Genomic DNA, 42,426 nt, shown 5'->3' with positions numbered 1-42,426 from the left:
GCTTTTACGCTGATTCCTTATGCCCTCGTGCTGCTACACCTGCGCGTGTTCTACGCGCGTGAGGAAGCGTGGACCCCCACCTTCATCATCGCCGGCATCACGCTGACCAAGGTGGTGCTTTCCTTGCTGGCCCCGCACGTGGCGGACTCCCCGGAGCGCGTGGTCATCCTGCTGGGCACGGCCAACGGCTTCGGCTTCGTGGCTGGCGCGGTCATCGGCGGCTTCCTGCTCAAGCGCAAGCTGGGCAGCCTGGGCGGCCGCGCGGTCATCGCGACGACTATCTGGTCAGTGCTGGCCTCCATCGTGGGTCTGGTCGTTGCCTACGCCATCAACTACGGCATCAACTTCGTGCTCCCGGCACAGGTGCCGCCGTTTGTGTACCTGCTCAAGCTGGCCGTCGTGGGCCTGGTCTTCGTGATCGTGACCGGCATCGTGCTCTCGCGTTCGGGTCTGCCGGAAGTCATCAACCTGGGCCGCCAGCTGCAGCGCATTCCGGGTATGTCCCGCATCATCAAGATCGAGCATGCAGAGGCCATCGAGGTCGAAGCCCCGGAGCAGCTGGAGTTCCAGCCCATCTTCAGCGTGGATGCCTTCAACTCCTCGCCGGTACCCCCGCCGATGTCCGCCGGTATCGTCCGCGGTCCACGCCTGGTGCCGGGCGCCCCGGTCTCCGATGGCCGCTTCCGTCTCCTCAAGGACTACGGCTCTGCCGCGGGTACCCGCTTCTGGAAGGCCCGCGAGCAGGCCACCGGACGCCTGGTATCGCTGACCTTCGTGGACACCACGGGCGAGGCACCCATGGCTCCGGCCACCCCGGCCGTGGCCGCCCGCCGCTCCGCAGAGGTCTCCCGCGCCACGCGCCGCCTGGCGGAAATGGAGCTGGATGCCGTGGCGGAGAACATCGATATCCTGTCCTACCGCCAGGGCTGCCTCGTCGTGGCGGACTGGGTCGAGGGCACCTCGTTGAAGACGGTGTCGGAAGACAAGGACCTCGATCCGCGCGCCGTGGCCCACGCCCTGGTACCGCTGGTGCGCACCACGGCCGCCGCCCACGCGGCGAACCTCGTGCTGGGTATTGAGAACCGCAACCGCATCCGCATTTCCACCGAGGGCGTTGCCACGCTGGCCTTCCCCGCGGTACTGCACAGCAACGATGAGGAGACGGACCGCTCGGCGCTGGCCTCCGCCATCTCGCTCCTCGTGGAGTCCACCAAGCCCACCCCGGAGGTGCTGCAGGAGATTGCTGCCGATGCCGAAGAGGGCGAGGACTCCGATCTCGAGGACATCGCTCACCGCCTGGCGGCCTTCGCCGGCGATGGCGAAGAGGGCGAGGAAACCCTCCAGGTTCCAGTGGAGGAAACCCCGCGCAAGGAGGACCCGAGCCCCGCACCGGGCTTCGGCGGCCGCGGCTACTCAGGCTCCGGCACCATCGTGCTGGGCGTTCTTGCCACCCTCTTCGTCGTGGCGATGGCCGCGCTGAGCGTCTGGATCCTCTCCCAGGTGGGTAACGAGAAGACTTCCCCGGTGGTGACCAAGAGCGAAGCCTCGACGGAGGCCACGTTCCCCAACGTCCCGCCGGTCCTGTTCAAGGACGTCAAGAGCACGTCCGTTCCGGAGGGCAAGGAGGTCACCGGCGAGTGGACCACGAAGGAAGCAGAATCCGGACTTCTGCTCAGCATTGACAAGCCCACGCAGCTGCACGTGCTACCGCTAAAGCAGGAGGATTCCATCGGTGCGAAGTTCGTGGTCTACGGGGTGGATACCAAGGATTTCGATCCCACGGATCCGGAATCCGGCACGCTCACCGAACTCGCGCACGGCACCCTGACCAGCGCACGCCAGGACATCGAGCTGAAGAAGAAGCCCGTGGCCTTCGACGGCGCCCTCATCCTCTTTACTGACATGCCCAAGTCCGGTTCCGTCACGCTGGAGGAGGCCACCCTGGTGGGCATCCCCACCAACTAACGCACCTCCTCACGCATTTCCCCAGACCTCGATCCCGCAACTCCCTGCTCGCTGACTCAGATGTGCAACGCGCTTGACGACGCCCACCTGCAGGTTTCGGGTTGCAGGTCTGGGGCTTTGTAGTTCTTGCGCTCTCTTCCCTTGACAGATAAGGGGAGGGGCGTATAATTGTTGTTGTCACGTCAACAAACTAGAGAACTGAGGAACCCCCATGACTATCACTGCAGGAACGTACGCACTGGACCCGGCACACACCACCATCGGCTTTGTCGCCCGCCACGCCATGATCACCAAGGTGCGCGGCAATTTCAACGAGTTCGACGGCACCCTGACCGTAGGGGAGAACATTGCTGACTCCGCCGCCACCGCCACGGTGAAGACCGCGTCCATCGACACCAAGAGCGCTGACCGCGATGCCCACGTGAAGGGCGAGGACTTCTTCGACGTTGAGAAGTTCCCAGAGATGACCTTCACCGCGACTAAGTTCGACGTTAACGAGGCAGGCGAGGGCACCGTCACCGGTGACCTCACCATCAAGGGCACCACCAAGTCTGTCGACTTCAAGGTAGACGAGGCCGGCGTCGCCGAGGATCCCTTCGGCAACACTCGCCTGGGCTTCGAGGCCAAGACCTCCATTAACCGCCTCGACTTCGGCATCGACTTCAACGCCCCGCTGAAGACCGGCGGCGTGCTGGTCTCCGAGGAGATCAAGATCGAGCTCGAGGTTTCTGCGATTAAGCAGTAAGCCATAAAGCGCGAAACCTCACCGTAGGAAGTAGTTCTAAGTTGTTGCCCGTAGTGCCCATTTCGGTACTGCGGGCAACAACTTTTTAACAACTAGAGGGACAACAATGGAGTAATAAACAACTCTGAAACAACTCCGGGCGGCTTACCTGTGATACGCACCGCAGCGACGTTTAAGATGTAGCGCATGACTACCGCAAACCTCACCCATGCTGAAGCTTCCGCCCGCAGCGCCGCGCTGCGCCTGAGCACCTACGAGTTGCACCTCGACGTCACGAGCGCACCAACCGACGCCGATTCCTACGAGGTCACCTCACGTATTACATTCACCACCACCGAACCCGAGACCTTCGTGGACTACCTGGGCAAGGCCGTGCACGCAGTGCGCGTCAACGGCGAGGAGGTGGAGAACACCTTCGACGGCGGACGCGTCTACCTGCGCAACCTTCCAGTGGGGGAGGAGCTCACCGTGGAGATCACCGGCTCCTCCTATTACTCCCGCACCGGCCAGGGCCTGCACCGCATGCACGACCAAGCCGATGACACCACGTACCTCTACTCACACCTCGAGCCTTCCGATGCCCGCCGCATCTTCCCCTGCTTTGATCAGCCGGACCTCAAGGCCAGCTACGAGGTGCACCTCACCGGCCCGGAAGGCTGGCAGCTCTTAAGCAACCAGCCGGAGGTTGGCCGCGAGAAGACCGAGGGCAGGGAAGTAGCGCACTTCGCGCCGACGCCTCTGCTGTCGACGTATTTGACGGCGTTTGCGGCGGGGCCGTACGTCGAGAAGCACAGCACCTGGTCCGCACCCGATGGAACCTTAAGCGTCGAGCTGCGCGCCTTTGCCCGCGCCTCCATGGCGGAGTACCTGGATGATGAAATCCTGCAGGTCACAGCACAAGGCATGGACTTCTTCCACAGCAACTATGGCTACCCGTACCCGTGGGGCAAGTATGATTCCATCTTCGTGCCGGAGTACAACCTGGGTGCGATGGAGAACCCCGGCCTGGTGACCTTTACGGAGCACTACCTCTTCCGTTCCGCCGCCACCCGCGCGCAGCATGCTGGGCGAACGAATACGATCCTGCACGAGATGTCGCACATGTGGTTCGGAGACCTAGTCACCCCGCAGTGGTGGGATGACCTGTGGCTCAAGGAGTCCTTCGCGGAATTCATGGGCGCGGACTCCTCGGTGCACGCCACCGACTACACCGAGGCCTGGGTCAACTTCGCCGGTCAGCGCAAGAACTGGGCCTACCTGCAGGATCAGCTGCCCACCACGCACCCGATCAAGGCCGAGATCCCAGACGTGGATGCCGCGCGCCAGAACTTCGACGGCATTACTTATGCCAAGGGCGCGGCGGTGCTCAAGCAGCTGGTGCACTACGTGGGCCGCGAGAACTTCTACGCCGGCGCGCGCGACTACTTCCAGGAGCACGCCTTTGGCGCAGCCACCTTCGACGACCTCCTCAAGGCCCTGAAGAAGCACACCGACCGCGACCTCGATGCCTGGTCCACCGCCTGGCTGCGCACATGGGGTCCGGATACACTCACCCCGGAGCTTCACACCGACGGCGATAAGATCCACGAGCTCGCCATCGTGGTCGAGGCCGAAGACACCACGCGCCCGCACCGCCTCAACGTGACGCTATTCGATGACTCCCTGAACAAATACGCCACCCTTGACGTCGATCTGGAGGGCGAGCGCACCATCCTCGACGAGGCTTCTGGACTTCAGGCGCCGGCGTTGCTGCTGCTGAACGACGGCGACCACACCTACGCCAAGGTCCGCTTCGACGAGACCTCCTTGGAGACCATTCGCACGCGCCTGTCTGAAGTTCCGGATGAGCTCTCCCGCGCGGTTATCTGGACCTCCCTGTGGAACCTCACCCGCGATGGCGAGTGGCCGGTGCGCTCCTACCTCGACACCGTGCTGAAGCACGCCCCGGCGGAGTCCAACCCGACGCTGCTGACCACCGCCTTTGCCAATGCAGGCTATGCCATCAACCACTTTGTGGGCGAGGAGGCTCGCGAGGAGATTCGCGCCGACTACGCCGAGCGCCTGTGGGAGGTGCTGCAGCAAGCACCGGCAGGCTCCGACGCACAGCTCACCGTCGCCCGCGCCGCCATCCAGGCACTTGCCGCCACCCCGACGGAGTCCGGCACGCAGCGCCTGCGCGCGCTTCTCGACGGCTCCCTCGACGGCCTCGCCCTCGACCCGGACATCCGCTGGGCCATCTTGCGCGCGCTGGCCGCCCGCGATGCCGTCAGCGCCGAGGAGCTCGAGGCGGAGAAGGAGCGCGATAACACGCTCACCGGTGCCGCCGCCTACCTGGGCGCCTCCCACGCCTTCCCGTCTGCCGAGCTCAAGCGCGAAGTCTTCGACCTCGTGCGCACGCCGGGTAAGTACTCCAACGCGGAGGTGGATTCCCTGCTCGCGGCGTTCAACGCGCCGCGCTCGGCCCACCTCACCGAGGCCTTTGCCCAGGAATACTTCGACTCGTTGTCTCAGCTGTGGGAGGAGCACCCCATCGAAATTGCCAACCGCCTCGTGCGCGGGCTCTACCCGGATCTCGCAATGGCCGACGCCGCCACCAGCGAGTTCCTGGCCACCGAGCGCCCACGTGCGCTGCGCCGCGTGCTGCTGGAATGCCAGGATGCGCTGCGTCGCGCGCAACGCGTCCGTGCCGCGCAATAAGCGCTTCGCGTAGCGGACAGAAGAATCTTCCCGTAAACTCGCAGACACATTAACGGGGGGACAATCACAAACCATCGGCTTCGGCTGGGGGCTGTGTTGACCCAAATGTCATTGCTCAAGTTTCCGGGGGGATTCTTAGTGTCAGCACAGCCGACCGATCGTGAACTCGTCGACGCCTTCATTGGCGGAGATACTAAGGCTTTTTCGGCAATCGTCGAGAAGCACCGCGCGCGCCTGACCGCCATGGCGCGGCGCTACACACGCAACGATGATGATGCGCAGGACATTGTGCAGGAGGCGCTGCTCAAGGCCAGCTGCAATATGGCCTCCTACCGGCACGATGCCACCCTGAGTACGTGGCTGCACAGGCTGGTGATGAACTCCGGATATGACTTCCTCAACCATCGATCCAACCGTGAGAACGCGTCCCTGGACGCGGAGATCATTGAGGATGACCGCAACTATGCACTCGCGCACAATCCCAGCGAGAACCTGGCGGAGCGCATCACGGTAGCCCAAGCGATGGAGACCTTGCGCGAGGACCAGCGGGAGGCGCTGTACCTGACCGATGTTGCTGGCTATCCCATCGATACGGTGGCCAAGGTGCAGGGCGTGGCGCCTGGCACGGTGAAGTCGCGCCGAGCCCGGGCTCGGCAAGTGTTGCGTGCGGCGATAGACTGAGGGCGAGTAGAATCTGAGTCTTACTTAAAAATTATCGTTTCAAGGGAGTTTTTAGTGACTATCCACGATGTCGCCATCGTCGGCTCCGGCCCCGCCGGCTACACCGCAGCGCTCTACGCAGCACGTGCCGAGCTCAATCCCATCGTCTTCGAGGGCTTTGAATACGGTGGCGAACTCATGAACACCACCGAGGTAGAGAACTACCCGGGCTTCCAGAAGGGAATCATGGGCCCTGAGCTCATGGAAGAGATGCGCGCCCAGGCCATCCGCTTCGGTGCCGACCTGCGCATGGAAGTCGTAGATTCCGTCGAGCTCGAAGGCGAGGTGAAGAAACTGCACGTGGGCGACGAGGTTTATGAAGCCCGTGCTGTCATCCTCGCTACCGGTGCCGCTCCGCGCTACCTAGGGATTCCGGGCGAATCGGAGCTGACTGGCCGCGGCGTGTCCGCGTGTGCCACCTGCGATGGCTTCTTCTTCAAGGACCACAATATCGCCGTCGTCGGCGGCGGCGATTCCGCCATGGAGGAGGCTACCTTCCTCACCAAGTTCGCCGAGACCGTCACCATTATCCACCGCTCGGAGAACTTCCGCGCCTCCAAGATCATGCTGGAGCGCGCCAAGGACAATCCAAAGATTAAGTGGCTGACCAACACCACCGTCGAGCGCGTCCTGGAGAAGGACGGCAAGGTCGGTGCCCTCGAGGTCAAGAACGTGCTGACCGGTGAGACCAGCGAGCTGGATCTGACCGCCATGTTCGTGGCCATTGGCCACGATCCGCGCTCCGGCTTCCTTAACGGCCAGGTAGAGACCGATGAAGCTGGCTACGTGGTGGTAGAGCAGCCGTCCACCAAGACCTCGCTGCCAGGTGTCTTTGCCTGTGGTGACTTGGTGGATGACCACTACCAGCAGGCCATTACCGCCGCGGGCTCCGGCTGCCGCGCAGCGATTGATGCGGAACATTTCCTGGCCGAGAACCGTTAGTGATCACATGAGCAACATTAAGAACGTCACTACTGATTCCTTCCGCGCCGACGTCGTGGAGGCAGGCAAGCCCGTCGTCGTGGACTTCTGGGCCGAATGGTGTGGGCCGTGCAAGAAGCTGTCCCCGATCCTCGAGGAGGTCGCCGAGGAGCTCGGTGATGACGTCTCCGTGGTCAAGGTCAACGTGGATGAAGAGCGCACTTTGGGTGCCATGTTCCAGATCATGTCCATTCCCTCCGTCCTGATTTTCAAGAACGGCGAGAAGGTCGATGAGTTCGTTGGCCTGCGTTCTAAGGCCGACATCGTGGCACAGGTAAAGAAGCAGCTCTAACTGGTAGTCTTTAACTCGTTGACGGCGCACTAAGGTGCGCCTCCTTGATCACGAAAGGGGTAGGTGTGAACCGCGTTTTACGTGTAGGTGACCAGAGCGTTCGGGTCGCCGAAGCACGCGCAACCCTTGCCCGCCTCGGCCTGATGACTGACTACCAGGGGACCTTGTCCGACTGGAAGAAGCAGAAGTATTCCGAAGCCGATAAGTACTTTGATAACGAGCTGGCGCAAGTGCTCAAAGCCTTCCAGCAATCCCGCGGCATCGTGCCCAGCGGCGATATTGATGACCTTACTTTGCGTGAGCTGCGTCAGGCTTCCTACACCTTAGGCGCGCGGGTACTGGCTTATGAACCGGGCAACGTGCAGGTGGGAGATGATGTATCCCAGCTGCAGCAACAGCTCCAGGAACTCGGCTTCTACCAAGAACGCATCGATGGCCATTTTGGGGCCCGCACCTACGCGGCGCTGGCGGAATACCAACTGAACTCCGGCCTGCGCAGCGATGGCATTTGCGGCCCGGCCACCATCAACGCGCTCAATCTGCTGGGTCGGCGGATCACGGGCGGCTCGGCGCACAATATCCAAGAGCGCGAGCGCGTGCGCAACGCGGGGCCCAAGCTGGCGGGCAAGCGCGTGGTGATCGACCCCAGCCTCGGCGGCTTCAACAAGGGCCGCACGGTCAGGGGCCGCTATGGCGACATCACGGAAGAAGAGATCCTCTGGGATCTGGCCGAGCGTGTTGCCGGCCGCATGATTGCCGCCGGCATGGAGACCATCATCTCCCGCCCGCGTACCGATGATCCCTCCATCCACGATCGCGCCGACATTGCCAATGCCTTTGGCGCTGACTTGGTCATTTCACTCGCCTGCGATGAGTACCCCACGGAAAAAGCCAATGGCGTAGCCACCTTCTACTTCGGTTCTGAGTCCGGCAATTCCTCCCTCATTGGGGAGACGCTCTCCGGCTTCATCCAGCGCGAAATCGTTGCCCGTACCGAGCTGGGCAACTGCCGCAACCACGGCCGCACGTGGGCGCTGCTGCGCTTGACGCAGATGCCGGTGGTGCAGGTAGTTCTGGGTTACCTGACCAGCCCGAAGGACGTGGCGATTCTGACTAACCCAGAGTGCCGCGATGACATCGCCGAGGCCATCGTCGTCTCCGTCAAGCGCCTCTACCTCCTCGACGACGACACCGCCGTGACCGGCACGTACCGCTTCGACGAGCTCCTGCGCGCGGAGCGCTCTTCCTAACGGGCTTAGGCCAAGGCGCGGGCGAGGAGGTCTTCCACGGCGGCTGCGGTCAGCAGATCGAAGGCAGGCGGCAGCTCGAGGCGCAGGCGCGGCGTGATGGGGTGATCGCGCTCCACCCTGAAACCGGCGGATTCCAGCGTTTCTACCGGTAGTAGGCCGATACGGCCGGGCTTATCCCGCAAAAGATTCTCGGCGGCGCGGGCATCGCGGTAACCAAAGGCCTCAACGGCGCTGGCTTCGCGGGAGGTGAGGTGCATGATGGTGGCATCGAGAAGCACTGCCTCCAAGCCCTTCGCCGCACGGTGCGACTTCACGAACAGGGAGGACACCAGCACCGCGTCCTCCGAAACAGGGGAGGTGGGCAGCTTTGCGGCACCGGGGGCAAGATCGGGCGGGCAGAAGAACACGGTGGCTTCATCACCCACGGTAAACCCGCACTCGCCGCAGCGCAGCAGCGTGGAGCTGATCCATGCTTCCTTCTCGAAGGCCGGATCAGCGACCGTGGTCTTCAGCTCCCAGAAGATGGATCGGGCCGCCAAGGGGTTGATGGCAACGCCTTCGTTGACGGCTTGGACAAGCATGGTCAGCTAGCTGCTTTCCTTGCCCTCAATGAGGGCCAGAATGCGCTCGAAGTCTTCCTGGTCGCCGAATTCGACGACCATCTTGCCCTTGCGCTTGCCCATGGTGACGGTGACCTTGGTGTCAAAGCGATCGGCCAGACGTTCAGCGGAATCGGTAAAGAACTGCGGCTGCGGGGCGGCAGGCTTCTTGCTTGGCTCGGCCGGCTTGCCGTCGCGCTTGTATAGGGTGACGGCTTCCTCCGTGGCGCGCACGGACAGGCCCTCGGCCACGATGCGGTTCGCAATGAGCTCCATGGCCTCGGCATCCGGCAGACCCAGCAGCGCGCGGGCATGGCCACCGGACAAGGTGCCAGCGGCGACGCGCTTCTGCACGCTGACCGGCAGCTTGAGCAGGCGAATCATGTTGGTGACCTGCGGGCGGGAGCGGCCGATGCGATCAGCCAACTCGTTCTGGGTCACGCCGAATTCCTCCAGCAGCTGCTGGTAGGCGTGGGCCTCTTCCAGCGGGTTGAGCTGCACGCGGTGGATGTTCTCCAGAAGCGCATCCCGCAGCAGATCATCATCCTTGGTATCGCGCACAATGGCCGGGATGGTGGCCAGGCCCGCCTTGGAGGAGGCGCGCCAGCGGCGCTCACCCATGATGAGCTCGAAGCCGCCTTCCTCAGCGGGGCGCACAACGACCGGTTGCAGCAGGCCGAACTCCTTGATCGAGTGGACCAGCTCCGCCAGCTCATCTTCGTCGAAGACAGAACGCGGCTGCTTCGGGTTCGGCATGATGTCCCCGACGGAGATCTCGCGGTACGTCGCGCCAATCACCGAAGGTTTCGCCTGCCGCTTCTTCGAGCCAGTGGACTGCTGGATGGTCGGCGCACCCTGCACCTTCTTTGCCGCAGAGCCCTGAGCCCCGCCGGTCGAAGCGCCGAGGATAATGTCAGCCGCCGAATCCCCAAGACGCGGCTTGCGGGAGGGAGCACCCGGGCCAGACGGAATGAGAGCGGCCAGTCCCTTGCCTAGTCCGCCCTGGCGCTGCTCCGGCTTCTGGTCTGCCTTCTTATCTGCCATGGTGTCCTATCCTTCCAATTCCGCGAAAATCTCTGGGCTCACGCCGATGGCACCCGTGGTGGGGTGCGGCGTGTAGTCTCCGCGCTTGTCCAGCTCGCGTGCGGCGGCGGAGTAGGCGCGGGCGCCTGTCGACGACGGGTCATAAGCGATAACCGTCTTACCATAGCCCGGCGCCTCCGAAACGCGCACAGAACGCGGGATGACGTTGCCCAAAACGACGGCGCCGAATTGCTCACGCACCTCGTTGGCCACCTGCTCAGCCAGTTTGGTGCGGGCATCGAACATGGTGAGCAGCACGCCGGAGATGTGAAGGTCTTCGTTGAGGTGCTCCCGAATCATGGAAATATTGCCCAACAGCTGGCCCACGCCCTCCAGCGCGTAGTACTCGCACTGGATGGGGATGATGACTTCCTCCGCACACGTCATCGCATTGATGGTGAGCAGGCCCAGGGAGGGCGGGCAGTCGATGAAGACGTAGTCGAAGCCGTGCTCCTCGAGGAAGCCGTTGTGCAGGGCGTCATAGAGGCGGAACTCGCGGCGGACCAGGGAGACCATTTCGATCTCAGCGCCGGCCAGATCGATGGTGGCAGGAATGCAGTAGAGGTTCTCATCGTCGGGGCAGTGCTGCATTGCTTCGTCCGCGCTGCAGTCACCCAAAAGGACCTCATAGCTGGATTTGGTGCCGGAGGTATGCTCCGCGCCTACCGCGGTGGAGGCGTTGCCCTGCGGGTCCAAGTCGATCACCAAGACCTTCTTGCCGGCCTCAGCGAGCGCGGCGGCAAGGTTGACGGCGGAGGTGGTTTTACCCACGCCACCCTTCTGGTTCGCGATGGTGATAAGACGAGGATGAGTCATGCCGTCTACTTTAGTTCACGCGCGGGACACGGATAATCGTGGTGCCGTGGATGGTCATGACCTCGGCTTTTCCGCCACCCGCGCGCTTGATATCGGCAGCGTCGCGCTCCAGCTCCTCATGGACTGAAGAGCCCTTGAGAGCAATCATCTCGCCGCCTTTACGCACCAGCGGCAAGGACCACTTCGCCAGCTTGCCCAGCGGGGCCACCGCGCGGGAGGTCACGATATCCGCGCCCTGGACAGCCTTCTTCACCGGGCCTTCCTCGGCGCGGCCGCGGATGACGGTGACGTTATCCAGACCCAGCAGGTCGACGACCTCGTTGAGGTAGGTCGAGCGCTTGAGCAACGGCTCGATGAGAGTGATCTTCAGGTCAGGGCGCGCGATGGCAAGCGGGATGCCGGGCAGGCCGGCGCCACTGCCGACGTCGATAAGCGTGGCGCCCTGCGGCATCACCTCCGCGACCACGGCACAGTTGATGAGGTGGCGTTCCCACAGGCGCGGGACCTCGCGGGGGCCAATAAAACCACGAGTGGACCCGTCCGTGGCGAGCGAATCGTGATACTTCTGCGCGAGCGGCAGACGCGATCCGAAGACGTCAGACGGGTCCAGTGGCACAGTGTCGGACACAGATTCAGTCACTGTGAAAACTCCTGGGTTAATTTCTAGTTATTGTTCTTACGGCGCTGCTTCTTGGAGCGATTGTCCTTCTTGCGTGCGCCCGGCTTCGGCGCGGAGGTGCGCTTGAGCTCAGCCTTGGCGGCTGCCTCTTCTTCTTCCTCGCGGTCCATCTTGGCGTAGACGATGCGAGTCTGGAAGAAGGTCCACACGGTGTTAGCCAGCATGTAGAAGAGCAGACCGATGGGCCAGATGAAGCCGGAGAACACCAGCATGGCCGGCATGAACCACAGCATCATCTTGTTCATCATGGCCATCTGCTGCTGCATCATTTCCGCGTTCTGGCCCTGCGGGGTAGCGGTCTTGCCGGCGGCGCGGCGTGCCTCCTGGCGGTTGAGGGACATGCGGGCGTTGAAGTGCGTGAGCACCGCAATGATGGCGATGAGCGGCACGATAATAACGGCCGCCTGCATGGTGGTGGTTTCCTTAACGATCTCCAGACCGGAGTTCAGGCTCAGGTTGGCCACCAGCGGCACGCCGAAGATCTTCGCATCCACGAACTGCTTCACCAGCTCGGGCTTGAAGATGTAGTTGGCGATGGAGGCGTTCATTTCCTCTGACATCGCCTCACCGGCCGGGTGCCCGATACCACCGGCGACGGCCACAGTACGGTCGAAGGAACGCAGCACGTGGAAGAGACCAATGAACATGGGGATCTGCGCGAACATGGGCAGGCAGCCCGCCACGGGACGCACGCCGGCTTCCTTGTAGATGCGCTGCATCTCCTGCGCCGCCTTGGTCTGGTCATTGGCGTACTTGGTGCGCAGCTCTTGGATTTGCGGCTGGATCTCCTGCATCTTGCGTGAAGAGCGCAGCTGGGTGATGGTCGGCTTGACCATGATGGCCTTGAGCGTCCACGTCAGCAGGACGATGGCGATGATCCAGGTTCCGCCCCATGCGGAATCGAGGACGAAGCTCAAGAGCCAATGCCAGAACCACAAGACGGCTGAAATTGGCCAATAGATGAAATTAAGCACGAGAGTTGTTTACCTCAGTTGTTGTTTGGTCGGTACCGGATCAAACCCACCCGGGTGCCAGGGACCGCACTTGCATAACCTGGCGAGCGCCATGCCCGTTCCCTTGAAGGCTCCATGGATGGAGATGGCTTCGAGGGCATAGGCACTGCACGTCGGTTCAAAACGACAGGTGGAGACCATCTTAAGGCCTGACACATGCTTTTGGTAGAAGCGCACCCCGTAAACCAAGACCCTGCCGAACCCGCGGGCTTCGGGGATCTCTTGGCCTTGGGAGTTCAGATATCCCATGTGCTTAACGCTTTGCGGATATCACGCTCAAGACGCTGGCTGGTGGCCTCGCTGCTGGCGGGCAGCGCACGAATAACGATGTCGACATTGGCGGGTAAAGCTTTCCCGTTGACTCCATCGCGCATGAGCGACATGCACACATGACGAAGCCGCCGGGAGGTGCGGTGGCGAACCACGGCATTCCCGACGGCTTTCGACACAATGAGGCCGAACCGCGGCCCAGTGGCCGCGATGTCGTCTTCACCGTCATTAAAGCGCAAATGCACGACGGCAGTGCGCGTGCCCGCCCGGCGCCCGCCCTTGATGGTCCGCCGAAACTGCCTCGGGGACGTGAGCTTGTGCTGGGCTGGAAGCATGAATTAAGCGGTGAGCTTAGCGCGACCCTTCTTGCGACGAGCGGCGACGATAGCGCGGCCGGCGCGGGTGCTCATGCGGGTACGGAAGCCGTGCTTGCGAGCGCGACGACGGTTGTTCGGCTGGAAGGTACGCTTACCCTTTGCCACGATTAACTCCTTGAAGTTGTTGGTGGATGGCACAGCCCAGCGCCGCCGGCGCTCAGGCTTAAACATCCACTGATGAATGGTGTACGTGGGGATGAGGCTTCGCACTTGAAGCGCCATGAGGCGTGGCGAGGCATTCCCACATGCAACATGTGCACCATGCACTGTTGCGATAGACCATCACAGGTTACGTGACAGGTAGCGCGCTAAACAAATCGACACACTGGGTGTCCCCGAAATTACAAGGATGTTTTTATCCGCAGCTAGAGCGCCACTTTTCACCCACATGCTGCGCGGTCAACGCCTCCTCCCACCGACCGTGGCGCGGTCGAGCCGCGGTCGCGCCAGGCGTGCAAAGAAGTGCGTTAGACAGCATCCCCATAACGCGGTACAACTGAGGAATCTAATTCCACAGCCGCCCACAGGGTGTGGATAACTCTCAATCATGACTTGAGACTTTTGCTATTTGAGCAGGTCAACTGCATTAAGGAGCCGATGTAAAGTTATCCACAGCCATGAGATAGGCTGTGGATAAACCACCTATTCACACCTGTGGATAACTTTGTGGAATCCGAGGTTACACACTAAAACATCGTGTGGAATCCCCGGTGGAAATCACAAGAAATTGGAATTTCCGCATCCCCGTCTCTTCCTCATCCGTCCATCCGTCCCCGATCCAACCCACGTTCACGCAGTACATACTGCGGCCCTGAAGCCTCTCTTTCAGGCACGTAAGTAGCTGTGGCCGGCCCCACCCGCCGGCACCGCGTGGCCGTGAAGCACACAGAAGGTAGGCGTTTTGTCTGATCCGCAAGCAGCCCTAAGGGCCAGCTGGAAAGCTGTGGTCAGTGATTTGCTGGCACAGTCCGAACAACCGAACTCGGACGTTCCCAACTTCACCCACAGCCAACGCCTCAACCTCCAGCTCGTAGAGCCCATCATGATCGGGGATGGCTACGCGTTGATTGCCGCCCCGCACGAGAATGCCAAGAGTGTTATTGAGGCTGAGCTGGGGGAGTACATCACCCGCGCTCTGTCGCAGCACATGGGCCGGCCGTGTTCCTTGGCCGTGACCATTGCCGCGCCCCCGCAGCCTGCTCCGCAGGAAGAACCCGAAGCTCCCGCCCCCCAGCGCCCCATTCAGACCGAGGCACCGGAGTACGGCATGGGCCACCAGGCTCAGTCTTTCCAACAAGCCATGCCGCCCACGCCACCGACCCAGCCGGCCCAACCCGCTCCGCCCGCTCATCATCAGCCGCGCTCATGGGATGCCGCGCATTCCCCGGCCAGCCTGGATGAGTTGGCTCAGCACTACAGCGAACAGCAACACACCGCTCCCAGCGGCTACCCGGACTACTCGGAGGCAGCCGGCGCGCGCATTCCGCGCGAGGAACCCGCGCACAACCCAAACCACGAAAAATCTCTCAACCCGAAGCACACTTTTGAAAACTTCGTCATCGGGTCCTCCAACCGTTTTGCCAACGGTGCCGCCGTGGCCGTGGCCGAAAACCCCGCCCGCGCCTATAACCCACTGTTCATTTGGGGCGGCTCCGGGCTGGGCAAGACGCACCTGTTGCACGCGGCCGGCAATTACGCCCAGGTCCTGCACCCGGGCCTGCGGGTGAAATATGTGTCCTCGGAGGAATTCACCAACGATTACATCAACTCGCTGCGTGATGACCGCCAGGAATCCTTCAAGCGCCGCTACCGCAACCTGGACATCCTCATGGTCGATGACATCCAGTTCTTGGAAGGCAAGGAGTCCACGCAGGAAGAGTTCTTCCACACCTTTAATGCCCTGCACCAGGCCAACAAGCAGATCATTTTGTCTTCCGACCGCCCGCCGAAGCAGCTAACGACCCTGGAGGATCGCCTCCGCACCCGCTTTGAGGGTGGTCTGATTACGGATATTCAGCCGCCAGACCTGGAGACCCGCATCGCCATCCTCATGAAGAAAGCTTCTGCGGACGGCACAGACGTCGATCGCTCGGTCCTCGAGCTCATCGCCTCCCGTTTCGAATCCTCAATTCGCGAGCTCGAGGGCGCGCTCATCCGTGTATCTGCTTACTCTTCCTTGGTCAATGAACCGATCAGCCTAGAGATGGCGGAGATTGCCCTGCACGATTTGGCTCCTGATTCTGCCGATCGCCAGATCACCGCGGCGGCCATCATCGAGGTCACGGCGGACTACTTCAACATCGACGTGGACACCCTGCGCGGTTCCGGGAAGAAGCGCGCCGTTGCCCACGCCCGCCAGCTGGCGATGTACCTGTGCCGCGAGCTCACCGAACTGTCCCTGCCGAAGATCGGTGATCAGTTCGGCGGCAAGGACCACACCACCGTCATCTATGCCGACCGCAAGATCCGCAAGGAAATGACAGAAAACCGCAACACCTACGACGAGATCCAGGCGCTGACCCAGCGCGTGAAGAACCACAACCAGCGCTAGAACCGCACGGCGCTTGGCGACGTCCCCTCCCACCCCGCACATCCTCCCCGCGGGCGTGGGCCGGGGACGTCTTTTTGATCGGCGAAAACTTATCCACATAGTTATTCACAGCTGTGTAATTCCACTGTTGTAATTTGTAGATCCTCGTCACGTTTTCTTCTTCCACAGCAGATCAGCGGCCTCTTCAGCCTTGTGAGCAACCCTGTGATCAGCGACGATAGATCTGGGGATGGATTGTCGATAACTTTGGCCCCGACCGAGTTACTCACATTTCTTGTCATTTGATCACAGTGATCCCACACCCTGACTCACAGATCGGTTCGCGGCTGAGAGCTTGGCCTTTGCTGGGTTGTCCACAGATCCCACAGCGCTTATTACTACTCCTATTTTGTTTTCTCCCTAACTAAGAAGAAAAAGGGTGTGTGTGATTCGCCGGCGCCCGGCCTGGCCGCACGGTCTCATCGAGGGCCGAAGAGGGTGAATGACAAAACTCCTGTGGTTTGGTGGTGATCCTGTAAGTTGGAGTGAGCTTGCAAGAATCTTCCATCCGGAACTAGAGGAGTGTCTCATCACCATGGAGCAGTCCGTGTCATTTCGCGTTGCCAAAGATGACCTCGCCAACGCCGTCGCGTGGGTTGCGCGCAGCCTGCCGTCGAAGGTCACCCAGCCGGTGCTGCGCGCCATGCTGATCACCGCGGATGACAATGGTTTGGAATTCACGGGCTTCGACTACGAGGTGTCGACTCGCGTGCGCATCGCCGGCATGGTCGATGAGCCGGGCCGCATCGCCGTGGCCGGTAAGTTGCTCTCTGACATCGTTGCTTCCTTGCCCAACAAGGAAATTGAGATGACACAAGAGGACAACAAAGTTCTGTTGACCTGTGGTTCCTCACGCTTCGAGCTGCCGCTCATCCCGCTGGATGATTACCCTCAGCTCCCTGTCCTGCCGGAGGTTACCGGCACCATCAACCCGCAGCTCTTCGTCGAAGCCATCAGCCAGGTCGTCGCGGCCGCCGGCAAGGATGACACGCTGCCCATGCTCACCGGCGTGCACATCGATATCAATGGCTCCCACGTGGAGATGACGGCTACGGACCGCTTCCGCCTGGCCATGCGCACCTTCGAGTGGGAGCCGGTATCTCCTGATGTCCAGGCCAAGCTCCTCGTACCGGCCAAGACTCTGCAGGAGACCGGGCGTTCCCTGGATACGCACCTCAACATCCCGGTTGAAATCGCCGTGGGCACGGGTGAGAACATCGCTGCGGAAGGTTTGTTCGGCCTGCATGCCGATAACCGCGAGACCACCACGCGCATGCTCGATGCAGATTTCCCGAATGTGGCACCCCTGCTGCCGAAGACCCACACGGCCATGGCCAGCATTGAGGTCGCCCCGCTGCAGGAAGCCATCCGCCGCGTATCCCTGCTGACGGACCGCAACGCCCAGATCCGCATGGAGTTCAGCGAAGGTGAAGTGACCTTGGCCGCCGGCGCCGATTCCGGCCGCGCAAGCGAGTCCCTGCCCTGTGCTTTCAACGGCCGCGACAACTTCGTCATTGCGTTTAACCCGTCCTACCTCAAGGATGGTTTGGCCGTGGTCCACACGGACCGCGTGGTCTTCGGCTTTACCGAGCCCTCGCGCCCGGCGATTATGATTCCGGAGCCGGAGGAGCTGCCGGAGGCCAACGAGGATGGCTCTTTCCCCACCCCGGAGACTGACTTCACCTACCTGCTGATGCCAGTGCGCTTGCCGGGCTAGGCCATATGTTTATTCGCGATCTCGATGTCAGGGACTTTCGCTCCTGGCCCGAGCTCACTCTCAGGCTGCAACCGGGGATTACCCTTTTTATCGGCCGCAACGGTTTTGGCAAGACCAATATCGTCGAAGCCATCGGCTATGTTGCCCACCTGTCCTCGCACCGCGTCGCCCACGACGCCCCCCTCGTGCGCCACGGCGCAACCAACGCCCGCATTTCCGCCACGGCGGTCAACCAGGGGCGCGAGCTCACCGCGCACCTGCTCATCAAACCCCATGCAGCTAACCAGGCACAGATCAACCGCACGCGCCTGAAATCCCCGCGGGAGCTGCTCGGCGTGGTGCAAACCGTGCTCTTTTCCCCGGAGGATTTATCTCTCGTGCGGGGCGAACCGGCAACGCGCCGCCAGTATTTGGATGACATCATTGCCTCCCGCACTCCGCGCCTGGCGGGTATCAAGGCCGACTATGACAAGGTGCTCAAGCAGCGCAACGCGCTGTTGAAGTCGGCGTCACCGAGCCTGCGCCGCGGCTACAACGACAGCGACGGCGCCTCAGCGCTGGCAACCCTCGACGTGTGGGATACGCAGTTGTCTTCGCTCGGCGCGAAGGTGATCCAGGCACGCCTGGCGCTTGTCGACGAACTCCGCGAGCTCATCCCCGCCGCCTATGCCGGCCTGGCCCCGGAATCGCGCCCGGCGGCCATCGAGTACAAGTCCACGGTGGATACCTCCGACCGCGAGGTCATCGAGGCGATGATGCTGACCGAACTTGCTACCAAGCGCCAGCGCGAAATCGAGCGCGGGATCTCGCTCGTCGGCCCGCACCGCGATGACCTCATTCTCAACCTGGGGACGAGTCCCGCTAAGGGCTTTGCCAGCCACGGTGAGACTTGGTCTTATGCCATCTCCTTGCGCCTAGCGGAGTTCAACCTGCTGCGCCAGGATGGCACGGATCCGATCCTCATCCTTGACGATGTCTTTGCTGAGCTCGATGCCAAGCGCCGCGAGAAGCTCGTCCATCTCGCCGCAGGCGCGGAACAAGTGCTCATCACTGCGGCGGTGGATGAGGATTTGCCCGGCAACCTACAGCCCATCGAGCGCTTTACCGTCAGCGTGCGCGATACCGACGAGGGCCGGGTATCAGAGATCGCACCGTACGATGCGGGCGGTGAAAGCGATGACTGAGCAGGAATTTGATCCGGTCAAAGCGCTCTTTGAGCGCACCCGAAACACGTCGAAAAATCCGCCAAAGCTCAATAAACCGGCCCCCAAGATGAACCTGGCGGCTACATCGAATGACCAGCAGACGAAGCCTTTTCGGCGCGGGCGTCCCAGCGGCCCCGACGGTCGCCGCCGGCGCCGCAGTCTCGAGATCCCTAGCCTGGGCGCGCAGATCCAACGCGAGATTGGCAAGCGCGGCTGGGAGCACGAATTAGCTCATGGCTGGGTCATGGGCAATTGGGAAAACCTCGTGGGCGAGCGCATCGCCGCGCATACCCAGCCGCTGACCATCAAGGAGCAGGTTGTTTACGTGGCGTGCGATTCCTCCAGCTGGGCCACTGAGCTGCGCTACCTGCAGCGGCCCATCTTGCAGAAGATCGCGGACCGCCTGGGCCCGGACGTGGTGGTTAAGCTCCACATTCAAGGACCCAAGCAGCACCGAAACTATGAGGGCCGCCAATGGGTCAAGCCGCAAGGCTCACAGGATACGTACGGCTGATCGGGGCGATCGCGAAATTCACGCAAATTTGGGGCTCTCACGGGCGTGCACTGTCCTCGCGTGGGGGGACACAGTGTAGAATGGCTAAAGTCTTAGATTTAGCTCTAGCCAAAAGGAGTACACGAATCCGTGGCTGAACAACACGCATATGATGCGGGGTCAATTACGATTCTGGAGGGCCTCGAGGCCGTCCGTAAGCGCCCCGGTATGTACATCGGTTCCACCGGTGCCCGCGGTCTGCACCACCTGATTTGGGAGATCGTCGACAACTCCGTCGATGAGGCAATGGCGGGCTATGCCGACAAGGTCATTGTCACCCTCCGTGAGGACGGGGGCATCGAGGTCATCGATAACGGCCGTGGTATCCCGGTCGAAATGCACGCCTCCGGTATCCCTACTGTCCAGGTGGTTATGACCCAGCTGCATGCCGGCGGTAAGTTCGACTCTGAATCTTATGCCGTGTCCGGTGGTCTGCACGGTGTGGGTATCTCCGTGGTCAACGCCCTGTCCACCCGCGTCGAGGCGGACATCAAACGCGATGGCAAGCACTGGTACCAGAACTTCAACAACGCCATCCCCGATGAGCTGGTAGAAGGCGATAATGCCCGCGGCACCGGCACCACCATTCGCTTCTGGCCGGACCCGGAGATCTTTGAAACCGTCGAGTTTAACTACGACACCATCGCCCGCCGCCTGCAGGAGATGGCCTTCCTGAACAAGGGTCTGACCATTGTGCTGCGTGACGAGCGCGCCATCTCCAAGGAGCAGGCCGAGCTCGAAGAGATCGCCGAAGCAGGCGATTCCGCCGTTAGCCTGAGCTCCCTGGATAACAAGGACGAAGCCGGCCAGGAGGGCGAGGACGGCGAGGGCAAGACTTCCAAGAAGAAGGAAGTCACCTACCACTACCCGAACGGTCTGCAGGACTACGTTGCGCACCTCAACAAGAACAAGTCCGCCATCCACCCCACCATCGTTGCCTTCGACGTTAAGGGTGAGGACCATGAGGTGGAAATCGCGCTGCAGTGGAACCAGGGCTACAAGCAGTCCGTCCACACTTTCGCCAACACCATTAACACTCACGAAGGCGGCACGCACGAGGAGGGCTTCCGCGCGGCTCTGACCACCCTGATGAACCGCTACGCCAAGGAGCACAAGCTCCTCAAGGAAAAGGATGGCAACCTCTCCGGCGATGACTGCCGTGAAGGCCTTGCTGCCGTTATTTCCGTGAAGGTGGCGGATCCGCAATTCGAGGGCCAGACCAAGACCAAGCTCGGTAACTCGGAGATCCGCGGCTTTGTCCAGCGCTCTGTCAACGAGCACCTCAATGATTGGTTCGACGCCAACCCGGCTGAGGCCAAGGTCATTATCAACAAGGCCGTATCCTCCGCACACGCCCGCGTAGCCGCCCGTAAGGCACGTGAGTTGGTGCGCCGCAAGTCCGCCGGTGACCTCGGCGGCCTGCCCGGCAAGCTGGCAGATTGCCGCTCCAAGGATTCGAAGCTTTCTGAGCTTTACATCGTGGAGGGTGACTCCGCAGGTGGTTCCGCGAAGGGCGGCCGCGATTCCATGTTCCAGGCTATCCTGCCGCTGCGCGGCAAGATCCTCAATGTGGAAAAGGCCCGCATGGATAAGGTTCTTAAGAACGCTGAGGTCCAGGCCATCATCACCGCCTTGGGCACCGGTATCCATGAAGAGTTCGATATTTCTAAGCTGCGCTACGACAAGATCGTGCTCATGGCCGATGCCGACGTGGACGGCCAGCACATCGCTACGCTGCTTCTGACCCTGCTCTTCCGCTTCATGCCGCAGCTGGTCGAGGATGGCCACGTGTACCTGGCGAATCCGCCGCTGTACAAGCTGAAGTGGGGCAAGGGCCAGCCGGGCTATGCCTTCTCCGATGCTGAGCGTGACAAGCTGCTTGCCGAAGGCTTGGAGCAGGGACGCAAGATCAACAAGGACGACGGCATCCAGCGCTACAAGGGTCTGGGTGAGATGAACGCCTCCGAGCTGTGGGAGACCACCCTGGATCCGACGACCCGCGTCCTGCGCCGCGTGGACCTGGAAGATGCGCAGCGCGCCGATGAGCTCTTCTCCATCCTCATGGGTGATGACGTGGCCGCCCGCCGCTCCTTCATTACCCGCCGCGCGAAGGACGTTCGCTTCCTCGACGTCTAAAACATCTCAAAGTACGAGCCCACAGGGGAACAAGAGAAAGCAAGAAAAAGACCAGCCCTCAGAAAGAGGTGCTGGTCTTTTGTTCTTCGGTGTCTGCGGCCCGAAAAAGCTAATCCACTTATACGGTATCCATGTGGCGTTGCAGAACGCGGCCGATGGTCGCCACGTTGGGCTCCAAGATGGAGGAGGCCTTGCCGCGCAGCGACTTGTAGGTGCGCGCGATGCCGGGGGCCTTAATGTCCTTGGCGGCCCTATCAGCCGCAGCCATGATGGCTTCGGTAACTTCGCCGCTGCGCCCGTCCAGGTAGGTGCCGAAATCGGACTGCTCAGAGCCTTCAAATTCCTTCCAGTAGGAATCCAGGGTGTTGAGCAGCTCCGGCAGCATCTGGTTGATTCCCTTGGACAGAACCTTGGAGTCTGCCTTCTTTGCGGCCACCAAAGCGCCCTTGAAGGCCATGCCGGTGATACCGGTCAGGGATGCTACGGCGTCGTCTGCTGCCGTGGACAAGTCCGCCACCACGGCGTTGCGGGTAGGAGACTGGAGGAGTTGGGAGAGGTTTGTCATACAGGCGAGCTTACTGTGCCGGGGCGCTGGAGCCTGCCTTGAGCGCGGCGATCTGGTCAGCAATCTCCGGGAAACCATTGGTGCGGGCTAGGCGCTCGAGGTCGAAGTCGAGACCACCCTCGTAGAGGCGGTTGTGCTCGGACGAACCGGAGGAGCCTGCCATGCCGATTTGCGCGGCGAATTCATCTGCCTGGGCGCGCAGGGCTGGGTTGTTATCCACGACGAGCTTGAGCAGTGCCATCGCTGCAGCGATGGAACCGCCGATGATGAGCGTCATGTCGATGGGCGTGGAGCCGGTCAGGGAGGAGCCGCCTTCGCCCTGCTCGAAGTCGGGATTTACGTTGGCCTTCCAATCATCATTCGTGGTTTCAGCGCTCGCGGCGGGGGCTACGGAAGTGGTGAGGGTGGTAGCCACAACGCCGGCGGCGAGGAACTTCTTCAAAGACATAGAGGACATAGGGAATTCCTTTCTCAGAAGGGAATAGAGACTTCTTTATCACGTTTAACTTACATAACTTCTGCAACAGAAAGATAGACCTGCGCGCACAATCGCGCGAATTCTTCATTCTTTCCGCTCAACGCGGGCACTGAGCGCAAGACCGTCTCCAGCGACTGCGCGGCCGCGGCACGGCTGCCGTGCACGGCAATCCCCTCGATGGTTGCCGTGCTCGCGGCGGCCGCGGCGGCTAGGGCGGCGAAGTTGGTTATTCGCACGCGATATGCCCGGCAGAATTCCCGCGCGATCACAATCAGTTGCTCAACACTCATTTGCGCGAGCCCCGAGCCTGGCGGATCTCCGCCTCCAATTCCGAGCGCCCGGGCAGCAGCCGGCGCGCGGTGTCCTGGACCTCAGCATCCGAAAGGGTCCGCGCGGCTGCCGCGACGACGGCGCGGACCACCGCCTCGTGCTTGGAATTACCTTGCGCGGAAGCCAACAAGGTCAGCGCGTGGTCTTGCTCTGGGGTCAGGCGCAGTGTCATAGCCATGGCGAGAATGGTATCACGGTGATACCACGTCCGAGCCAGAAACAGCCTCAGAGGTCGTTAAACGGTACGATAGGGCCTTATGAGTGATAACAACGGTGATCTCTTCGATCGCATCCAACCAATTGACATCAATGAGGAGATGGAGTCGAGCTACATCGACTACGCCATGTCCGTCATCGTCGGCCGCGCCCTGCCGGAGGTGCGCGACGGCCTCAAGCCGGTTCACCGCCGCATCCTCTACGCCATGTATGACTCCGGCTACCGCCCAGACCGTGGCTACGTAAAGTCCGCCCGCCCGGTCTCGGACACGATGGGTCAGTTCCACCCGCACGGTGACTCCGCCATCTACGACACCCTCGTGCGCCTTGCACAGCCGTGGAACATGCGCTACCCGCTGGTCGACGGCCAAGGTAACTTCGGCTCCCGCGGTAATGACGGCCCGGCAGCTATGCGTTACCCCGAGTGCCGCATGACGCCGCTGGCCATGGAGATGGTCCGCGATATCCGCGAAAACACCGTCGACTTCGCACCGAACTACGACGGCAAGACGCAGGAACCGACGATTCTGCCCTCCCGCGTTCCGAACCTGCTGATGAACGGTTCCGGCGGTATCGCTGTTGGTATGGCCACCAACATTCCGCCGCACAACCTCAACGAATTGGCGGAAGCCATTTACTGGCTGCTGGATAACCCGAATGCTTCTGAGGAAGAAGCTTTGGCTGCCTGTATGGAGCGCGTTAAGGGCCCGGATTTCCCGACTGCGGGCCTCATTGTGGGTGACCAGGGCATCAAGGATGCCTACACCACCGGCCGCGGTTCCATCCGTATGCGCGGCGTGACCTCCATTGAGGAGGTGGGCAACCGCCAGACCATCGTTATCACTGAGCTGCCGTACCAGGTCAATCCGGACAACATGATTTCCAATATCGCGGAGTCTGTGGTCAACGGCAAGATCGCCGGAATCGCCAAGATCGAGGATGAATCCTCCGACCGCGTGGGTATGCGCATCGTGGTCACCCTCAAGCGTGACGCCGTAGCCCGCGTTGTCCTTAATAACCTGTACAAGCACTCCCAGCTGCAGACCTCCTTCGGCGCCAACATGCTTTCCATCGTGGATGGCGTGCCGCGCACCCTGCGCCTGGATCAGATGCTGAGCTACTACGTGGCCCACCAGATCGAGGTAATCGTCCGCCGTACCCAGTTCCGCCTCGATGAAGCCGAAAAGCGCGCCCACATTCTGCGCGGTCTGGTCAAGGCGCTCGACATGCTCGATGAGGTCATCGCGCTCATCCGCCGTTCCCCCACGGTTGATGAGGCACGTGAGGGTCTGAAGGCGCTTCTCGACGTCGACGATGTCCAGGCCGATGCCATCCTCGCTATGCAGCTGCGCCGTCTGGCCGCCCTGGAGCGCCAGAAGATCATCGATGAGTTGGCGGAGATCGAGGAGATCATCGCGGACCTCAAGGACATCCTGGCCCGCGAGGAACGCCAGCGTCAGATCGTCCACGATGAGCTGGAGGAGATCGTCGAGAAGTACGGCGATGAGCGCCGCACCCAGATCGTTGCCGCCTCCGGCGACGTCAGCGATGAGGACCTCATCGCCCGTGAGAACGTCGTGGTCACCATTACGGCCACTGGCTACGCCAAGCGCACCAAGGTCGATGCTTACAAGGCCCAGAAGCGCGGCGGCAAGGGCGTGCGCGGCGCGGAGCTGAAGCAGGATGACATTGTGAAGAACTTCTTCGTCTGCTCCACGCACGACTGGATCCTGTTCTTCACCAACTTCGGCCGCGTCTACCGCCTCAAGGCCTACGAACTCCCGGAGGCGGGCCGCACCGCTCGTGGCCAGCACGTGGCTAACCTGCTGGAGTTCCAGCCAGAGGAGAAAATTGCCCAGGTCATTCAGATCCAGTCCTACGAGGACGCCCCATACCTGGTTCTTGCTACCCAGCAGGGCCGCGTGAAGAAGTCCCGCCTGACCGACTACGAGTCCGCACGTTCCGCAGGGCTTATCGCCATCAACCTCAATGAGGGCGATGCGCTGATCGGTGCACAGCTGGTCAACGAGGGCGATGACATCCTTCTCACCTCTGAGCAGGGCCAGGCTATCCGCTTCACTGCGGACGATGACCAGTTGCGCCCGATGGGCCGCGCAACCGCCGGTGTGAAGGGTATGCGCTTCCGCGGCGATGACCAGCTGCTGTCCATGTCTGTGGTCAATGACGGCCAGTTCCTCTTGGTGGCTACCTCTGGTGGTTACGGCAAGCGCACCGCCATCGAGGAGTACACACCGCAGGGCCGCGGTGGCCTCGGCGTGATGACCTTTAAGTACACGCCAAAGCGCGGCAAGCTCATTGCAGCAATCGCCGTCGACGAGGACGACGAGATCTTTGCCATCACCTCTGCAGGTGGTGTTGTTCGCACCGAAGTCAACCAGATTCGCCCGAGCTCCCGCGCCACCATGGGCGTGCGTTTGGTCAACCTGGCAGATGACGTCGAGCTGCTGGCCATCGACCGCAACGTTGAGGACGACGGCGAAGAAGACGCCCAGGCAGTTGCCAAGGGTGAAAAGTCCGTTGAGGACGTCAAGCCCGAGCACCTCAAGCTTGGAGAAGACTCCAAGCAGTCGAAGGATGCGACCAAGGGCGAAGGCAAGGACTCCGATAAGGACGAGGAGTAACCCATGATTGGACGAGAGCTTCACCTAGCCCGGATTTCGCCCATGTCGGCGTTCCGCGTTGGCTTGGCCATGTCCCTCGTCGGCCTCGTGGCCTGGATCATCGCAGTGTGCCTGCTGTACATCGGCCTTGACCAGGCGGGCATCTGGGATTCCTTGAACAGCCTTGTTGGCGGTGTCGGCGGCGGCTTTGAGGTCTCCTTCGGATTGGTCGTCTCTGCAGCCGCCCTGTTCGGCGCCATCATCGCCGTCCTGATGACGATCCTGGCGCCGCTCATGGCTGTTATATATAACGCCATCGTGGACGTCTTTGGTGGATTCAAGATCCGCCTGCAAGATGAGCCGCATCAATAGCGATACAAAGTGAAGGAAAAAGAGCTTCAAATAATGCATGTGACCAGGCGATTTGTAATAAATCGCCGGTCCTATGTAGAGTAACTACTCGTTCCGGTCAAGGGCCTATAGCTCAGTCGGTTAGAGCGCATCGCTGATAACGATGAGGTCGCTGGTTCGATTCCAGCTAGGCCCACCACGGAACAATGGGGCATTAGCTCAATTGGTAGAGCATCTGCTTTGCAAGCAGAAGGTCAGGAGTTCGATTCTCCTATGCTCCACAATATAAATAAGGAAAGACGCTCAGCGACGACAACGAAGCTGGGCGTCTTTCCTTTTTCCCCACGAGCCCCACGAAAACTTATACAGCTCACCCGTTCCAGGTATCAGGGGGAGCAAGGGGTGAAAGTTAGGCCGACACCCTAGCAAGTCCAATGACATTCGTGTAATTATTACCCAGATAGGGGTAGTTCATTCACAGCTGTCACAAAGGTTCGAAATAGTTTCAATTTCAACTCCTGTATAAAAGAACGCCACCTACCAGCAAGAATGCGAGGCATCGCCGCCAGCTGGTTGGAAAAACTTTAAAAATAAGTTGTGTTTGACTGGAAAGACCCGCCAGACTTCGATAATCTTGCTGCAGCGACAAAAGCTGCACTACTCGTTGAGAATGTGAAGATCATTCATGAAGAACGATTGCTAGCGTCGCCCTACACGACGGTTATCGTAAGATAATTTTCACAGTCCGACCTCAACTCTCATAGGGGAATTACATGTTCAAGAACCGTGTTCGCACCGCTGCTCTCGCAGGTGCTATCGCAGTTGCCACCGGTGTCTCCGGTGTTGCAGTCCCGGCTTTCGCTCAGGACACCAACACTTCCAACATCCAGGGCGGCGGCTTCAACGAGCCGGACGCATCCCTGGGCAAGGACGTTGAAGCTAAGAACGTCACCGAGGCTCAGCTCCGCGACCTCGTAGGTGCAACCCACCACTACATCGTCAACAACAACCAGTTCCACGAGCTCTACGAAGCTGCTGCTGCTGCTAACACCGACGGTCTTGACCGCTCCGAGCAGGCAGACCACAAGGCTTACCAGGCTGCAGCCAACGAGGCTACCAAGCAGCTCGCACAGGCTGAGAAGAACGTTCAGGCTGCTCGCGCTTCCGTAGCTTACGCACTGGAGAACGACAAGGGCGCTGACAAGGCTTGGGCTAACTACGAAGAGAAGGCCTTCGACTACAACAACACCGTTACCAACGCCGCTGGCGGCCAGCGCCACGGCAAGGACGCGTCCAAGCTCGGCCTGCTGGAGAGCGACCTGAACAAGGCTAACAAGTGGGTCGAGAACAAGGTCAACGACGAGGACAAGTCTGGCCTCCCGGCGCTGCAGGCTCCGAAGCTGAGCCCGGTCGACCCGGAGGACTTCAACTCCGTTCAGAAGACCCCGGCGAAGAACATCAAGATCTTCGAGGAGACCATCGAGACCTACAAGGAGCGCCTCGACTACGCTGGCTGGCGCGGTGCTGACAAGAGCGAGGACAGCTACATCACTCGTGACTACGTTCCGCTCCTTGAGCAGCTGATCGCTGACGCTGAGATGCTGCTCGAGCAGCTCAAGGCTGATGGTGCAGAGCTGGAAGAGGCTCGCAAGGCCGCCCTCGAGGCTTCCCGCGGTGCACAGGGTGCCGATATCCTGGTTCGCCAGGGCTACCTGGACCAGGCACACGCACAGGTTCGCGTTCTGCGCGCAATGGAGGCTGAGTTCGCTATCGGCGCTCGCGTCCTGGAGCTGCGTGAGTCCGACGAGAACGGCACCGTCGTTGTCAACGGTGAGCAGAAGACCCTCCGCGCGGCTTACGAAGAGCTCATCGCTCACAAGACCGGCGTTGTCTCCATCGCTAAGCAGAAGAACATGGATGTCTACGAGGACCAGATTGAAAACTTCAAGGGCTTCAAGAACTGGGCTTCCGACAAGGCTAACTTCGACGGCAACCGCATCTGGACCCCGAAGATCCCGGGCAACTTCGTGAACCCGGAGCGCCCGTACGGTGACTCCCCGGTTGCTGTCTGGGACGGTGACACTGACGAGGAGCGCCTCGACTACCTGGCAATGAAGGTTGCTGCACAGCAGCTCTGGTTCGGACCGTCCAACTACAACCTCGAGTACGAAGAGGCTTACCGTCAGGTTCTGAACGCTGACAATGGCGTTCAGAAGGAGATCGCTGACTCCAAGGCTGCTGAGGAGCAGGCTAAGGCTGAGCGCGAGCGCGCTGAGCAGGAGGCCAAGGACCGCCAGCGTATTGCTGACGCCCTCGAGAACCTCGCTGGTGGCGACAAGGGCGGCGACAACGGCTCCAACGACGGCGCTACCAAGCCGGGCAACAACAAGGATGACAAGTCCTCCGACATCAAGGACAAGCTGTCCAACGATGGCAAGCCGACCCCGCTCGCTATCTTCGGCATCGTCGCTGGTGTCCTGGCCGCAATCGCAGCTGCTTTCCCGGCAATTGCTAAGGCTCTGAACATCAAGCTCCCCTTCTAATTCAAGCTAGCTTGAATCGGCTTCGCCCCTAACGGAGCCAGAGCTTAGGAAGCACCCCACCACTTGGTGGGGTGCTTCTTTGTGTTTTAAACCGGCTCCTAATCGGGCAGATAGCGAACAGTAACTGCAGGCGCATCTACGTAAAGAAGAATGCCGTAGGGCAAGCTACTTGTGTTAGCTTGCACCTACGGCATGACCTGACCTTGGGCCGTTACCTCTTGGTCTATCTATTGAGGTACTGGCGTCCAGGTTCGGGGTCAGGGATGAGGGTGTCCAACGAAACTGGCTCTAAACCTTTGGCACGGAGGCCGTCAATGACGCATGGGGCGGCGTCGACAGTCGTGGCGTGAATGTCATGCATGAGGATGATGTCGCCTGCTTGGGCGCCGTCCACGGCTGCAGCGCAGATATGGTCGGAGTTGCGGTCCTTCCAATCTAGGGTGTCAATGCTCCACAGGGCTTGTGCTTGTCCGTTGTTCTTGGCCGCGTGGGCGACTGTCTGGTTCGTTGCACCGTAGGGTGGTCGCAGCCAACGAGGGGTTTCGCCAGTTGCTGCCTTGATGGCAGCGGTACCTGATTTGATTTCGGCGTCAACGTCATTCGCGGGAAGCTTGTTCAGTTCGCGGTGTGTATCGGTGTGGTTGCCCACGGTGTGGCCCTCCGCTTCCATGCGCCGGAGGAGCTCGGGATGGGCATAGGCATGAGGAGCTAGGACCATAAAGCTGGCGTGGGCGTCCTTGGCCTTCAAGGTGTCGAGAAGCTGGCCCGTCAATGCATCTGGGCCATCGTCATAAGTGATGGCCACACAATTGGAGCAGGTATCGTCCGCTATTGATTGGGACTTCGCCTTGTCAGCCTGGTCGGGCTTGTCTGCTCGTGGCTTGCCGCTCTGAGTCGCCGCCGGGCGTGAGGACCCGGCGAAAACTGGATTGTCCTGTAGCTCCTTGGGCAGGGCCTTGTAGGCCTCGTACTCGATGCGGTCTACTTCTCTGCGCATGTCCTGCACAGTCGGAATCGTTGGCTGCGGGATGGATGGCTGCGGCAGCGTGGGCAGCTCCTGGGCAGTTGCCTGCTGTGGGACCGTGACGGTGGCAGCCAACGTGAGTGCGGCCACGGAGCGGAGGAGTATTCGGCGCATGACGACCTTCCACTAAAGTTTCAGAGACGACTCATTGTCCCTCTTTCGCATGCTGTTTTCTCAGGTGACACGCAACTAAAGAGGTTTGGGTTAATTAAAGTGACGAAAGTTACCGCGCTTGGTGGGGACTCTTCTGCCGGTCATGATTTCGTAGATGGGCGCACAAGGAGTACGCTATGTAGCTGCTGGGGCATTAGCTCAATTGGTAGAGCATCTGCTTTGCAAGCAGAAGGTCAGGAGTTCGATTCTCCTATGCTCCACAAGGCGCTCACTGTGTGAGCGCCTTTTAGGTTTTCTGGTCTTTCTGGTCTTGTTGATCAGTTGTCTTCTGATGTGGCCTTGTCGCTGCCTTCGGAATTGGCGTCGCTGCCGAAGCGCTTGACCAAGACGATGTGGCCATCTCTTTCGCTCACTGGCTCGAAGCCCAGATGGAGATACAGGCGGTGTGCGCGGTCGTTGTCTTTAGCCACTGAGAGCGAAATGCCCGGGGCGCCCATCTCCCGGGAGAGGTTAGTGGCGGCGTCGATCAGCAGGGTGCCAACACCCTGGCCCCGGAAGCGGGGCTCCACGGCCAATGCGAGCTCTGGAATACCTTCCGCCACGTGGCCAAATCCATGGCGTTCAGCCGTACCCCAGTTCAGCCACACGCCACCGGCGGGGACGTGGCCCTCCCAAGCGATGAAACCTCCGCGGGAAGGCTCCCAACCCCCGAGGTAATAGTCGAAACCTTCCTCGAAACCTTCAGGAAGTTCCTTGTGCTCATCGCCGAAAGTATCGGCAAGGAAGTTGATACGGGCCAGATAGGTGCGGTCGGCTTCAGTAAGGGAAAGAAGATGCATGAGCTCCATGGTAGGCGCGGAGAAGACCTATTTCCCATGCTCCCATTGGGCATAGGCCGAGGCATAGCGCCCGCCCAGAGCGATGAGGTCGGCGTGAGTGCCGTCCTCGACGATCTGGCCTTGTTCCATGACGATGATGCGGTCGGCCTCGCGGGCTTGGTCCAGGCGGTGGGCAACGACGAGTGAGGTGCGGTCTTTGGTGACGGCCTTGGCGGCGTGTTCGAGTACCTCGGCGTGCTCAGAGCCGGCCTCGGAGGTGGCCTCATCCATGATGAGTACTGGCGGTTGGCGCAGGATCATGCGGGCCAGTGAGAGCTGTTGCTCGGCCTCCGCGCCGATCTCTTCGTTGCCGGCGCCGATGAGCGTGTCCAGGCCTTGGGGTAGCCAGCGCGAATTCTCATCGAGGCCCACGGTGTTGAGCGCGCGCCACAGTTCCTCATCGCTGGCATCGGGTTTCGCCAACAGCAGGTCGCTGCGCAGCGTGCCGGAGAAGAGGTGGACTTCCTGAGTAATGAGGGCGACGTGCTCGGTGATCCAGGTATTCGGCACCGTGGCGGTATCAATCCCGTCGAGGCTGATGGTGCCCGTTGTGGGGTACTGCAGGCCCGCCACGAGGGAGGCGAGGGTGGATTTGCCCGCGCCGGAGGTGCCCACGAGGGCGGTGGTGGTGCCGGCGGTGAGGGTCAGGGAGACGTCGTTAAGCACTGGCGCCCCACCGGGGTAAGCGTAGGAGAGGTGCTCGATGGTGATGGTGGGGGCGTCGCTAAGCCGGGGAGTGTCCTTCTGGTTCGCGCTGGTGTGCGCGCTGTCCTCGAGGGTGGCCAGGGCGACGGCGCGGCCGAGGGAGGTCACGGAATGCTGAATCTCACCGGCGAAGAAGAGGATGTTGAAGACGTGGATCTCTAGGCGCATGACCAAGAGCACGGCGGCGGTGGCCTCACCAGGGGTCAGCCAGCCCCAGATCACCATGGGCACAGACATGAGGACAGAGCCCAGCAGCAGCACCGCGAAGGCTAGGGCGCCCTGGCCAACGATGCGGTTGATGAGCGGAACCTTGTCGCCCCAGGCCTGTACCGTGTCCCAGGAGTAGCGCTCCATACGCGCGTGCGCCCAGTCTTTGAGTGAGAACTGGCGGAGGGTCTCCAGTGCGCGGATGGTGTCCAACAGCACGTTGTTGCGGTAGGCCTCCACCGAGGAGACCTCGTTGGCGATGGCGGGGATATCCCGCATGGTGCCGCGGATGAAGGGGTAGAGCAGACAACTCACCGCTATGAAGAGCAGCGCATAAGCGGGGTGGATGAAGATCATCATGAGCGCGGTCAGCGGCAGCATGAAGAGGGTGAGCACCAAGCGGTCACCCATCATGGAGATGGCCATGACCACGGTGTCGATGTCCTTGGACAGGCGCGTGATGATGTTGCCGGTACCTAGCTCCATGACGGCCGGCACGGGGGCACCGAGGGTGGAATCTAGTGCTGAGGTGCGCAGATCCACCGAGAGGCGGCGGGTGGTAGAGGTGACCAGGTAGCGGCCCAGGGTGCGGCCGGTGACCTCCACGAGGAAGCCCACCGCGATGACGATGAGTGCGCCGACCATGGCTGTGCGTCCCGTGCCAAGGACGGGGAGCTCCACGCCCTGGATGATGTCGACGACGCGGCCGAGCACCTGGGAGACCAGGTTCATCATGATGACGGTGACAGTAAACAGGCCGAAGAAGAGGACGATGCCGAGCCTGCTGGGGGCACTGGGCAGGGACTTCAGAAAACGCAGGCACTCCTGTGGGGAGGCGGGCGCTAAGGCATCCGCGCGATCCTGTTGGCTCATAGCTCCACCACCTCATCGGCGTTGGCGGCCCACGTGGAGGCGGAAGTGATTACCACGGTGGTCTTGTCGGCGCGCAGTTCGCGCACGCGCTTGGCGACGTCCGCCAGGGTCAACGAATCCAGCCCCGTGGTGGGGTTATCGAGCACGAGAACGTCGGGATCGAGTGCGAGTGCGCGGGCCAGGGCGACGCGCTGGCGCTGGCCGCCGGAGAGGTTGAGGCCGGCCTCACCAATGGGTGCGGTGGGAAGCTCGCCGCCCGGGCCTAGCCCGCCGAGGCGGATAACAATGTCCTCGCAGGCGGAGGCGTGCAGGGCGTCGTGGGTTTGGGTTTGGGTTGCCGCGCGCAGCGGATCGACGTTGTCCTGCAGGGTGCCCTCCAGCACGGAGATGCGGTGCGGCGGGCACAAAGCGCCGTTGTCGTTGAGGTAGCGCACCCAGGAATCCACGGTGCTGCGACCCGCGGCGGTCGTGGGCATCCACACGTGCAGGCCAGGGGAGAGCTCGATAGGCGTGCCGGTTGTCTTCTCGGTAGTGGTATCGAGCTGGCCCAGCAGCTCGCCAACACGCTCCACGGAGGCGCGTGCTCTGGCCCAGTTCTCGGTGAGCAGGCCCAGCGATACGCCGAGCGCGGTCAATGCCGGGGGTGCGAGCATGGTAATCGCCATCATGCCGCCGGGGGCAATGTGGCCTTCGAAGGTTTCCCAGGAGGTCCAGGCCAGGATGCCCACCGCAAAGGAGGCGGGGACCATCTGCCGCACCCAGGCCATGAGGGAGGACAGCTTGGCCTCGTGGAGCATGGTGGTTAGGGCTTCGTGAGCGGCGTCGGAAAAGCGCTGGCGGGCAATGTCCTTGGCGCCCAGGCCTTTGATAACGCGGGAACCTTGGGCGAAGTCCGTGGCGAGTGACAACGCGGTGTTTTCCAGCTGGCGGCGGCGTGCAGCAACCTTGGTCAGCGGCTTGGTGGTGGCCCACGAGGCCAGCGCGGTGGCGAGGGCACCGATCAGTAGGGCGGCGGAGACCTGCCAGGAAACCGGAGCGAGGCTGACCACGGCGCCTAGGAGGTAGCCGACCATGACGAGTGGGAAGTTGAGGATCTGCTTGAGTTGGCCGATGTAATGCGAATCCTCATCCATCGTGTTGAGCAGCCGGCCGGGGCTAATTCCGGCGGTCGAGGCACCCAGCAGCTTATCCAGCAGGTTAAGGCGCAGCGTGTGGGTGGTGCGGGCCTGACTCAGATCCGTGAAAGCATCCGCTGTGGCTTCGCAGATATAGGCGACGTAGAGGATGACCGCGGTGGCCGCAAGCGGCAAGGCTACGGTGCGCCAGGAGGGATCGGAAAAGGCATACTGCGTGGTTTGGCCGATGATGACCGAGACCAACGCGCCCAGCGGTGCGTTGATGAGGGTGGCGATGAAGATGCCGATGACGCCGGTGCGTTGGGCACCCAGCATTCGCCACGTGGCGGCGCCGGGCCGAGAGAAGTCGGTGGTCTCAGTGAGGGATACCTCCCCGGTAGGTGGTTCATCGGGGAGGTACCACGACCACGTCCGCATGCGTGGATAGTGAGTCATAAGGACTCATCTTATAGCGCAATGCGCATAAGGTGGTGATTCAGATTACAGCGAAGAAGGATCGCTGTAACGGGTTGCGCGGCTTAAGCCAAGTGGTAGTTGTCCACGTCGTAGCCGTTGAACTCGCGGTCGACGCCGTAGTCATCGACGGAGGTGAACTGCGTGCCGTTTTCGATGGCAAAGCGCAGGTTATCCACGCGGGTGGACGGATCACCGCTGACGGCACCGGCCGGAAAATAGAAGGTGTCCCCACTCTTGAGCTTGACGATGAGTGATTCGAAGCTCATTCCTGATCTCCTTGCCTGCTGCTGATAGGGTAGCCGCGCAAAACTGCGCGCGGGCACCGATCCTTCACGATCGATGCCGATTAACCCTCGATTCAAGCAGGTCGGGCCCGTGCAGGCAAAGGAGTGAGATCAAGGCAACGAAACACGCACCCCCAAGGATGGGGGATTAGTTCTCCTCTTCGGTGTGGAGTCGGTGCTTGCCCTCAGACTCGTGGTCGTCGGTGATGCGGGAGGTGTCGGCATCCTTCTTGTCGGCGTTGCTGACCTCGATTTCGGTCTCGACGGCGTCCTGAATAGCGGTTTCTTCCTCGCGGTGCTTGGCCAACTGCTCATCCAGGGAGCCCAACAGCTCCTCATCGCGCTCGACGACGCCTTCCTCAGCCAGGTCGGACTCCTTCTTGGCATCGTCCTCAGTGGTGGAGGTGTAGACCAGGGTGGAGCCCTGCGGTGCAGACGGGGAGGAGAAGTCCTCCACGCGCGGCGGGACGGCAGATTCCTTCTCCTTCTTCTGGGTGAAGAAGTAGTAGATGCCACCGCCGATGGCGGCAAGGGCGGCAACGAGTGCAGAGATCAGCCAAACCTTCGAGCCCTTCTTCTTGTTCTTACCGCTGATGCGGCGGGCCTTCTTTTCGGCCTTGGAAGCCTTCTTCTTTGCCTGCTTGCGGGCCTTGGAGGTCTTCTTTTCTGCCTGCTTCTGGGTCTTTTCCCACTGCTTGGAGGCCTTGTCCTGGGCCTCCGCGGCAGCTTCGGAGAGCTTCTCGGTGGCTTCTTCGCTGCGTTCCTTGAGCTCTTCCAGGGCGCGCTCGAGGCGGGAGTGCGCGGCCTTGGTTACGGCACCCGCTTCGCGGCGGGCCTCGGAGAACCAGTCGCCATCACGTTCTTCCATGCGGGCGGCGGCGGTCTCTAGGACGGAGTAGGCCTCGCGAGCCTTTTCATCGCGGCGTTCCTTGAGGCGCTCCACCAGGGCGGAGGTGGCGCTGATGGCTGTGGACAGGGCGGCGGGGTTCATGGGCTCAGGTGCTCCTTTATGTCAATACTGAGGTGATTTGTGTTGGACAACTGTTTATGGAGTGATTGTCGGCGCCGAACCGGGGTGTGCCCGCGTTCGCGCTGGATACTCCCTTTCAGCGTAGTGGCGGCGCGCAGGTCCCGCCACCATATGCGCAAAGGCCGCGAGCTGTTCAAAGAAAATAGACAGCTTTGTACGGATGAGGCGGGTTTTTATTCATTGTGGGTTTGCGTTAACGGCGCAGCTGACTGGGTTCTAAAGGTATTACCAATGCTAAAACGCTTTCGCGAGAAATGGACAGCTTGGTACGTTTTGGGACATCAACACCGACGATAAACAACGATAACCTGCAGAGGAGGTGAGCATGTCCCCGCGACTTTCCGCATCCGCGCCACTAGACCAAATCAGCGAAGATACGCCTAAGCGTCCACAGCGCACCGCTCTCTCTTTCGAGGCGATCCCGCCGCGTCACGATGCGGACGCCGCCAAGATTGACCGCTTATTGGCCACGCTCGCCGCGTATAACCCCGACTACATCGCCGTCACCAGCTCCCAGCGCTCCGGGTGGCTGGAGGGAACCGCGGCGTTTATTGAGAAGATTTCGCGCGATACCGCGATGCGTCCTTTGGCCCACCTGGCTTGCACCGCCGGCACAGAGGAAGAGCTCGTTGGCTGGATCGACACGCTGGTCGACGCCGGCGTCCGCGGCCTCCTCGCCCTCCGCGGCGACCTGCCGGAGGGCGGCATGCCCGAAGGTCATCTGCCGCATGCTGATTCCCTGGTCCGGCTCATTCGCCGCTGGGAATCGGACCGCGTGGCGCGCTTGGCGGCCGGGCGCTTGGCGGTGGGTGTGGCCTGCTATCCCAATGGCCACGCCGAGTCCGCCACGCCGGACGAGGACATCGACGTCCTTTTGGCCAAGCAGCGCCTGGGCGCTGATTTCGCCATTACCCAGCTTTTCTTCGACGCGGAGGATTACGTCCGCTTCGCCCAGCGCGCCCGGCTGGCGGGTGTGCGCATTCCGCTCATCCCCGGGATCATGCCGATGACCAGCCGTGCTCGGGTGGAGCGAATGTGCCAGCTGTCCGGGTTGGACGGGCCGACCAAGGTCCTTGACCAGCTCGCGGCAGCGACCTCCCCCGAGGAAGAGAAAGAAATCGGCATGCAGATTACGGCCTCGTTGGCGAAGTCGGTGATGAACGCCGGCGCCGACGGGCTGCACATCTACACGCACAACAATCCAGACATTACGACTGACCTGCTACATCGAATTGGAGTCATCCCATGACCGCATCCTTCCCCAAGGCCACGATTGAGGGCTACCCACGAGTCGGTGCCCACCGCGAGCTCAAGCGCGCGCTGGAGTCTTACTGGTCCGGCAAAATCGACGCCGAGACCTTCGAATCCGCCGCGCACTCCCTGCGCCTCGACACCTACGCCCGCCTCAAGGAGCTGGGCCTCACTGAGGATTACGCCATCCCGGCCGATGTTGCCTACTACGACCATGTCCTCGAGACCGCGCTGACCGTGGGCGCTGCTCAGGGCGAGAGCCTCGATGATGAGTTCACCCTGGCCCGCGGTAACAAGGACACCGCGCCGCTGGAGATGACCAAGTGGTTCGACACCAACTACCACTACATCGTTCCCGAAATCACCGATGACCAGACCTTTAGCGCCCGCCCGCAGCGCGTGCTGAAGATCGTCAAGGAGGCCCGCGCCGCCGGCCACACCGTGCGCCCAGTCCTCGTTGGTCCGGTGACCCTGCTGGCGCTGTCCAAGCAGGCCGAGGGTGCCACCAAGCAGCCCCTGGACCACCTCGATCAGGCAGTCGAGTCCTACCTCACCGTCTTGGCTGAGCTTCACGACGCCGGCGTCGAATGGATTCAGCTCGCCGAGCCCGCCCTGGTCGCCGACCTCGCCGCCGCTGACGACTCCACCCTCGCCGCCGCACTCAAGAGTGCCTACGGCCGCATCCTGAGCGCGGAGAAGCGCCCGCAGGTTTACCTGACCACGCCCTATGGTTCCCTCAACGCTGGCCTCGATGTCATCGCCGAGCTGCAGCCGGAAGCGGTCCAGGTGGATCTGTCCGTCGGCACCCTGGCCCTAGATAATTCCTACCTCGAGCGCGTGGCCAAGCTCGCCGAGGCCACCCACCTCGCCGCCGGCCTGGTCGACGGTCGCAACGTCTGGGCCGCCAACCTGCGCGACCTGCGCGAGAAGCTCGAGAGCCTCGGCGAAGGCGTTTCCGTAACCACCTCCGTGTCCCTCCAGCACGTGCCGCACACCGTGGAGGCGGAGACCTCCCTTCCGGTGGACGTCGCCACCTGGTTCGCCTTCGCTGATGAGAAGATCCGCGAGGTCGTCGCACTCGCCGCCGGCCCGCTGGACACCCCGGAGGCCTATGCGCAGGCCGACCGCGCCGTGCGCACCCGCGCCGAGTCCTCCCGCACCCACGACCAGGCAGTGCAGGACCGCACCGCGCAGCTGCCGGAGGGCCAGGTTCAGCGCCAGCCGGAGTTCGCCGAGCGCAACAAGGCACAGGAGGCCCTCGGCCTGCCGCAGCTGCCGACCACCACCATCGGCTCCTTCCCGCAGACTGCTGAGATTCGCGCCGCCCGCGCCGCACACCGCAAGGGCGAGCTCTCCGACGCCGACTACACCGAGGCACTGCGCAACGAGGTGAAGTCCGTCATCGAGCTGCAGGAGCGCCTGGGCCTGGACGTCCTGGTCCACGGCGAGCCGGAGCGCAACGACATGGTGCAGTACTTCGCCGAGCTTCTCGACGGCTTCGTCGTCACCGAGAACGGTTGGGTCCAGTCCTACGGCTCCCGTTGCACCCGTCCGCCAATCGTCGTCGGCGACATCTCCCGCCCGAAGGCCATGACCACCGAGTGGGCGAAGTTCGCGCAGTCCCTGTCCGAGAAGCACGTCAAGGGCATGCTCACCGGCCCGGTGACCATCCTGGCCTGGTCCTTCGTGCGTGATGATGTCCACCAGTCCGTCTCCGCCGACCAGCTCGGCGTGGCGCTGGCCGACGAAGTCCGCGACCTCGAGGAGGCCGGCATCGACATCATCCAGATCGATGAGCCCGCCCTGCGCGAGCTGTTGCCGCTGCGCGAGAAGGACCGCAAGGCCTACCTCGACTGGGCGGTGCGCTCCTTCCGCCTCGTAGCGCTCGAGGCCAAGCCGACCACCCAGATCCACACGCACCTCTGCTACTCGGAGTTCGGCCAGATCATCGACGCCGTTGCCGGTCTCGACGCCGACGTCACCTCCATCGAGGCGGCCCGCTCCCGCATGGAGCTGTTGGAGGACATCGATGAGAAGTTCCACTCCGAGATCGGCCCGGGCATCTACGACATCCACTCCCCGCGCATCCCGTCCGTGGCGGAGATGGCCGAGCTCATCCGCGCGGCACTCAAGAACGTGCCGGTCGAGCGCCTGTGGGTCAACCCGGACTGCGGCCTGAAGACCCGCGGCTACGAGGAGACCGAGGCTTCCCTGCGCAACATGGTCCTCGCCCGCGAGGAGGTCCGCGCCAGCCTCTAGGGGTTTAAATCCAAAGATTTAAACCGTCCATCGCCGTCAGCTCGCTGAGCGCGGCGATGTCTCCGTTTCCGGCCCTATCGAAGTGCAGCGCCTGGAGCCCTGCGGCCCGGGCCCCCTCGACATCATTGGCCACCGAATCACCCACCATGAGAGTGACGCCCGGTTCCACCTTTAAGCGCCGACAGGCTTCGAGGTAGGCCTCTCGGTGCGGTTTTGGCTTAGCCATCTCCACGGTGGGAAAGAGCTCCACCCCTGGCAGGTCGAGCCCGCCCGCCTTGAGCTTTCCTTCCTGCATCTCACGGGCCCCGTTCGTCAGCACACCGACCTTGAGGCCGCGGGATAGGACATGCTGGAGGGTGGGGAGGGCGTCGCCAAGCGCCTGCCAATGCTTCTCGTAGGCGGCCAGATACTTGTCATATTCCGCCAGCGCCTCCTGCTCCGTCATCTCTGGGCGGCCCAGGAACTCGCGGCAGCGCTCTACGCGCTGGCCCTGATGAGACACCTCGCCGCGCTCGTAGGCGGCGAACCATTTCTTTTCGATCTCCGCGAAGCGCTCGTGATGCCCGCCCGGCAGCCACTCCTCGACGGCCGCATGCATCGCGGCGGTGTGGTCCATGAGGGTGTCATCGAGATCGAAGAGAACGGCGCGGATCATGCTTGTAACCCTACGCAGATCGCTGACAGCGTCGCGCCGGAACAACGCATTGGTGGAAATTTCCATACAATGGCTGGCATGACTCAGAAGACCGCAACTGCAACGATGCACACCAACTACGGTGACATTGTTATCGACCTGTTCGGTAACCACGCACCGGTAACCGTTGAGAACTTCATCGGCCTAGCCAAGGGCGAGAAGGACTACACCACCCAGAACGCCAAGGGCGAGCAGTCCGGCCCGTTCTACGATGGCGCTATTTTCCACCGCGTCATCGACCAGTTCATGATCCAGGGCGGTGACCCGACCGGCACCGGCCGTGGTGGCCCCGGCTACCAGTTCCAAGATGAGTTCCACCCGGAGCTGCAGTTTGACCGCCCGTTCCTGCTGGCCATGGCGAATGCCGGCCCGGGCACCAACGGCTCCCAGTTCTTCATCACCGTGGCGCCGACCCCGCACCTGAACAACCACCACACCATCTTCGGTGAGGTCACCGACTCGGCTTCCCAGGAAGTTGTGTCCAAGATTGCTAAGGTCTCCACCGACCGCATGGACCGTCCGGCTGAGGACGTTGTCATCGAGTCCATCGAGATCGCCTAAGCGTTCTTAGCTTTTCATCCGAGCCCGCTGCCACGTGATGTGGTGGCGGGCTCGTTGTTTTAGGAGTCTGCGTGAAGAATTATCTCCGTTCGGCGCCGGTCACCGTTGTGTTCATGGTGCTGTGCATTGGGGCATGGTTGGCCACGGCCGTCCAAGGCAGGACCCTGGCCACTCCGTATTACGAAAGTTCCTTAGCCCAGGATTGGACGCTGTGGGGGCCGGATGCGGCTGCGCATCCCGCCATGGTGCTCACGGCCGGATTCATGCATCTTGATGCCGGGCACTTGTTGGTCAACATGGTGATGCTGCTCTTTGTGGGCAGGGAAGTAGAACGCGCTTTGGGTAGTGCGCTCTATGCGGCGGCCTACCTTATCTCGGTGGTGGGCTCCTCGGCCGCGGTGCTGTGGATGGATTTTGACACGCCCACAGTGGGCGCCTCCGGCGCTCTCTTTGCGCTCATGGGTCTACTCATTGGTGTGTACCGCAGCCGCGGTCTAGACCTGCGCGCACCCATCGTCCTCGTGGTGGCCAACGTTATCTACAGCTTCGTGGCGGAGAACGTCTCCGTGTGGGGGCACTTGGGCGGTTTGCTCACAGGACTGCTGTTGGCACCATTCCTCTTTCGCAAACGCACGTGGCTGCGGTGGCTGGGGATATGGCTTATTGCTGTCGTGGTAGCCGTGTTAGCGGCGCTGCGAGCTGGGCTTTGGGGATAACTCGGGCGTGTTATCCACCAAAACCTTTGTGCGAAAGAATTCCACACAAGTTATCCACATTGTGGATAACTACATTTTTGTAATTTACCGAACGTGTGCGCCAAGATAACCGCAGATCAGCAGCTTAATCGGTTGAATTCGAAGTTTTTGTGCGGGCTGTGGGAAGCGTGAAAACACTTATCCACAGGGTGTGGAGAAAGGCTGTGGAATTCGTTTTCCACAGAGTTATCCCCACCCTGTGGATAACTTTGTACCCAAGGTGTTAACAGCGCTCCGGTTGCGGGGTGGGTGGTGGTGTTTTAGTCTTTGTCGCATGGGGGATTTGGAGACTTATTTCTCCTATCGCAGTTCGGGGTTGGATCTTGTGGGGCTTGCGGTAGGCAGTGTGGATGATTTACGCGCGCGTGGTGCATCAAGGGCTGATGCTGCGGAGTTGGCTGGATTGCATGGGGTGTATTTCGGGCCGACGCGTTTTACGGGCAAGCAGCGCCAGGCGCGTGCGGCTGCGGTTGCTCAAAGGCATGATGTGGCGACGTTGAGTTTGATCGAGTCCTATACCGCCAGGGTGAAGAAGGAGTTGGATGCGTGGAATCTGCGTGTCCGCTTGGCAGGCACCCCAGCAGACCGTATCCCGAAGGTGGCCAAGGAGAGGTTGAAGCAGTTGCGGCCGCGGCGGGGGCCGGGGGTTGGGGTGCGTCTGACGTACCGGAAGGTGGGGCCGCATTCGTTGACGATTACTGATTCGCCGCTGCGCATTAGTGAGATGCGCGGGACGTTGGAGTCGATTAATCCGGCTGATTTGTTGGATGCGGCAGGCCAGGTGTTTTTCAACCAGGCGCATGGGGGCACTAAGCCTGCGGTAGCTACCAATGTGGTTGTGACCTTGGATGAGTTGGACCAGATTGCGCGGGGTGAGGGCGATGATATTGAGCTGGTACTCACCAACGGTGGGCGGATGACGGGTCGGGAGTTTGTTTCTTATAAGTTTGCTGAGGTTGGGTATGTGACGTTGGTGCATCCAACGATTGGGCCGGTGTGGTTGCACAGGGTGCGGCGTTTGGCTGGGTTTGAGCAGCGGATTATGGCCAGTGCGGAGCATCCGACGTGTGCGCGTGAGGGGTGTAATAAGCCGGCGGATTATTGTCAGGTGCATCATTTGGTGCCGTGGCAGGCGGGTGGGACCACGGATCCGCCGAATTTGACGATGTTGTGTGCTTATCACAATGGCATTAATGATGATGATCCGGATAAGCCGACTGGTGCTGGCTATGTCTTCCGGTTGCGGGGTGGGGTGGGTTATGTGCCACCCTGGGCGGAGCCGATTACGTCCCAGCCGGCGTACAAGGCAGCGCAAGCAGCATTGAAGCAGCAGGCTAACGGGGACGTACTCGACGCAGTACCGCCGGATACCTAAACCGGCTCTTCCGGTTTTGGAGTGCGTAGCGG

39 protein-coding genes and 3 tRNA genes are annotated in these 42,426 nt (G+C 61.5%); 23 read left to right on the top strand and 19 right to left on the bottom strand.

The annotated features are described in order from the left end of the window. From HMPREF3009_RS13130 to HMPREF3009_RS09950, 7 genes are all read left to right on the top strand, one after another. Positions 1-1,965 (top strand): lipid II flippase MurJ (locus tag HMPREF3009_RS13130; protein ID WP_304441147.1); only part of this gene is annotated, 1,965 nt, incomplete at its 5' end. 211 nt (positions 1,966-2,176) lie between these two features. Next, entirely contained in the window at positions 2,177-2,710 is a 534-nt protein-coding gene (locus HMPREF3009_RS09975) for a YceI family protein (RefSeq protein WP_070512907.1), read from the top strand. 186 nt (positions 2,711-2,896) lie between these two features. After that, complete coding sequence (gene pepN / locus HMPREF3009_RS09970; RefSeq protein WP_070681696.1) at positions 2,897-5,407, top strand: aminopeptidase N; 2,511 nt, start codon at positions 2,897-2,899, stop codon at positions 5,405-5,407. 138 nt (positions 5,408-5,545) lie between these two features. Further along, a complete protein-coding gene (locus HMPREF3009_RS09965; protein ID WP_049155637.1) occupies positions 5,546-6,088 on the top strand; it encodes an RNA polymerase sigma factor in 543 nt (180 codons plus the stop codon). A gap of 54 nt (positions 6,089-6,142) precedes the next feature. Next, a complete protein-coding gene (trxB, locus tag HMPREF3009_RS09960) occupies positions 6,143-7,069 on the top strand; it encodes a thioredoxin-disulfide reductase (protein WP_049155640.1) in 927 nt (308 codons plus the stop codon). 7 nt (positions 7,070-7,076) lie between these two features. Further along, positions 7,077-7,400, top strand: coding sequence for a thioredoxin (gene trxA / locus HMPREF3009_RS09955; protein WP_046648711.1), 324 nt, complete (start codon positions 7,077-7,079; stop codon positions 7,398-7,400). A 65-nt stretch (positions 7,401-7,465) separates the two neighbouring features. Beyond that, positions 7,466-8,650 carry an N-acetylmuramoyl-L-alanine amidase gene (locus HMPREF3009_RS09950; RefSeq protein ID WP_049155642.1) on the top strand — a complete coding sequence of 395 codons (1,185 nt, stop codon included), beginning with the start codon at positions 7,466-7,468 and terminating at the stop codon, positions 8,648-8,650. Positions 8,651-8,655: 5 nt separating this feature from the next. Here HMPREF3009_RS09950 and HMPREF3009_RS09945 read toward each other — a convergent pair whose 3' ends face one another. The 8 genes from HMPREF3009_RS09945 to rpmH are packed head-to-tail and all read right to left on the bottom strand — an operon-like array spanning position 8,656 to position 13,592. Beyond that, on the bottom strand, positions 8,656-9,231 hold the full coding sequence (locus tag HMPREF3009_RS09945; RefSeq protein WP_046648707.1) for a hypothetical protein: 576 nt from the start codon (positions 9,229-9,231) through the stop codon (positions 8,656-8,658). Positions 9,232-9,237: 6 nt separating this feature from the next. Continuing rightward, positions 9,238-10,293 (bottom strand): ParB/RepB/Spo0J family partition protein, encoded by a 1,056-nt coding sequence (locus HMPREF3009_RS09940; RefSeq protein ID WP_046648706.1) that lies wholly within the window; start codon positions 10,291-10,293, stop codon positions 9,238-9,240. A gap of 6 nt (positions 10,294-10,299) precedes the next feature. Continuing rightward, positions 10,300-11,148: a ParA family protein gene (locus HMPREF3009_RS09935; RefSeq protein WP_046648705.1), complete on the bottom strand. Its 849-nt coding sequence runs from the start codon at positions 11,146-11,148 to the stop codon at positions 10,300-10,302. 10 nt (positions 11,149-11,158) lie between these two features. Beyond that, entirely contained in the window at positions 11,159-11,788 is a 630-nt protein-coding gene (gene rsmG / locus HMPREF3009_RS09930) for a 16S rRNA (guanine(527)-N(7))-methyltransferase RsmG (protein WP_049155644.1), read from the bottom strand. 23 nt (positions 11,789-11,811) lie between these two features. After that, on the bottom strand, positions 11,812-12,801 hold the full coding sequence (gene yidC / locus HMPREF3009_RS09925; RefSeq protein WP_049155646.1) for a membrane protein insertase YidC: 990 nt from the start codon (positions 12,799-12,801) through the stop codon (positions 11,812-11,814). Between the two features lie 9 nt (positions 12,802-12,810). Continuing rightward, positions 12,811-13,089, bottom strand: a complete 279-nt coding sequence (gene yidD, locus HMPREF3009_RS09920) for a membrane protein insertion efficiency factor YidD (protein WP_175975006.1) — start codon at positions 13,087-13,089, stop codon at positions 12,811-12,813. Further along, positions 13,077-13,445, bottom strand: coding sequence for a ribonuclease P protein component (gene rnpA, locus HMPREF3009_RS09915; RefSeq protein WP_046648702.1), 369 nt, complete (start codon positions 13,443-13,445; stop codon positions 13,077-13,079). The genes yidD and rnpA overlap by 13 nt, the downstream gene beginning before the upstream one ends. 3 nt (positions 13,446-13,448) lie before the next feature. Further along, the gene (rpmH, locus tag HMPREF3009_RS09910; protein WP_003847033.1) at positions 13,449-13,592 is read right to left on the bottom strand and encodes a 50S ribosomal protein L34; all 144 of its coding nucleotides are present in this window, start codon (positions 13,590-13,592) and stop codon (positions 13,449-13,451) included. Between the two features lie 796 nt (positions 13,593-14,388). Here rpmH and dnaA point away from each other — a divergent pair. The 5 genes from dnaA to gyrB all read left to right on the top strand — a co-directional run bounded on the left by dnaA (position 14,389) and on the right by gyrB (position 21,688). Further along, positions 14,389-16,038, top strand: a complete 1,650-nt coding sequence (gene dnaA / locus HMPREF3009_RS09905) for a chromosomal replication initiator protein DnaA (protein WP_046648701.1) — start codon at positions 14,389-14,391, stop codon at positions 16,036-16,038. 574 nt (positions 16,039-16,612) lie between these two features. Further along, on the top strand, positions 16,613-17,794 hold the full coding sequence (gene dnaN / locus HMPREF3009_RS09900) for a DNA polymerase III subunit beta (protein ID WP_049155649.1): 1,182 nt from the start codon (positions 16,613-16,615) through the stop codon (positions 17,792-17,794). 5 nt (positions 17,795-17,799) lie between these two features. Beyond that, positions 17,800-18,978 (top strand): DNA replication/repair protein RecF, encoded by a 1,179-nt coding sequence (gene recF, locus HMPREF3009_RS09895; RefSeq protein ID WP_070681694.1) that lies wholly within the window; start codon positions 17,800-17,802, stop codon positions 18,976-18,978. Continuing rightward, a complete protein-coding gene (locus HMPREF3009_RS09890; protein WP_070681690.1) occupies positions 18,971-19,513 on the top strand; it encodes a DciA family protein in 543 nt (180 codons plus the stop codon). The genes recF and HMPREF3009_RS09890 overlap by 8 nt, the downstream gene beginning before the upstream one ends. A gap of 129 nt (positions 19,514-19,642) precedes the next feature. Beyond that, complete coding sequence (gyrB, locus tag HMPREF3009_RS09885; RefSeq protein WP_049155658.1) at positions 19,643-21,688, top strand: DNA topoisomerase (ATP-hydrolyzing) subunit B; 2,046 nt, start codon at positions 19,643-19,645, stop codon at positions 21,686-21,688. Between the two features lie 118 nt (positions 21,689-21,806). On the opposite strand, the gene HMPREF3009_RS09880 is transcribed toward gyrB, so the two are convergent. Genes HMPREF3009_RS09880 through HMPREF3009_RS09865 form a run of 4 tightly spaced genes read right to left on the bottom strand, consistent with a single transcriptional unit; the run spans position 21,807 to position 23,239 of the window. After that, a complete protein-coding gene (locus HMPREF3009_RS09880) occupies positions 21,807-22,253 on the bottom strand; it encodes a DUF6918 family protein (RefSeq protein ID WP_070517654.1) in 447 nt (148 codons plus the stop codon). Between the two features lie 10 nt (positions 22,254-22,263). Continuing rightward, on the bottom strand, positions 22,264-22,710 hold the full coding sequence (locus HMPREF3009_RS09875) for a hypothetical protein (protein WP_070681687.1): 447 nt from the start codon (positions 22,708-22,710) through the stop codon (positions 22,264-22,266). Between the two features lie 50 nt (positions 22,711-22,760). Beyond that, positions 22,761-23,021 carry a cell filamentation protein Fic gene (locus HMPREF3009_RS09870; protein ID WP_070681684.1) on the bottom strand — a complete coding sequence of 87 codons (261 nt, stop codon included), beginning with the start codon at positions 23,019-23,021 and terminating at the stop codon, positions 22,761-22,763. Then, the gene (locus tag HMPREF3009_RS09865; protein ID WP_070681681.1) at positions 23,018-23,239 is read right to left on the bottom strand and encodes a CopG family transcriptional regulator; all 222 of its coding nucleotides are present in this window, start codon (positions 23,237-23,239) and stop codon (positions 23,018-23,020) included. The genes HMPREF3009_RS09870 and HMPREF3009_RS09865 overlap by 4 nt, the downstream gene beginning before the upstream one ends. Positions 23,240-23,318: 79 nt before the next feature. Between HMPREF3009_RS09865 and gyrA the strand changes: the two genes are divergently transcribed. From gyrA to HMPREF3009_RS09840, 5 genes are all read left to right on the top strand, one after another. Continuing rightward, on the top strand, positions 23,319-25,919 hold the full coding sequence (gene gyrA / locus HMPREF3009_RS09860) for a DNA gyrase subunit A (RefSeq protein WP_070681678.1): 2,601 nt from the start codon (positions 23,319-23,321) through the stop codon (positions 25,917-25,919). Between the two features lie 3 nt (positions 25,920-25,922). After that, the gene (locus tag HMPREF3009_RS09855; protein ID WP_070512874.1) at positions 25,923-26,270 is read left to right on the top strand and encodes a DUF3566 domain-containing protein; all 348 of its coding nucleotides are present in this window, start codon (positions 25,923-25,925) and stop codon (positions 26,268-26,270) included. 101 nt (positions 26,271-26,371) lie between these two features. Further along, positions 26,372-26,448, top strand: a tRNA-Ile gene (locus HMPREF3009_RS09850). A 9-nt stretch (positions 26,449-26,457) separates the two neighbouring features. Next, positions 26,458-26,530, top strand: a tRNA-Ala gene (locus HMPREF3009_RS09845). Positions 26,531-27,022: 492 nt separating this feature from the next. Next, complete coding sequence (locus HMPREF3009_RS09840) at positions 27,023-28,792, top strand: hypothetical protein (protein WP_070681673.1); 1,770 nt, start codon at positions 27,023-27,025, stop codon at positions 28,790-28,792. 223 nt (positions 28,793-29,015) lie between these two features. On the opposite strand, the gene HMPREF3009_RS09835 is transcribed toward HMPREF3009_RS09840, so the two are convergent. Further along, a complete protein-coding gene (locus tag HMPREF3009_RS09835) occupies positions 29,016-29,930 on the bottom strand; it encodes a polysaccharide deacetylase family protein (RefSeq protein WP_070681670.1) in 915 nt (304 codons plus the stop codon). Between the two features lie 187 nt (positions 29,931-30,117). Here HMPREF3009_RS09835 and HMPREF3009_RS09830 point away from each other — a divergent pair. Continuing rightward, positions 30,118-30,190, top strand: a tRNA-Ala gene (locus HMPREF3009_RS09830). Between the two features lie 57 nt (positions 30,191-30,247). Here the strand turns inward: HMPREF3009_RS09830 and HMPREF3009_RS09825 are convergent. From HMPREF3009_RS09825 to HMPREF3009_RS09805, 5 genes are all read right to left on the bottom strand, one after another. Next, positions 30,248-30,778, bottom strand: coding sequence for a GNAT family N-acetyltransferase (locus tag HMPREF3009_RS09825; protein WP_070681668.1), 531 nt, complete (start codon positions 30,776-30,778; stop codon positions 30,248-30,250). 18 nt (positions 30,779-30,796) lie between these two features. After that, on the bottom strand, positions 30,797-32,593 hold the full coding sequence (locus HMPREF3009_RS09820; protein WP_070681665.1) for an ABC transporter ATP-binding protein: 1,797 nt from the start codon (positions 32,591-32,593) through the stop codon (positions 30,797-30,799). Continuing rightward, positions 32,590-34,164: an ABC transporter transmembrane domain-containing protein gene (locus HMPREF3009_RS09815; RefSeq protein WP_070681663.1), complete on the bottom strand. Its 1,575-nt coding sequence runs from the start codon at positions 34,162-34,164 to the stop codon at positions 32,590-32,592. Before HMPREF3009_RS09815 ends, HMPREF3009_RS09820 begins: the two co-directional genes overlap by 4 nt. A gap of 83 nt (positions 34,165-34,247) precedes the next feature. Continuing rightward, on the bottom strand, positions 34,248-34,451 hold the full coding sequence (locus HMPREF3009_RS09810) for a hypothetical protein (RefSeq protein WP_049156598.1): 204 nt from the start codon (positions 34,449-34,451) through the stop codon (positions 34,248-34,250). A 166-nt stretch (positions 34,452-34,617) separates the two neighbouring features. Beyond that, positions 34,618-35,460, bottom strand: a complete 843-nt coding sequence (locus tag HMPREF3009_RS09805) for a DUF4366 domain-containing protein (protein ID WP_070681660.1) — start codon at positions 35,458-35,460, stop codon at positions 34,618-34,620. Positions 35,461-35,824: 364 nt separating this feature from the next. Between HMPREF3009_RS09805 and HMPREF3009_RS09800 the strand changes: the two genes are divergently transcribed. After that, the gene (locus HMPREF3009_RS09800; protein WP_070681657.1) at positions 35,825-36,748 is read left to right on the top strand and encodes a methylenetetrahydrofolate reductase; all 924 of its coding nucleotides are present in this window, start codon (positions 35,825-35,827) and stop codon (positions 36,746-36,748) included. After that, entirely contained in the window at positions 36,745-39,009 is a 2,265-nt protein-coding gene (metE, locus tag HMPREF3009_RS09795) for a 5-methyltetrahydropteroyltriglutamate--homocysteine S-methyltransferase (protein ID WP_070545613.1), read from the top strand. The genes HMPREF3009_RS09800 and metE overlap by 4 nt, the downstream gene beginning before the upstream one ends. Positions 39,010-39,013: 4 nt before the next feature. Here the strand turns inward: metE and HMPREF3009_RS09790 are convergent, their stop codons facing one another. Then, entirely contained in the window at positions 39,014-39,664 is a 651-nt protein-coding gene (locus tag HMPREF3009_RS09790; protein ID WP_070545615.1) for an HAD family hydrolase, read from the bottom strand. A gap of 69 nt (positions 39,665-39,733) precedes the next feature. On the opposite strand from HMPREF3009_RS09790, the gene HMPREF3009_RS09785 reads away from it, so the two are divergent. The 3 genes from HMPREF3009_RS09785 to HMPREF3009_RS09775 all read left to right on the top strand — a co-directional run bounded on the left by HMPREF3009_RS09785 (position 39,734) and on the right by HMPREF3009_RS09775 (position 42,394). Beyond that, positions 39,734-40,264 carry a peptidylprolyl isomerase gene (locus HMPREF3009_RS09785; protein WP_070681654.1) on the top strand — a complete coding sequence of 177 codons (531 nt, stop codon included), beginning with the start codon at positions 39,734-39,736 and terminating at the stop codon, positions 40,262-40,264. 71 nt (positions 40,265-40,335) lie between these two features. Continuing rightward, positions 40,336-40,980 (top strand): rhomboid family intramembrane serine protease, encoded by a 645-nt coding sequence (locus HMPREF3009_RS09780; protein WP_070681651.1) that lies wholly within the window; start codon positions 40,336-40,338, stop codon positions 40,978-40,980. Between the two features lie 313 nt (positions 40,981-41,293). After that, positions 41,294-42,394, top strand: a complete 1,101-nt coding sequence (locus HMPREF3009_RS09775; RefSeq protein ID WP_070681648.1) for an HNH endonuclease signature motif containing protein — start codon at positions 41,294-41,296, stop codon at positions 42,392-42,394. The last annotated feature ends 32 nt before the right edge of the window (positions 42,395-42,426 follow it).

Origin of the sequence: Corynebacterium sp. HMSC034H07, assembly GCF_001815175.1 — a bacterium.
In the GTDB taxonomy this organism is placed as follows: domain Bacteria; phylum Actinomycetota; class Actinomycetes; order Mycobacteriales; family Mycobacteriaceae; genus Corynebacterium; species Corynebacterium hiratae.
This window is presented reverse-complemented; position numbering and strand designations above follow the sequence as displayed.

Excerpts from the sequence above, each read along its gene's own strand:
- HMPREF3009_RS09975 (WP_070512907.1), top strand. The coding sequence starts at position 2,177 with ATGACTATCACTGCAGGAACGTACGCACTGGACCCGGCACACACCACC.
- pepN (WP_070681696.1), top strand. The coding sequence starts at position 2,897 with ATGACTACCGCAAACCTCACCCATGCTGAAGCTTCCGCCCGCAGCGCC.
- trxA (WP_046648711.1), top strand. The coding sequence starts at position 7,077 with ATGAGCAACATTAAGAACGTCACTACTGATTCCTTCCGCGCCGACGTC.
- HMPREF3009_RS09945 (WP_046648707.1), bottom strand. The coding sequence starts at position 9,231 with ATGCTTGTCCAAGCCGTCAACGAAGGCGTTGCCATCAACCCCTTGGCG.
- HMPREF3009_RS09940 (WP_046648706.1), bottom strand. The coding sequence starts at position 10,293 with ATGGCAGATAAGAAGGCAGACCAGAAGCCGGAGCAGCGCCAGGGCGGA.
- HMPREF3009_RS09935 (WP_046648705.1), bottom strand. The coding sequence starts at position 11,148 with ATGACTCATCCTCGTCTTATCACCATCGCGAACCAGAAGGGTGGCGTG.
- yidD (WP_175975006.1), bottom strand. The coding sequence starts at position 13,089 with ATGGGATATCTGAACTCCCAAGGCCAAGAGATCCCCGAAGCCCGCGGG.
- rnpA (WP_046648702.1), bottom strand. The coding sequence starts at position 13,445 with ATGCTTCCAGCCCAGCACAAGCTCACGTCCCCGAGGCAGTTTCGGCGG.
- dnaN (WP_049155649.1), top strand. The coding sequence starts at position 16,613 with ATGGAGCAGTCCGTGTCATTTCGCGTTGCCAAAGATGACCTCGCCAAC.
- recF (WP_070681694.1), top strand. The coding sequence starts at position 17,800 with ATGTTTATTCGCGATCTCGATGTCAGGGACTTTCGCTCCTGGCCCGAG.
- HMPREF3009_RS09890 (WP_070681690.1), top strand. The coding sequence starts at position 18,971 with ATGACTGAGCAGGAATTTGATCCGGTCAAAGCGCTCTTTGAGCGCACC.
- HMPREF3009_RS09880 (WP_070517654.1), bottom strand. The coding sequence starts at position 22,253 with ATGACAAACCTCTCCCAACTCCTCCAGTCTCCTACCCGCAACGCCGTG.
- HMPREF3009_RS09875 (WP_070681687.1), bottom strand. The coding sequence starts at position 22,710 with ATGTCCTCTATGTCTTTGAAGAAGTTCCTCGCCGCCGGCGTTGTGGCT.
- HMPREF3009_RS09870 (WP_070681684.1), bottom strand. The coding sequence starts at position 23,021 with ATGAGTGTTGAGCAACTGATTGTGATCGCGCGGGAATTCTGCCGGGCA.
- HMPREF3009_RS09865 (WP_070681681.1), bottom strand. The coding sequence starts at position 23,239 with ATGGCTATGACACTGCGCCTGACCCCAGAGCAAGACCACGCGCTGACC.
- gyrA (WP_070681678.1), top strand. The coding sequence starts at position 23,319 with ATGAGTGATAACAACGGTGATCTCTTCGATCGCATCCAACCAATTGAC.
- HMPREF3009_RS09855 (WP_070512874.1), top strand. The coding sequence starts at position 25,923 with ATGATTGGACGAGAGCTTCACCTAGCCCGGATTTCGCCCATGTCGGCG.
- HMPREF3009_RS09840 (WP_070681673.1), top strand. The coding sequence starts at position 27,023 with ATGTTCAAGAACCGTGTTCGCACCGCTGCTCTCGCAGGTGCTATCGCA.
- HMPREF3009_RS09835 (WP_070681670.1), bottom strand. The coding sequence starts at position 29,930 with ATGCGCCGAATACTCCTCCGCTCCGTGGCCGCACTCACGTTGGCTGCC.
- HMPREF3009_RS09825 (WP_070681668.1), bottom strand. The coding sequence starts at position 30,778 with ATGGAGCTCATGCATCTTCTTTCCCTTACTGAAGCCGACCGCACCTAT.
- HMPREF3009_RS09820 (WP_070681665.1), bottom strand. The coding sequence starts at position 32,593 with ATGAGCCAACAGGATCGCGCGGATGCCTTAGCGCCCGCCTCCCCACAG.
- HMPREF3009_RS09815 (WP_070681663.1), bottom strand. The coding sequence starts at position 34,164 with ATGACTCACTATCCACGCATGCGGACGTGGTCGTGGTACCTCCCCGAT.
- HMPREF3009_RS09810 (WP_049156598.1), bottom strand. The coding sequence starts at position 34,451 with ATGAGCTTCGAATCACTCATCGTCAAGCTCAAGAGTGGGGACACCTTC.
- HMPREF3009_RS09805 (WP_070681660.1), bottom strand. The coding sequence starts at position 35,460 with ATGAACCCCGCCGCCCTGTCCACAGCCATCAGCGCCACCTCCGCCCTG.
- HMPREF3009_RS09800 (WP_070681657.1), top strand. The coding sequence starts at position 35,825 with ATGTCCCCGCGACTTTCCGCATCCGCGCCACTAGACCAAATCAGCGAA.
- metE (WP_070545613.1), top strand. The coding sequence starts at position 36,745 with ATGACCGCATCCTTCCCCAAGGCCACGATTGAGGGCTACCCACGAGTC.
- HMPREF3009_RS09790 (WP_070545615.1), bottom strand. The coding sequence starts at position 39,664 with ATGATCCGCGCCGTTCTCTTCGATCTCGATGACACCCTCATGGACCAC.
- HMPREF3009_RS09785 (WP_070681654.1), top strand. The coding sequence starts at position 39,734 with ATGGCTGGCATGACTCAGAAGACCGCAACTGCAACGATGCACACCAAC.
- HMPREF3009_RS09775 (WP_070681648.1), top strand. The coding sequence starts at position 41,294 with ATGGGGGATTTGGAGACTTATTTCTCCTATCGCAGTTCGGGGTTGGAT.